Below are 54,847 nucleotides of genomic sequence, written 5' to 3'. Positions count from 1 at the left end.
GCAAATCGTAATGCACCATCAATGTGGTGTAGGACGGCACCAGGTCGATCAGCCGTTCGGCGAACACTGCCCGCAGGCGCTCGCTGGCAGCGAGCATCCACGGCATGTTGGCTTCGGCGATTTCATCGAACAGGCGCACCATCAGGCAGTCCACCGCCACCACTTCCACACGTAGGTTCATGGCGCGGCCTGCTGGTCCAGGGCTTCGCGGATGCGCTGCACGGCGGCCACCGAACTGGCGTTGTCACCGTGTACACACAGGGTACTGGCTTTCAAGTGCAAGGCGCTGCCGTCGCTGGCGGTCAACGCATCGCCGCGGGCGATGGTCAGGGCCTGGCCGACGATGATCTGCGGGTCGTGATGCACCGCGCCTGGCGTCTGGCGCGATACCAGGTGCCCGGCGCTGTCGTAGGCGCGATCGGCGAAGGCTTCGAACCACAAGATCAGGCCATATTCGTCGCCCAGGGCCTGGGCGGCGCTGTTGTCCCGGGTTGCCATCAGCATCAGTGGCATCTGCCGATCATAGGCGGCAACCGCCTGGATCACCGCACGCAGTTGCGCCGGGTTCGCCATCATGTCGTTATACATCGCACCGTGGGGCTTGACGTAGCTGACCCGCCCGCCCTGGGCCCGGCAAATGCCGTCGAGGGCGCCGATCTGGTAGTGCAGCAGGTCTTGCAGTTCCTGGGCGCCATAGGCCATGGATCGGCGACCGAAGCCCGCCAGGTCCTGATAGGCCGGGTGCGCGCCGATCCGCACGCCGTGGCTCAGGGCCAGGCTGACGGTCTTGCGCATGATGCTCGGATCGCCTGCGTGAAAGCCGCAGGCGATGTTGGCGCAATCGATGAAGGGCATTACCTCGGCGTCCAGACCCATGGTCCAGCTGCCGAAGCTCTCGCCGATGTCGCAGTTCAATAGCAGGCGGTTCACGGTGAACGCTCCTGTAGGTGTGCTTTTTACTACCTGGGGCCAGCGCCCCACGGTGATCGATTATTCGGCTTCGAGCTGCTTGCCCTGGGTTTCCGGCAGGCTCAGCGCCGCCAGGATCACCACGCCGTAGGACACCGCCGCGAACGCCCCGATGCCGACACTCAGGGGGACCTTCTGGCTCAGCAGACCGATCAACAGCGGGAACAGTGCCGCCAGCGCCCGGCCAATGTTGTAGCAGAAACCCTGGCCTGAACCACGGATGCGTGTCGGGAACAGTTCGGTGAGAAACGAGCCCATGCCACTGAACATGCCCGAGGCGAAGAAGCCCAGGGGGAAGCCCAGCCAGAGCATCACGTTGTTGCTCACCGGCACCTGGGTATACAGCAACACGATGGTGAACGAACCGACGGCGAACAGGACGAAGTTCTTCTTGCGACCGAGGATGTCCGACAGGTACGCGCTGATGACGTAGCCCACGTAGGAGCCGATGATCACCATCGCCAGGTAACCACCGGTGCTCAGGACGCTCAAGCCGCGCTCGTTCTTCAAGAAGGTCGGCAGCCAGGACGTGATGGCGTAATAGCCGCCCAGCGCACCAGTGGTCAACAGCGAGGCGCGGATCGTGGTGAAGAGAATGCCGGGAGCGAAGATCTCGTAGAACTTCGCCGGGTTGCTCGGGGTTTGCCGGGCCTTGGCTTGGTTATAGACCTCCGGGTCCTTGACCAGCCGGCGGACGAAAATCACGAACACCGCCGGAACAATGCCCAGGATGAACAGGGCGCGCCAGGCGTCTTCCGGCGGCAACACCGAGAACAGCAGCGCATACAGAATCGCCGTCATGCCCCAGCCCAACGCCCAACCCGATTGCACCATGCCCACCGCCTTGCCACGGTCCTGGGCGCGGATCACTTCGCCCATCAACACGGCACCGGCGGTCCACTCGCCGCCGAAGCCAAAGCCCATCAACGTGCGGGCGATCAACAATTGCTCGTAGCTCTGGGCGAAACCGCAGAGGAAGGTAAAGAACGCGAACCACAGCACCGTCAATTGCAAGGTGCGCACCCGACCGATACGGTCGGAGAGAATCCCCGCTACCCAACCGCCAATGGCCGACGCAATCAGGGTGCTGGTGTGGATCAACCCCGCCTGCCCGGTGGTGATGCCCCACATCGCGATCAGGGTGGGCACCACGAAACTGAGCATCTGCGTGTCCATGCCGTCCAGGGCGTAGCCGATCTTGCAGCTCCAGAAGGTACGACGCTCTTGCTGGTTGATGTTGCGATACCAGTCGAACGGACCGGAACGGGCTTGGTTCTTGGGGACGCCGAGCGTGTCGGGTGCACTCATGGTGGTTCTCCACGTTTTATTGTTCTAAGCCTCGACGCTGCAAACGTGGAGACCGGTTGCCTCGATTCTTGAGCGTGCACGCCGACGCGTCCAACTAATAAAACACGGGCCGGGTCATAAGAAAAAATTGATTGGGCGAACAGATGCTCAGCCAGAACACCATTGTGGCGAGGGAGCTTGCTCCCGCTGGGCCGGGCTGGCGCTCCAGCGCGCAGCGGCCCCAAAAAAAGCGATGAGCGCTTCGCACTCAAGCGGGAGCAAGCTCCCTCGCCACAAAAAGCGTTTTAGCGTGAGCGTCAGAGCCCGCGCAGATCCCGCTCCTCAATCGGCCGGCTCTGGCGCAGGCGCTTGCCGCCCAGCACCACCCAGTCGATCAGACGGAACAGGCATTCCAGGCCGAACGACAGCAGCATCGCGCCGCTGATGCCCCAGATCATCGCTTCGGGGGTCAGCAGGATCTGATAGCTGTAGCCGTTCCAGGTTTCCTTGCGAATGTCCGGGTCGGCGGCCAGCGCCACTTGCAGCAAGCGGATGTACCAAGGGCCCTGCATCGCCTGGAACTGCTTGTCCAGGGCCTGCTGGCGCACCAACAGGGTGTTCAGGCTGTCGGCGTCGCTGCGAAAGATCGGGTCTTCACTGGCGCGGTAATGGGCCACCAGGGCCTGCATGTCGCCTTTGAAGAATTGGTTGGCGGTGCCCTGGAACCCTTGCAGGCCGGTCTGCGCCTCGATCAGGTGGGCTTCGACCCGCTTGGCGTAGTCGTTGATGAAACCCGGCACCTGGACCCCCACCAACAGGCCCACCGCAAACAACACCAACCGCAGATAGCTGAGCAACATAACGTGACGTCCTTATTCGGTCCGGCCCTGGCCGACGCATTCGCCGCGTCGCCACAGGCTCCATTGGCCCGGTTCATAGCGGGTCCAGGTTTCGTTTTCGGTCAAGGGTTCGGTGGCGATCACGGTGACCACATCATTGGGCGTGGTTTCCGCCTGGAAATCGACAATCACATCCACATCCTTGAGCCGCGCCGGGCCGAACGGCGCACGGCGGGTGATCTGGGCAAGTTTGGTCGAGCAATAGCAGAACAGCCAGTCACCGTCGCTCAGCAGGCAGTTGAACACGCCTTTGCCGCGGTATTCGGTGCAGGCCTGGAGCAACGTCGGCAACAGTTGCTCGACTTCCACCGGTTCCGGGAAGGCCTGGCGCACGCGGTTGAGCAAATCACAGAACGCCGCCTCGCTGTCGGTATCGCCCACCGGCCGGTAAAAACTGACGCCTGGCTGAAAATCGGCGAGCTGGCCGTTGTGGGCGAAACACCAGTTGCGGCCCCACAACTCGCGTACGAACGGGTGGGTATTGGACAAACAGACCTTGCCGACGTTGGCCTGGCGAATGTGGCCGATCACCACTTCGCTCTTGATCGGATAGCGCTGCACCAGGTTCGCCACCTCCGATTCGCTGCTCGCAGCCGGGTCCTGGAACAGGCGCAGGCCACGGCCCTCGTAGAAGGCAATGCCCCAACCGTCCCGATGCGGCCCGGTCTTGCCACCGCGCTGCATCAGCCCGGTGAAGCTGAACACGATGTCGGTCGGCACATTGGCGCTCATGCCCAATAATTCACACATGCTCGGAATCTCGCTTCAAAGGGCAGGCCAGGCTACAGACGCGGTTCGATACGCGAACGCTGGGGATTGCTCGGCACGGGTGGGCGACCGTAGCGATCATCACCGGCCACGCTGAATGGCGGCGCCTCATCATGCTCATCAGCTGCGGCGGCGGCTTTGGCGGCAGCGGCGCGCTCCTTGCGCGCGTTGGAAGCACGCTCGATGGGGAGGCGGATCAGCACGAAAACCAGGTAGACGCCGAAGGCGATCATGCCGTACATCAGCAGGTCGGACGCCGCCCGCCAGACGTTATTGCCAACCTTGAACAACACATCCAGGGCGACAATGGCCACGGCGGGCGCGAACTTATCCTTCACCGGGTCGATAATCGTCGGGCAAAACAGCAACACCGCCATCAGCAACCGCAACGGCTCGCGCAACCAGCGCCACATCCAGCGGGTCATGCGCATCCATACCAGCAGGCAGCCCAAAGCGGCGAAGGCGTAGAGGCCCCAGGCGATCAGATAGTCGTTCTCGGTCATGGTGTCCGTGGCAAGGCAAGCAAAGAGGCGCTTATAGTAACGGCTTTTCGCTCCTCGGGCTGCCCCGTGAGTGGACGAGTCCAATTTCAGGCACCAGGGTTGTTATCTGCGAACTATCCGCACAGGCCACTGGTCCCTTTTCGTACAACGTTCGAGAGCCTTTCATGCCCTTATCTGCCCAAGATTCCAACGCCCCGATTGCCCGCAGGGACCCCGGCGTCGACCCGTACGCCTGGCTGCAAGAGCGCGACACCGACGCCGTGCTCGATTACCTCAAGGCGGAAAACAACTATCAACAGGCGCAACTCGCCGACCAGGCCGCGCTGCGCGAAACCCTGTTCGAGGAAGTCAAGGGCCGGATCCTCGAGACCGACCTGTCGCTGCCCTCGCCCTGGGGTCCGTACCTGTATTACACGCGCACCACGGCCGGTGACGAATACCCGCGCCATTATCGTTGCCCGCGCCCGGCCGATGACAGCCTGACGGTCGATGAGAGCCACGAACAGCTGCTACTGGACCCGAACGCACTGGCGGGCGGCGGCTTCTTCTCCCTCGGGGCGTTCAGCATCAGCCCCGATCATCAGCGCCTGGCCTACAGCCTGGATACCACGGGCGATGAGATCTACACGCTGTTCGTGAAGGAATTGTCCAATGAGAAGGTCAGCGAACTGTCCTTCGAGAATTGCAATGGCAGCATGACCTGGGCCAACGACAGCCTGACGCTGTTCTTCGGCGAGCTGGACGAGACCCATCGCCCGCATAAACTCTGGCGCTACCGCCTCGATGGCACGGCCGCGGAAGAAGTGTTCCATGAGCCGGACGGGCGATTCTTCCTACATTGCTACCGCTCCAGTTCCGAGCGGCAATTGATCCTGTCCCTGGGCAGCAAGACCACCAGCGAGGTCTGGGTGCTGGATGCCTCGCAGCCCCAGCAGGCATTCACCTGCCTGGCACCACGGGTCGAGCACCACGAATACGACGTCGACCACGGCCTGCTCGACGGCCAGTGGACCTGGTTCATCCGCAGCAACCGCGACGGCATCAACTTTGCGCTGTACCAGGCGGCCGATACCGGCGTGGCGCCGACCGAAGCCGACTGGCAGAACCTGATCCCTCACAGCGACACCGTGATGATCGACGGTCTGAGCCTGAACGCTGGCGCCATGACCTTGAGCCTGCGCGAAGGCGGCCTGCCGATCATCGAAGTGCACCCACAGGATTTGCCGAAATATCGGGTGCAGCTTCCGGACGCAGCCTACAGCCTGCACGTACAGAACAGCCTGGAGTTTTCCAGCGAACGTATTCGCCTGCGCTATGAAGCCTTGAACCGCCCGGCGCAGATCCGCCAGCTGGACCTAGCCAGTGGCGAACAGGTTGTGCTCAAGCAAACCCCGGTGCTGGGGCCGTTCGACGCCGATGCCTACGTCAGCCAGCGGCTGTGGGCAACGGCTGCGGACGGCACGCAAGTGCCCATCAGCCTGGTGGTCAAGCGTGAAGCCCTCGGTCAGCCGGTGCCGCTGTACCTGTACGGCTATGGTGCTTATGGCGAGAGCCTTGACCCGTGGTTCTCCCATGCGCGGCTGAGCCTGCTCGATCGCGGCGTGGCGTTTGCCATCGCCCACGTGCGCGGTGGCGGTGAACTGGGTGAAGCCTGGTACCGCGCCGGCAAGCAGGAGCACAAGCCCAACACCTTCAGCGACTTCATCGCCTGCGCCGAACATCTGATCACCAACGGTTTCACCAGCGCCGATCGACTGGCAATCAGCGGCGGCAGCGCCGGTGGCCTGTTGATCGGTGCAGTGCTCAATCAACGCCCGGAACTGTTCAAGGTGGCGATAGCCGAGGTGCCGTTCGTCGATGTGCTCAACACCATGCTCGACCCGGACCTGCCCCTGACCGTCACCGAATACGACGAATGGGGCAACCCGCAGGAGCCAGACGTTTATGATCGGATCCGGGCCTACGCTCCGTACGAAAACGTCAAGGCCCAGGCGTATCCGGCGCTGCTGGTCATCGCCGGCTACAACGACAGCCGCGTACAGTACTGGGAAGCGGCCAAGTGGGTGGCGAAACTGCGCGCCACCAAGACCGATGACAACCCCCTGTTGCTCAAGACCGAACTGGGGGCTGGCCACGGCGGCATGAGCGGGCGTTACCAGGGATTGCGTGACGTAGCGCTCGAATATGCGTTCGTGCTGAAGGTTTTGGGGTTGGGGTGAGGAACTCTGTGGGGCGTAGGAGTCTTAGCTCCATGCTCAGACTTTGATACACGCCCAGCTTCATTGTGGGAGCGAACTTGCTCGCGATAGCGTCGGGTCAGTCAATATCAATGTCGATTGACATACCACCCTCGCGGGCAAGCTCGCTCCCACAGGGGTATCGCAGGACATCCAAGCACCCCGAAACCGCAACAGCCACAACAAAAAAGACCGTGACGACATGTCAGAACCGACCTTACTGAATAAAGAAATCCGCGACTGGCTGATGGACTGCGGTCTGTTCGACCAATTGCTGCCCGTCGACTTCGCCGCTGCGTCGGGCTATTTCAGCATCAGCGCCATTGCCGAGGGTGAAGCGATCTTTCGCGAGGGCGATGCCGGCAGCTTCATGTGCATCATTCACACAGGGCAAGTGGCCGTACAGAAAACCGGCCCCGACGGCCAACCCGTGACCATCGCCACCCTGCGCAGCGGCCGGGCGTTCGGCGAAATGGCGGTGCTCGACGGCGAGCGGCGCTCGGCCAGTTGCATTGCCGCGAGCAACTGCCAATTGCTGAACCTGGGCAAGGACTCATTGGAGAAAATGCTCAACGACGCGCCCAAGGTCGCCGCCAAGATCATCCGCGCCCTCGCCGTTTCCCTGTCCAAACGCCTGCGCATGGCCGATGGGCAGCTACTGTCGCAGCAGGTTTGACCACAGCACCGCAGCCCCTGGGAACACTACATCCCTTGTGGGAGCGAGCCTGCTCGCGATGGCGGTCGATCAGCCAGTATCCATGTTGACTGACACACCGCTATCGCGAGCAGGCTCGCTCCCACAAGGGTTTGCATCCACCTTGACTCATCCACCCGGCGACTTGACTTTCGGCGCTTGCGGCTCCATCCCCGGTATCGGCTGATCCCTCGGCGGCCTGGGCATTTCAATCGGTGGCAACAATGGCGGCCCGGCGCTACCGGGGCCGGCCTTCGGCACGCCGTTGGGAATGACCGGCGGGTATGGCATGGGGGTAGCGGTGCCGGGCGAACCGGGGACGCTCGGTGGATTGACCGGAATCGTCGGCTCCTGGGCCTGTGCGTCACTTAACGAGAGCGTCGTCAGGACAATGGCCGTTAGAATGGTGCACTTCATCAATGGCTCCGTGGCTCTGTCTACCTTCAGGCTAGTCCTAACCGCGCTGGTTCGCCCTTCTTCATGAGACTTCCATGAAACGTTTTGTCCTGCTCGACACCACACCCATCCCTGACAATAGCGGCGCCCTGTGCCTGTTCGAGTACGGCGAAGATTTCGTCATCAAGATCCAGGGCGGTGACGGCGGGCAATTGATGAACACCCGCATGCACGGCTCCGAAGACGCCCTGGCGGAGATTCCCTGCCGCAAGGTTGCCGGACGGCCCGGTTCACGAGTGCTGATCGGCGGCCTCGGCATGGGCTTTACGCTGGCCTCCGCCCTCAAGCATCTGGGCAAGAACGCCGAAGTGGTGGTGGCCGAGCTGGTCCCCGGCGTGGTGGAGTGGAATCGCGGCCCCTTGGGCGAAAAGGCCGGACGGCCGCTGTCGGACCCACGCACCGTGATTCGTATGGAAGACGTGGCCAAGGTCCTGCAAACCGAGCCCCAAGGGTTCGACGCGATCATGCTCGATGTCGACAACGGCCCCGAAGGCCTGACCCAGAAAGCCAACAGTTGGCTGTATTCGGCCGCAGGCCTGGCCGCCTGCGCCAAGGCCTTGCGGCCCAAGGGTGTGCTGGCGGTGTGGTCGGCCAGTGCCGACCGGCAGTTTTCCGACAAACTGAAAAAAGCCGGTTTCAAGGCCGAGGAGGTGCAAGTGTTCGCCCACGGCAACAAAGGCACCCGCCACACCATCTGGATTGCCGAGAAGCTCAAGGGCTGAGCTAAACTCTGCGCAACCGTCATCAGTCTTTTCTACAAAGGTGAACCCATGAGTTCGTCAACGCCACCGTCCAACACCGCCAAGCTGGACCGTATCCTCGCCGATGCCCAGCGCGACCGGGAAATGGGCTACCGCGACAAAGCCCTGAAAATGTACCCGCATGTCTGCGGCCGCTGCGCCCGCGAATTTTCCGGCAAGCGCTTGAGCGAACTGACCGTCCACCACCGCGACCATAACCACGACAACAACCCACAGGACGGTTCCAACTGGGAACTGTTGTGCCTGTACTGCCACGACAACGAGCACTCGCGCTACACCGACCAGCAATACTTCGGCGATGGCTCGCTGAGCACCCCGAAAATCGCCAAGGCGACCCACAACCCGTTTGCGGCGTTGGCTGGGTTGATGAAGAAAGACGAGTAGCCGCCTGACGAATAGCAGTCTTTTGTGGCGAGGGAGCTTGCTCCCGCTGGGTGGCGAAGCGACCCCCGCTTTAGAAAGGGACTGCTGCGCAGTCCAGCGGGAGCAAGCTCCCTCGCCACAGGTTTTTTGGAGCAACACACATCCCCTGTGAGAGCGGGCTTGCTCGCGAATGCGATCGAGCAGCCACCATCAATCTACAAACTGACCACCCTGCCCCATTCCCCGTATAATCGCGCCTTTTCCCCAAAGGCACCCCGCCCGTGGCCAACAAACGCTACAGCTGCATCGGTCTGTTCAACCCCAAGTCACCGGAAAACGTCGGCTCGGTCATGCGTGCCGCCGGTTGCTACGGCGTGGCGTCGGTGTTCTACACCGGCAAGCGCTATGAGCGCGCCGCCGACTTCGTCACCGATACCAAGAAAGTCCATTACGACATCCCGCTGATCGGCATCGACGACCTGAAGAAGATCCTGCCCCTGGGCTGCGTGCCGGTGGCCGTGGAATTGGTGGAGGGTGCCCGTCCGTTGCCCGAATACACCCACCCCGACCGGGCGCTGTACATCTTCGGCCCCGAAGACGGCTCGCTGGACAAGGAAATCCGCGACTGGTGCGAAGACGTGGTGTACATCCCCACCCACGGTTGCATGAACCTGGCCGCTACGGTCAACGTCGTGCTCTATGACCGCATGGCCAAGGGCAACAACACCCGTTCGGGGCCGCAATTCCGCTGATCGGTGTGAAATCCGATTGAACAAGGCAATCGCTCGGACAGTCAGCTTTATACCAATCTCACACTGGAGACAGATCATGAGCGATAACAATCCGTTCGAGCCGATTGAGCGCACCCCTTTCCAATCTCATCCGCCAAAGAATGTGCATGGCTGGGAACGCTTCGGCTCGCTGGCAGGTGGTGTGCTGATGATGGGCAAAGGCTTGCGCCGTGGCGGTGTTATCGGTCTGGCGCAACTGGCCATCGGTGGCATGGCACTGGCGCGGGGCATCACCGGGCATTGCTCGGCCAAGAGTCTGCTGGAAAAAAACCGTCAGAGCCTCCACAACGCCCGCGCCCGGATCGAACAGGCTGGCGATGAACTGAGCCGCATGAAGGCCAACGCCGAGGCCGCCACGGGGACAGCGACGGTGACAGGCAACGATTCGCTGGTTTCGCCGAAAGTCGGGCTCTGATCTCTTGCGCCGGGGCTGATGGCCTCATCGCGAGCAGGCTCGCTCCCACAGTTTTTTGGTGAATCCGGAATCTGGGCGCTCCACAGAACCCTTGTAGGAGCGGGCTTGCTCGCGAAAGCGTAGTGTCAGCCGACGAAAAGGTTGACTGTCCCACCGCCTTCGCGGGCAAGCCCGCTCCCACATTGATCGCGTCCGACACAGATTCCGGGTTACCAGATCCCCTGTGGGAGCGAGCCTGCTCGCGATGGCGGTATTACTGGAGTAACCGGGTATCCAGCACCGTGGAACTGCCATCCAGCACATTTTCACTGAGTTGCACGAATTCCTTGGTATCCACCGTCTCCAGCCGCATCGCCCCTTGCAATACATCATCCAGCGAACGCTTGTTGCGGGTTTTCAGGCGGATCTCGCGGTCCAGTTCCTGAAGCAGCAACACCGCCTTGGCCACCATCGCGGGGCTCAGTTGCTCGCCGCGCAAGGTGGTGACGTCTTTACTGTCCCGGGCCAGCCGCTCGTTCAAGGCCTGATAGCGCTCATCGCTCATGCCCCCGGCGCGGCGCAGCAGTTCGATGGCGTAGTACTCGGTCAGGCCTTCGCTGATCCAGTCGCTGCGATCATGGTCATTGACCCGCGCCAACACCTGCACCAACTCGCGCAACAACGGGCTGCTGCCCCGCTCGCTGACCAGCGGTGGGCGGCTGTGCAGGTAGATCGAGTCATGCCCGGACTGGGCGCCACGCCACAGCGGGTCGCCCGCACCGACAATCAGCAGCTTGGAGGGATGACGTGGCAGCACCGCTTGCACCTGCGGCCAGACAAACGTCAGCAGCGTCAGTACATCCATCCGGCGCATGCCCTGGCCTTGGGGCGAGGCCACGGTGACTTCGGTCTCGCCCAGGCGTGTGCGACGGCTGCCGAGCTTACCGGCGAGCATCCAGCCGGTCGGGCGGTCGAACAGGCGCGAGGGGTTGTCGATGCGAAAACGCTGCTTACCGATGCGCGGCCAGGGGGTCTCGATGCTCTTCCAACCGCTGGGCAATTCAACTTCCAGGCGGGCCACCAATTCGACGCCGTCCTGCTGGTCGAGTCTGGCCGACGGCACCAGGTCGTCACCCCGCAACAGGGCCCAGGTCGGGGTCATGCGGGTTTCGAAGGTACCGCTCTTACGTTCATGACTGATGCGCACCCGGTAGCTCAGGCTGGCCGTGTCGGCTGTCGGACGCCAGACCCCTCGCGCCTGCTGGCCGGGGGTGAGCTGCCATTGGCCGTCGGCCTTGAAGTCGCTGTAGCGGCTGCCATCGCCGAGGTCGAAATCCAGGCTGCGCACGGCCGAACCCCGGGCCAGGGTCAGCCGCACTTCGGCCTGGTCGCTCTGCGGCAACAGTTGCACGTGATAATCCAGATTAACCTTCTGCGCCGCCCATAACGGCCCGCACACCGCCAGCAGCCCGACCGCCAGCATCCGTTTCAGTCCTGCAGCCATGGGTTCTCCCGGTCGTGCGGCGCCGGGACGCTCAGCCGGCGCGAAAAATCAGATGATCTTCCCAATCCTCTTCAGGCACGCTGCCTTCGGCCAGCATACGCCCGGACTGGGAAATGCGTTCATGGTGCACGGCATCGCGATCACCGCAGACCAGGTGGTGCCACAACGGCAAATCCTTGCCCTCGCTGACCAACCGATAACCACAAGTTGGCGGCAGCCACTTGAATTCATCGGCCTTGCCCGGCGTGAGTTGAATGCAATCGGGCACAAATTCCCGTCGATTGGGATAGTTGGTGCACTGGCACGTCTTCAGGTCCAGCAGTTTGCAGGCGATGCGCGTGTAATAGACGCTGTTGTCATCTTCGTCTTCGAGCTTTTGCAGGCAGCACAGGCCACAGCCGTCACACAGCGATTCCCATTCCTGCGCATCGAGCTGATCGAGGGTTTTGCGTATCCAGAACGGTTCGACTTTGGCGGCCATGGCTCAAGCATCAACATCAGGTGGTGAAAAGGCCGACAGTCTAGTGCCGGGGCCTCTTGAGGCCAAGCACTGGCGACTGTCGGTAGTGCGGGGCTTGTCAGGCTGCGCGCCGGGACGTAGGTTGCTCAATTCATCTTCCCCCATCCGGTCAGGTAAGCCATGAGCGCCAATTCCCGCATCGCCGACTACGCCATCCACCCCCAGTTCATCGAACGCTGGTCGCCCCGCGCCTTCACGGGCGAGGCCATTGCCGAAGAAACCCTGCTGGGCTTTTTCGAAGCGGCGCGCTGGGCGCCATCGGCGTACAACTCCCAGCCGTGGCGGTTTCTCTATGCGCGCCGCGACACGCCGAACTGGGAGCGCTTCCTGGGCCTGCTCAACGAGTTCAACCGCGGTTGGGCACAACACGCCTCGGCACTGGTGATCATCGCGTCGAAAACCACCTTCGCCGTGCCCGGCGCGACCGAGGAAACCCCGGCGCTGTGGCACACCTTCGACACGGGTGCGGCCTGGGGCCACCTGGCGCTGCAAGCCAGCCTCAGCGGCTGGCACACCCACGGCATGGCCGGTTTCGACCAGGAGCTGACCCGCAAGGAACTGAAGATCCCGGACGGCTATGCCCTGCATGCTGCCGTGGCGATTGGCAAGCTGGGGGACAAATCCACCCTGGCCGAGTACCTCCAGGCCCGCGAAACCCCGAGCCCGCGCCGGCCGTTGAGCGAGCTGGTGACGGAAGGTGATTTCACTCTGTAATCCTGTCTTTTGTGGGAGCGAGCCTGCTCGCGATAGGGGCACGCCAGCCAGCACTGGGGTGACTGACACACCGCTATCGCGAGCAGGCTCGCTCCCACGATGGGATTGGTGGCGGGCGCAGACGCTGTGACCACTCCCTCAGTTTCTGGTGGTGCCTGTCAGTACCCCCGGCTGAAATCCACTTCCCCGCGCAATGCCCCGCCGGACTGATAAGCCCGCAGGTTATCCAGAAACAACTGCGCCATCATCGGTGGCGAGGTCGGTGCCGAGCTGTGGCCGGTCAACAGCAGGCCCCAGGCGGTCCAGAACGGATGGCGCTGGGGCAGTGGTTCCTGGCGGCAGACATCGATCACCGCACCGGCCAGATGACCGTCCTTCAGGGCTTGCACCAGGTCCGCATCCACCACGGCGACGCCGCGTCCGGCATTGATAAACAGCCCGCTCGGCTTGAACTGCTTGAACAGCGCCGCATCGTACACATCATGGGTCTCGGGGGTGTTGGGCAGCAGGTTGATGACGTAATCCGCCTCGCCTACCAGACGCGGAAGATCCGCCAGCCCACCCACCTCGATGAAAGGTTCGAGTTCACGAGGCTGCCGGGCGATGCCATACAACTGCACCCCGAACGGCACCAGGAACTGCGCCACGCGCTGGCCGATATCGCCGGTGCCGACAATCAACACCTTGCGCCCCGCCAGGCCCTGGCCCTGGCGATTGTCCCACTTGCGTTCCACCTGGCTGACCAACCGCGCCAGCACCTCCCGCTCGTGGCCGAGCATGTAGGTGAGCACATACTCGGCCATCACCTGGCCAAAAATGCCGACTGCCCGGGTCAAGCGGTAATCGCGGGTCAGGCCCTCGGCCAGCAACGGCGTGATGCCGGCCCAGGTCGATTGCAACCAATGGGGCCGGTGCCCCTGGCGCAACAAAGTCGCCAGCAGGTCCGGCTGGCCGAGCCAGACCGGGCAATCGCTGGCCAACCGCGACAGTTCAGCGGAGTCGCCGCTGGTCAGTACTTCGAGATCGGGTGCCGCCTGACGCAAGAGCTGGGCGTACACCGCGTGGTCGTGTTCGGCAATCAGAACGCGCATGAATCAAACCTTTCAAAGCCAGGGCAGACGAGCGCCGACAGAGTGTCACTCCATCCAGGCAATCGTCGCCAAAATCATTCGGTATTTCAGAAAATCCCAAGCGAACGCCCGGGCAGTGTCAGACCGGGTCGTTACGCCGCAACAGCTCTTCGGGCAAATGTTCGATGTACTCGTCTTCGGCCGGTGGCATCTGCAGGTGATATCCCTGGGTGTCGAGGTTTTCCAATACCTTGTTGATGTCCTCCCGGGACAACTGCCGCTCGGGGCTCAACACCAGGTCAAAAGCATGGATGGCTTTGCCGAAGGCCGCCATCAACGGCTCCGGCACGCGGGCCAGGGCATCGCTTTTGAGCACATACAGGTACATCTCGTTTTTCTTCGAGCTTCGGTAAATGGAGCAGATACGTTTCAAGGCTGTTCTCCGGCAGTGGCCAGGCTGTCGAGCAGTGCCTGGCCCATCAATTCGCGGCGCCAGCCACGCAGCGAATCGGGCAATTGGTAAGGGCCCTCGGGAAAGCCGCTCTTGATCAGCGCCTCAAGGGTTTTCTTGCGCAACATCAGTTCGGGGGCGATCCCCAGGCGCTCGGCTTCAGCTTGCCCCAGCGCCCGCAGGCGCTTGACCAGCGCCGAGGCTTCGATGGGCAGTGGCTCGGCCACGGCCGGCGGCCATTGCTCGGGCGATAGGCTGGCGGCGCGCTGGATCAGGGCCAACAGGAATTCGCCGTCCTGGCGCACGGTGCGCGGGTGCATGTCTTCGATTTTTGCCAACGCGCCGAGATTGTCCGGCTGCGTACGGGCCAGCGGCCACAGCGAGTGCTCGCGGATGATGCGGTTGCGTGGCAAGTCACGGGCGCGCGCCTCGCGCTCGCGCCAGGCACACAGCTCACGCAACACGGCCAGTTGGGCACGGGACAGTTTCCAGGCCAGCTTGGCTTCGCGGTACACCTCGTACGGGTCGACTTCGCGACGCAGGTTGGCCACCAGCTCGGCGCCGTCCTCCAGCACCCAGGCGTATTTTTCGTCAGAAAGCTTGGGACGCAACTGTACGAAAACTTCCGCCAGATGCACGGCATCTTCCGCGGCATAGCTGATCTGGGTTTCGGACAGCGGCCGCTGCAGCCAGTCGGAACGGGTCTCGCCCTTGGGCAGCTCGATGCCCAGCACGTCCTGCACCAGCCGCGAGTAGCCCATGGAAAAACCGAGGTTCAGATAAGCGGCCGCCAACTGGGTATCGAACAGCGGCGCGGGCAGGCTGCCGGTCAGGCGCAGCAGCACTTCGAGGTCTTCGCTGCAGGCGTGCAGCACTTTGAGCACAGCCGGGTTTTCCAGCAGGACCGCCAGAGGCTGCCAGTTGTCGATGGTCAAGGGGTCGATCAGGTAGGCGCGCTTGCCGTCGCCGATCTGCAACAGGCCGGCGATGGGATAAAAGGTGTCGACCCGCATGAATTCGGTGTCGAGGGCGACGAATGGCAACTGCTGCCATTCGGCGCAAAACTGACCGAGGCTATCGTTGTCGCGAATCCAGTGAATATCGATGGCCACACGGCTCTCCCTTGAAGAATGGCGCGCAGTATATATCGCCGTTGGCGGTTGCGAGCACCCATAGAGCAAGAGCCTGAGAGAAATCGCCTGCGCAAAAACAAGAATAGTCCTACATCAGGAGTTATCAGGTCTTACGCAGTACATAAACACGCGTCAATGCGAAACCGGGCAGGAAATCCTGGTACCACAGCACGCTGAACCCGGCCTGGCGAAACTCGGCCTCGATGTCAGCCTTGCCGGTCAGGCTTCGCTGCGGCGGACGGCCGAGCTTGAGGCGGCCTTCGATCCGGACCGAGACGATTACCGTGTCCCGACTGACCCGATGAAACTCGCGCAACAACGCCAGGCGATGCTCGCTGGCGCAAACGTGGCGAAACAATTGCAGACAACAAATGCAGTCCACCGCATTGGTGGACAAGCCGATGGTGAATGCCGAACTGGGAAACGTTCTGACCCGCGCCAGCAACGCCCCGCCATGGTGGGTGAGTGCATGCTCAAGCATGTCCGGCGAGGGATCCGCCGCGAGGATCACTCGGTTGGCATGTTCGGCCAGCACCGGCCAGAACCGCCCCGCACCGCACGTCACATCCAGCACCAGCCCGGGCTCCCCCGCCACTTTCAGGGCATTGCGCACCATTTGCTCGTCACGCCAGAACACCAGGCGCACCCGACGGGGTGCCGGCTGGCAACAGACTTGCGCATGCTGCTCATCGTGATGCCTGGCGAACTCAAGCTCGACGGCGCGCAGGGGTAACCCGGACATACAAACGGCTCTTGAATTGGTTGGATGACAGGTTAGACGCTCAGGCGTGAAAAAAAGGTGTAGGAATCATTCCCGCGCCAACACCCCGTCGATAACCGCACCGCGACAGTTGGCAAACATGTCCAGATCCCGGTTGTAGACCTGGCTGTTGACCTCCAGCAGTCCGAGCATCGAGTGAAACAGGTTGTCCTGGCTCAGGGGTTTTTCCCGGCTCAATTGCAGGCAATGGGTGTCGACCGAAAACGACTTCTGATAGCTGTCGGAGAACCAGGCGAGCATCGCCACGTGTTTCTGCTGCTCCGGGGCAAGCATGTAGGGCGTGCCATGGAGGAACAGGTTGTATTCGCCCAGCGACTCACCATGGTCCGAAAGGTACAGCATCGCCGTGTCGACCTTGTCCTGATTGGCCCGCAGCAGATCGATCAGGGTCGACAGCACATGATCGGTGTACACCAGGGTGTTGTCGTAGCCGTTGACGATGCTTTCACGGCTGCAGTTGTTCAACGCGTTGCTTTCGCACACCGGGGTGAAATGCTCGTACTCCTTGGGATAGCGCTTGAAATACTCCGGCCCGTGACTGCCCATCTGGTGCAGCACCAGCACCGTGTCCTTGTCGAGGGTATCGATGAAATGCTGCAAGCCCTGGAGCAGGATCTCATCGCGGCATTCGCTGTTGGCGCACAGGGCCGGATCCTTCAGATTGCTCACATCCTGCAAGGTGACCCGGTCGCACGTGCCCTTGCAGCCGGACTGATTGTCCCGCCAGATCACGTCCAGCCCGGCGCGCTTGAGCACATCCAGCAGGCCCTCTTCATTCTTGGCCTTACTGGCGTCGTAGTTCTTGCGACCCATGTTGGAAAACATGCACGGCACCGACACTGCGGTTTCGGTGCCGCAGGAATGCACGTCGGTAAAGGCGATCAGGCCGGCCTCTTTTTCCAACGTCGGCGTGGTGTCGCGGTCATAGCCGAGGATGCCAAAGTTCTCGGCACGGGCGCTCTCCCCTACCACCAATACCGTCAGGGATTTACGCGCGTAGGTTTGCCAGGCCGGGTTACGGCTGGCGTCCTCGCCCAATGGGATAAAGGGTTGCTTGGCCGACGCGACCTGCTCGCGCAGGTAGCCGATCGACGCGCCGATGTAGTTGCTCGGCACCACCATCAAGCGTAACTCGTGGTGGTTGCGAAACAACGAAGACAAGCCTTGGTAGTTGGCCATGGCAACCACACCGATCAGCGCCGCCGAGGCCACCCCCACCAGCAACTTACTGAGCAACTCCTTGGGCCAGCTGCGGTACTTGATCGGTGTCTTGAATAATAACCAGGAAGGCAACACGCCTAATAATCCGAGATAAACAAACAACTTCAGCGACAACAGGTCACGGACTTCCGTGGCGTTGGTTTCGGCAAAGTTGCGCAACATCTCGGCATCGATCAGCACGCCGTACTGAGCCATGAAATACGCCACACCGGCGCTGATCAGAAACAGCAGCATCAGCACGGGCTTGAGCACCGGACGGAACGCCAGGAGCGTCAACACAAGGTTGAAAGCAGCGAAAATCATCACGCCGAACGCCGCGCACATCAGCACGCCACGACCATCAGCCGAAGTGATCGAGAGCAGGTGTTGCCACAGAACAATGTTGAAGCCTGCCAAAAGAAAGGCACTGGCAACCAGCGTCACCCATTCCGGGCGCACGGCTTTAATAGTCAGCATGATAGTTGACGGCTTCCTGAAAGTTGCTCTTTGAAAAGAATGCCGGAAAAGGACTATGAAAAATTCGTTCCCTACGGCAGCACAAACTTTAGGTAGCCCACCATCAATTTTTCGTGAAAAAGTTGCTATTAAATTATTTTTTAAGCGCGTGGCCTGAAACGTCAGGAAAGACGGATAAACGCCCGGCTGTTGATTGGAGGTCGTGTTCCCTACACTATCTGTCCCACTCCCGACCGTTGAACGGCCTGCATGGCATTCTCTTGGGACTATCGTTCCGCTAGGATCATCAGCCTGGTTTGCGCACGATCCGCGCAAGGAGCACAGCGAGAGACAGAACGGATGCTGAACAGTAATTCCCTAAGAAAGCTTGATATGCAAGACCTCATGGTGTTTAGCGCCGTGTACGAACAAAGCAGTGTCAGCGGTGTATCCGAGGCGCTGTGTGTCAGCCAGTCCACCGTCAGTTACTGCCTGAAGAAACTACGGACCTGTTTCGAAGACGAACTGTTTACCAACACCCGCAGCGGCATGCGTCCTACCTGCAAGGCCGTGGGCATGTACGATCATGTGCAGGCAATCCTGCAAAGCATCAACCTGTGCCATGCCGGTACGCCAACGTTCGACCCGACACGCGAAGCGGTGACCTTCAACATCTGTGCACCGGAATACTTCGAGCATTTGATTCTGCCGCAGTTGCTACAAGGCTTCGATTACGCCGACCTGCCGGTGGTCGTGAACGTGCACAAGCTGGAGGCCGACATTCCGGTCGATGGACTGCGCGACGGCAGCCTGGACCTGGTGATCTGCTTCGGTCCCAACTTTCACAGTCATCATGCCGACCTGCTGTCCCGGCAGCTGTTACAGGAGGATCTGGTCTGCGTCGTCGATAAACGGGCGGCGCCCCAGGAACCGCAACTGAGCCTGCAAACTTTCGTACGGCGCCGGCACATCTTTCCTACGCCCTGGACGTCCCCCACCAACATGGTGGACGGCTGGCTCGCGCAACAGGCCCAGCAACGGCAAATCGCCGCACGCGCCAACAGCTACAGCGCGGCATTGAAGATGATCAGCGGCACCGACTTCATCCTCACCCTGCCCCGGCGCATTCAGCAGCTGCTGGCCAGCGAGGCGATGTTCAATCACCACGAAGCACCCAATGGTCTGCCGGGATTTACCCTGGACATGCAGTGGACCCAGGCGGCCAATCAGGACAGCGCCAATAGCTGGCTGCGCGAACAGATCATCAAAGTCTGCGCCGGGCGAGATACCTAACCGTCAGTGACCGATAAGAGCCTTGGCATACGGGCCGCGGTCGATGTCGAGGATCTCTACGCACAACTGCACACTCAGGCCATCCGGCCACGGGCCCAGTTCCTGGATCACCGCCAGCAGGCTATCGGCCAGCTGCTTCTTGATTTCGGGCGAGCGGCCGCTGAGCAGCGCCAGCTTCACGTGCACGAAACCGCGTTCACCAATGCCGGTGCCCACCCGGAACGTCTCGAGCTTGGTGGCCCGGCTCTTGATATCCGACTCGGCGGCAAACTGACCGGACGCGACCAAGGCATTGTTCAGGCGCAACAGTGCGACATCGGCCTTGAGCTCCGACAGGTTGGCGGTGTACTCCATGTGCAGGTGAGGCATGTGTTCGACTCCAATTCGAAAAAACGATGAGGTGATCCAACCGTCGCCACCTTAGCGCGACTTTATTCCTGGCGGCAGATTTTGTTTCACCGCTGCCCGCGCTCGCCCATGAACGCCTCCAGCCGGGAGCGCAGCCAGCGTTCAGCCGGATCGCTGTCGACATGGCTCAGCCAGACCATCGACAAATCCAGGGTCGGGGTCGTGAAAGGATAGGGTTCGCTGAACAATCGGCCCGACGCAGCCATGGCGGCCGCAGTGTAATCCGGCATGCTGGCGATCAGGTCAGTGCCGGCCAGCAACGCGGGCAAGGCGCTGTACTGCGGCACCGACAACACGACCCTACGCTGACGGCCGATCTCGGCCAGCCATTCGTCAGCGAGACCGGCGACGTTCGCGGTGTGAGAGACCAGCACGTGGGGGCGCGAGCAATATTCGTCGAGGGTCAGCGGCGTATCCGACGCATCGGCGCGCAATACCCGAGGCTGGATGTGCCGCAACAACTTGCGCTTGGCATTGGCCGGCAACCCACGCGTCTGGCTGATGCCCACGGTGATATCGCCCGATGCCAGCAAATCGGGAATGCGCCAGTAATCCGCGTGCTGGACCACAAACACCACGTTTGGTGCTTCCTGGCGCAGGCTGCTCAACAGCGGCGGCAGCAGCCCGAACTCCACATCGTCCGAGAGCCCGATGCGAAAGGTCATGGTGCTGCTGGCGGGGTCGAAATCATGCGTCAGGCTCAGGGCCATCGACAGCGAATCCAGCGCCGGCGACAGATGCCGGATGATCTCTTCGGCCCGGGCAGTCGGCTCCATGCGATGGCCAACGCGAATGAACAGCGGATCGTTGAACATCTTGCGCATCCGATTGAGCGCCGAGCTGATGGTCGGCTGGCCCAGGAACAACTTCTCCGCCACCCGCGTCACGTTGCGCTCAAGCATCAGCGTCTCGAATACCACCATCAGATTGATGTCGGTCTTGCGCAATTCGTTGCGGTTCATCCCCTGCTCCTATCCCCTGACTGTAGGAAGTGTAGGAACGACGGTGGCTGCGCGTCTATGCGTAAAAAGTCCAAACGCCAAACACAATTGCATAGGCGCGGCTTTTTTGTGGCGAGGAGATTTATCCCCGTCGGGCTGCGCAGCAGCCCCATTAGCACTGGCGGTAACTCAGCGGATCGTATGCAGGTTTTGGGCTGCTGCGCAGCCAGCGGGGATAAATCCCCCCGCCACAGGGCAACATTTCCCCGGTCCAGACAGATGGATCAGCGTTGTTGAAGGGTCACTTTACGGTCAGGGATTTTAGCCCCAGCGCCATGACCCGTTCATCAGTGCCCAGCCCCAACGCCTTGGGGCTGATTGCATCAGGCAAATGAAAGTGCAGACGCACTTGCCCATCGGCACCCGACGCTTCACGCATCGCCGGCGTCAGGGGCAATTCCAGGGTGTTGTCCTGTAAACGCGTGAATTGAGTCGACAACGCCGCCACGCCATTGACCGAAACCTCGACCCGCTGGCTTGTATGATTGGGCTGTACGAAGGCTGCCGTTTCGATCGAAATGGCGCGGGCCTCTGGCGGTACCTGCAACGTCATTTCAGCCTCGGTGCCCTGCGACCAGGTGCCCCAATCCTCGACCTGCCCCCAGCCGCTGACCAACATGCCATTGATCCGGTTGAACACCTGGCGCTCACCGGGCTTCACCCTCACGTCCAGGGTTTCGTGGGCAAAAGGTGCGCATTCGGCGCAAGACTTCCAGCCCGGCACCAGCACCACCAGGCCATCGATGCGGGTCAACAGGTCGGTCTGGCGGTTGACGGTTTTCGCCGCTTCGAGCGCCGCACGGCTGTCGAGGATGTACAACGAATCATTGTCATACTGCCCGCTGGCGAGCATACGTTCAGCGTGCTGTTGAGCGTGCGCAAGCTCCCGGGTGCCCATCCGCCCCAAGTAAACGCCATCGGTTTCCAAGCCATGGGTCAAAGCGTATTGGCTGGTCAACAGCCAGTTTTCCGGCTGGTTCTGCGGCAGCAACGAGCGGACTTTCGAATAATGACCGCCGGCGTTGTCCCAGAATGGATCAGTGAGCGGCGTAGGCCAAGTGGACGCCGGTGGCACCATCCGGCTCTTGCGCAGGCCAGCCCAGCCGGCTCGGGTATCCAGAACCTGGACCACCAGGGCAATCGTCAACAGGCACACGGCAGCCCTCGGTCGATTGCCCCGGACGACCAGGAAGATGATGACAAACACGATGGCATAGAAGACCGGCCAGAACATCCGGCCCGCAGCGCGAAACACGTTCGCCATCAGCTCAAGGGGTTTCGGTAGCCAGATATGGACATCCAGCATGCCGATACCGAGCTTGTTGGTCAGCGAAAAAAGCGTCAGCCCGACCAGCGCCCAAAGCAACAACTTTCTAGCACGTATGGCCCAGAGCAACCCTGTATCACCCTGAAGCAATGCCGCGCCAGCGCAGATCGCCAGCATCAGGACGCCCGCCCCCAGATAATTGAAGCCCTCGTAGTCCCCGGGTCCCTGGGGCATATCCCACAGGATGAACGACCAGCCACTGGGGTCGACCAGCGACAGTACATTCAAGCGATACAAACCATAGCCACCTGCTACAGTCCCGCCGCCCACGCTGAAGTAGCCCGCCTGCCAACAGCAGAACGCGACCAACAGGAACAATCCGCCCAGCTCGATGCAGCCGTCGCGCAGGGACAATTGGCGCTTGAGAACCTTGCCGGCAAGGTCTGCCAGCCAGATCAGCGCGACCATCGCCAACAGGTACGCATGCACCAGCGCGGTGGCGGCCAACAATACGCCCCAGGCCAGCCGCCGACTGTGCAGACCGGGCCGTAGCGCCAGGTACAGGGCAGCCAGGATCAGGAAATGTCCGGACAGCGACAGATGCCCGCCCATGCGCAGGAACATGGGGGGCGAAAACACGAATAACCCGGTCCCCAATAACCGGATCCACAACGACGGTGTCACCAGGCCGACCAACCGCCAGGCAAACCAGGCCTGCAAGATAAAACAGGCCAGCAACCACAGGCCGAAATACTGGAACGTCTCGGGAAGCCAGGCGTTGAATGGCTTGAACATCAACGCCAACAGCGGATTGGAATCGGAAAAAATGATGCCGTTGCCCAACTCCAGGCCATAGGAGGGGTTCAGCCCCAACGGAAAGGTCCAGGGTGAATGGCGAAAAAACGCCCAGCCCATGTAATGGGTGGCCGCATCGCCCTCCCCCAGCCAGGCGATGTTCGTCGGGTCCAGGACCCGCGGGCCGATCACCAGCAGAAACGCCAATGCACCCAGCAGCACGGGCAACAGGAGAGACAAATAACGCTCGCCACGAACGGTCATCGATACGTCCAGAAGTTATGCAGGATAAAGGTGAACGCCGGAATGATCAGTGCCACGGCCGCGATGCCCGCCAGGTAATTCAGGCCTGCGCTCTGGGCCACCCAGGCCACCAGCATCGCCAGTGCGAAACCGCCGGTTGAAACCAGCACGAAACGGTAGAGCGTGCGACCGTGCAGGCGACTGGAGAAACTCCACAGGGTGTTGATCAGATAGGACACCACCGTCGCCACCAGGAACGCGAAACCGTTGGCCAGTGGGGGATTCGCCAGGATCAAATGCATGAAGAACACGGCGGCCAGCACGTGGATCGCCGTCACGAACAAGCCGGTCACGGCAAAGCGCAGGGCCCGTCGCAACAGCGGCGTGCGGACCCAGGTCACGGCTTCTGCGCCAGGCAAAACACAGTCAGGCCAGCGATGCGATTGGCGCCCATGAACGGACGCTCCAGGCTGCACAGGGACTTCAAGACACCATTGACCAGCGGATGATGCCGCGCCAGCTGCGACCTGGCCGGCGCCTGCGAGGTGCTGCGCTGCAACAGGCGCAAGCCGGCGGCGATGGGAAACACCAGGCCGAAATAATACGCACCCTGGCGCACCTGCAGACCCGCCTGCGCCACGACGCCTTCCAGCTGCCTGAGCGTATAGCGACGCTTGTGTTCGAGAAAATCGTCATGACCGCTCCAGAGAAAGTGGAAGGCCGGCACAGTGATCAGGAAGCGGCTGCCGGACGGCACTTTGTCGACATAGGCCTTGAGCAGCCCGACGTCGTCATCCACGTGTTCCAGTACGTCCATCAGCAACACCAGGTCCGCGTCCAGCCCATCGACGGCGCGTCGGTAGTGCACCGGTTTCCCATGGGTACGGGCGTCGGAATCGGCCGGGTAACTGATGTCCACGCACCAGGCCTCGGCCGTTTCGGTATGGGTCAACAGATGGTGGGAAAAAAAGCCCGATCCGGCACCCACGTCCAGCAGCGTATTGGCCGATGTGCCCTTGAGCATGTGCAGCATCGCCCGCGCTTTCGAGCGGTAGTACCAGTGCTGCTTGATATCCGGGCCCAGGATGTCGGTTTCCTTGAGGTCCATGGTCAGTCCTTGGCGTCATAGATGCGCCGTACCAGGAAAATCGGTCGACGCTTGGATTCGATGTAGGTGCGGCCCAGGTATTCGCCCAGCACGCCGATGCCGATCAATTGCAACCCGCCAAGAAAGGTGACCGCGACCATCAGCGAGGCGTAGCCGGGCAGGTCAACCCCGGAAATCAGCGTTCGCAGCACGATGAACATGGCGAACGCAAAGGACACCAGCGAAACGCACAGCCCCAGGTACGTCCAGATACGCAGCGGTTCGGTGCTGAAACTGGTAATGCCTTCAAGGGCGAAGTTCCACAGTCGCCAGCCGTTGAATTTGCTTTCCCCGGCAGCGCGCTCAGGCCTGACGTAATCCACATAAGTGGTTCGAAATCCCACCCAGGCAAACAGCCCTTTCATAAAGCGTCGGGATTCAGGCAGGGTTTGCAGGGCATCGACCACGCAGCGATCCATCAAGCGGAAATCGCCGACGTTTTCCGGGAGCTTGTGATCGGCGATCCTGTTGTGCAGGCGATAGAAGCCGTTGGCGGACACCTGTTTGGCCCAGGAATCGGAATCGCGATTGATCCGATGCCCCAGCACCACTTCGGCACCGTTGCGCCAGTGGGCGATCATTTCCAAGATCACCTCGGGAGGGTCTTGCAGGTCGACGTCGATCGGCACCACCGCCTGGCCGCGCGCTGCTTGCAGACCGGCGCTCAACGCCGCCTCCTTGCCGAAGTTGCGACTCAGGTCGACGACCCGGATGCGCGGGTCGCTCTTCTGTCTTTCCAGCAGCAATCCCAACGTATCGTCGACGCTGCCATCGTTGACGAACACCAGCTCCAGGCTCACCAGCGCTTGGTCGGCAAAGACCTGATCGATCCTGGCGATGAACAAATCGATGGACTGGGCTTCGTTGAAGACGGGGATGACGAGCGAAAGCGCTAGACGACCTTGTAGATCCGTTCCTGGATATTCAGTCACTTGATGGCTCTTTTTCTTATAGTGTTTTCAGTCCCGTCAGGCTTGCGGCCCTGGGCCCCACGGATCTGGCGTCAATGACGACGACTGCATCGGAACGTATTAAGCAGGAGCGGACAAGGCAACGCAAGGATGAAACCGGCACCTGGAGCAGACTCATGGTTCGCAAGATGACCTGTTCTGATCATCGGGTCTAGTCTCCGATCCAAGCCCGAGTCGGTAATATCTATTCACCAATGGATACGAATTTCCCGTAGCCAAAAACTTCAGCTTGGCTAGGCTTGCAGCCACATGTGCAACACATGTCTTGAATGAATCAATCGCAGGGAGCGAATCGATGTACTTTGAAATCTACCGTCAGACCCGCGGCACCCAAAGCAGCGGAAGAGGCCAATGGCGCTGGCGCCTGAGGGCCGGCAATCACGAGACCATCGCCAGCGGCGAGTCCTACGTGAACAAGAGTGACTGCCTGCACGTGATCGGGTTGATCAAGAACGTCCAGGGCGAGACGCCTGTGAAGGAGATCTGAACAGCGTCGCGCTGTATCGACAGACAGGCCGGTACCCGAGCCTGTCTGGTCCTGGTATTCGCACTTTCCCCTGGGTCAGGTATGGTGCGTGGACAACCGTGAGAGGCCGGTCGCAATGACCCTATCCAACCACCATCGCGACTGGCTGAAGCGGGCTCCTGACTCGAGGAAGCTGGAGCGCATCGAGGCCTATTTCAGCGGTCATGGCTACAACGCCCATCGGCATGACACCTACGCCATTGGCGTCACGCTTTCCGGCGTCCAGAGCTTCAACTATCGCCACAGCAAGCGTCACAGCCAGCCCGGGGGCACCATTGTCCTGCACCCGGACGAAATCCACGATGGCGAAGCCGGAACCAGCGACGGGTTTCGTTACCGGATGTTCTACATAGAGCCGTCGGTGATCCAGCAAGTGCTGGGGGGCAAGCCGCTGCCCTTCATCGAAGGCGGACTGTCCAGCGATCCTCGTCTCAACATCGCGACCCGCCGGCTACTAAGCAGCATCGATCACTCCCTCGACCCGCTGGAGGAAGAAGACGCTATCTACGATGTGGCCCAGGCCCTCGACCTCGCCGCCGGCAACCGACGTGGACGGCGAATGATCGACTACCCCGCAGCGGAGCGTGCGCGCCTGTTCATCCATGATGTCCTGGACCAAGTGATCACCCTGGACGACCTGGTGCAGGCCAGCGGTCGGGATCGCTGGAGCCTGTCCCGGGACTTCCGCGCGCTGTACGGCACCAGCCCCTATCGCTACATCACCCAGCGCCGCCTCAACGAAGCCCGTCGCCTGGCCTTCCAGGGCATGGCGTGGAGCGAGGTGGCGCTGGCCTGTGGCTTTTTCGATCAAAGCCACATGACCCGCCTGCACACCCAGGCCTTCGGCATCTCACCGGCACGTTGGTTGAACATGCTTCGATGAACACACGCAGCCCCCTGTGGCGAGGGAGCTTGCTCCCGCTTGACCGGGCTGGCGCTCCAGTGCGAAGCACTCACAGAAAAAGGGGCCGCTCCGCAGCCCAGCGGGAGCAAGCTCCCTCGCCACAATAAATCCTCGCAAGGCTGCACAATCGTACAATCCCTCCCCGTGGCCGGGCAGTAAGGTGGCGCTTTCCACCTCATTCGAGTCCTCGTCATGACCCATTACGCTCCAATCAACTTCACCGAGAAATACGCCCTGTTCCACGACCAATGGGCCCCGAAAGTCGTGGCCGAGATGAACGACTACCAGTTCAAGATCGTCAGGCTGGAGGGAGATTTCATCTGGCACGTCCACGTCGAGACCGATGAAACCTTCATCGTGCTGGAAGGCGAGCTTCGTATCGACTTTCGCGACGGCATGGTGACCATCGGTGCGGGCGAGATGTACGTGGTCAAAAAAGGCATCGAGCACAAGCCCAGTGCCGAACGGGAAGTCAAACTGCTGCTGATCGAGCCCCGTGGCGTGCTCAATACCGGTGAGGAAACCAACGAGCGAACCGCGATCAATGACGTTTGGATCTGAGCGCACACCCAGCGCAATCACCGGATGATGATTGCGCTGGGCTCATGTGCGTTCAATACCCAGGACGAACCGGACTCAGGTGCGGAAGCGACCGGTCAGTTCCGCGAGGTTTTTCGACAGACTGGAAAGTTGCCGGCTGGCGAGCATGCTCTGGGCCGAGTTCTCCGCCGCTTCGTTGGACAAGTCACGGATGTCGGAGATGTTGCGGGCAATTTCCTCGGTGACGCTGCTCTGTTCTTCGCACGCATTGGCAATCTGCGCGGCCATGTCGTTGATCCGCTGGATTGAGCCGCTGGTGCCGCTGAGGACCTGATCGACGCCGCCGGCACGCTCGACGCTGTCCCGAGCCTTGTTGCTCCCGACCTGCATGGCCTGGACCGCCTTGGCGACACCGGACTGCAGGCGTTCGATTCGGACCTGGATGTCCTTGGTCGAATCCTGGGTGCGCGCCGCCAGCGCCCGGACCTCGTCGGCCACGACAGCGAAGCCCCGGCCCTGCTCGCCCGCCCGCGCCGCCTCGATGGCCGCATTCAGTGCCAGCAGGTTGGTCTGTTCGGCAATGCCGCGGATCACTTCGAGCACCGCGCCGATGCTGGAGGTTTCCTGTGCCAACGCCTCGATGGTGCCCGAAGCGCTCTCTACTTCCTGGGCCAACTGGCGGATCGATTCAATGGTGCTGCTAACCACCTCGGCGCCGTCGCGAGACTGGCTGCTGGCTTGCTGCGCGGCTTGCGAAGCATTTACAGCGTTATGCGCCACTTCATGCACAGCGGCACTCATCTGAGTCGCAGCCGTACTCACCTGATCGAGCGCCGCATGCTCACTGCTGATCAGTTGATCATTGGTCGCCGCCATATTGGCCATGGCACGTGCCGCCGCATCCACCTCGCCAGTGACCCGGCCCACCTCGGCGATCAACGGCTGCAACTTGTCGAGAAAACGGTTGAAGGCGCTGCTGAGCTGCCCCAACTCATCAGCCGAACGCACCTCGAGACGCCCCTTCAAATCACCACCGCCCTCGGCAATCTGCTCGACGCGATGCAGCAAGCGACGCATGGGGCTCAACACCACCATGGGCAAGACCACGATCAGCAGCGCACACCCCAGCAGACCGACCAGCAAGATGCCGCCCTGTTGCACCTCCACCGCCTGCCCGTGATCTATGGCCGTCTGACCCTCGCGGTTGGAAGCCGCATCTTCCAGCTCACCGAGCTTGTCGATGGCGTCACGCATGGTATCGAACTTACTTTCACCCTCACCGAAACTCAGTGCACTGGCGGCCTGCGGATTACTCGTCGCCTGCTCGACCACTTGCCGGGAAATCTGCGACCACTGGGCAAAGCGATCATTGAATTGACTGACCAACGCCATCGCCTCGGGCCCCGGCTGCATCGCCGCGTATTTCTGTACCCGGTCATAGGCCTGCTTCAGATTGTCCCGATGACTGGCGCGCAAGGCCTCCAGATGATCCCCGGCATTACCGCCCAACAGGCTGCGCTCGGCGACGAAAGCCTGGTAGAGATCCCGGTCGGCGTTGAGCAACAGGCTGATCGCCGGCAGGTACCGATTGGTCAACTGAGTGCTGGACTCAGTCACCTGCCCAATCCCCCGCATGCCCGACCACCCCATCAGCACCAGCAGCAACGCCAGGAATGCAATGGGCAAGGTGATTTTCCAGCGGAAGCCCAGATCGGCGAAAAACCGTGGCATGGGTACTACTCCTTTTCGAGGGTATGTCTTTAGCTATCGGCAGAGGTGGGGCCTGCTAGAGAGACGGTAGACCAAATTGTCACAGGGTGGTGACATACGATGGAGAATCGCATTGGGAACTGCTTGGCTCGAGGGAGAGAACGATCAGGATCTGCTTGGCTTTCCGTGGCGAGGGAGCTTGCTCCCGCTGGGCTGCGAAGCGGCCCCTTTCTGTGAGTGCTTCGCACTCAAGCGGGAGCAAGCTCCCTCGCCACGGATGCATTCCAGCTCTAAACAGTGGGCGGGCCTTTACTCATAGGCGCCGTCTCAGCAAGACGGGTAGCCAGTCCTACAACCATACATACCCGGAAACACCAAGCCCACGGATCCCGGCTACGTTACCTTGCGCCTTTGCCTACAACTAAGCCAGAATCCGCCCGCTTGTGCGCCTTGGGTCCCGGCTCTATCGTTTCCGGGTCGCTGAAAATCAGCGATCGGGTTTAGCGACTCGGATCATTAGGACATGAGCGCTCCATGCTTTTTTGCAGGATCACTGCAATTACGTCATGGCGGCTGTATGTAGGAGACCTTCGGGTCTGCCGGGTGCCTATGACCGGTTCGCTAACCTGCGTACAGTCGCCACCATTCTGTTTAGCGACAGCTCGTGGCGGCTCCAACTCATAGGAGCATCACATGTTCAAGGTCACCCCCAACCCACCGGAAACGGACCCCAGCTCCCCCGGCCTCGACCCAAAGAAAGTCCAGGAAGCTACCGACCGGGCGCTTGATTACTACTTGAAGCCAAAGGAAGCCGGCACTAAAAGCGACCCATCACCGGCCCAGCTCTTCACGGTCGTAGAGGGCATCGACAATGAAACCCTGCTCGCCAACCTCAGCGAAAACCTGGCCTCGGCCAACGCCATGATCAACGACCTGACATTCGACCTCGATGGGTCACGCCGACGTGTGGCAATGGGTATTTTGCAGGTGATCGAAATGAGCGAACTATTGGCGAATCGAGTGTTGGATAACATCGACCCGCGCTAGCGAAGCACCTCAAACAATCAGGACTCTGGACTGTTCAACACTTCAGAGACCTGATTAACGAGTCTTCCAATCTTCTTTAGATTTACTCCGTCGAAGCGACTGACCAGATGAGATAGAGCGCTTCCCAGCGGCGAAAGCCGTAATCGCACAAGGCGGTTCGCAAGTGGCGTCTGGATCTGCTTTATCGAACATTAAAAAGACGCCTATGGCGTTCTACTGCCTTTACTGCTAATCATCGTCGTCTGGCATGAGAGGTCCATCATAAACTTCCGCCAATCGAACCACAGCCTCGACGACATCTTCAGGTTTAGCTCGCCCCTGTACTCGCTTTAAAACTCTTTCGCACACAATGTGCCTTGAAGGCACCTTGGGGTTTAAGACGTTATCGAGCCCCTTCCGTGAAGTATTTTTGAATTCCTCATTTACTGCGGTCTCTAGATCACCCGGCCTGATTTCAATCTCAAATGGAAGCTTCTCGAAGGTCCCGCCATCAATAATTTCTTCAATCACTGATGTATGCCAAACAATACCAACCTGCGGGTCATCCTTATCAGTTACCCCTTCTCGTCCTACGTAGATACCAGCGAGTATGGCGACATCAGTTGCAAATCGATAGGAGGCGCCATTTACAACTACTTCCCCCTTCGGACTGTAGTAAAGGACAGGGGAACCAGACATACCGCTCTTAGATGCAGAGTCAATAAGATATTTAGGCTGATCGTTCCACCCACTTTGCACAGAAGATGCAATTGTTGCCCGTTTCCATACAGGCTGCGAGTAATAATCTTGGAGATTGTGAGGATATCCAGGAATAAAGAGTTCTTCGGTCACCTCTACATTATCCAACCATCTATCTATAACACCTTTATTCGGCACCAAATAACGTTGTATCGGACAAAGCTCAGCAGGAATATTCGAACCTCCAGTATCTAGAAGTGAAACAACCACATCTTGAACCGTACCATCAAAGTGATAAAGTTCCATTTTTAGATACGCCATAGGATCAAAAGGAATGACTGCCACGTCGACTCTTGGCCAGCCCGTTGGATGTATCAAGAAGAGTGCTTTATCTTCATCCATTAACGGGAGAACAACTGACATTCTTGATGTTCCAAAAGCGCCACGACTAACCACAATACTGACAACTATATTATCGGGTATGGAGTTATGCGAACTCTGGAATTTCAAATTATCAGGATGACGACCCGTCAGATTGTGCCAAGCAGTCACGATATAAAATTTGCCGTCGCGCTCGTATACCACCCCAGTACCGATAGCGAGCTTCGTTCGCTCAAATCGCATCGTCAAATGAACAACGGAATTACTCACTGCGGCCATGCTCGCTCCTTGCGCGTCTGAATGTCGCTCGACGATATCAACAAGCCATCACCACGCCAACAAAAACCTTAAAAACGAAAAAGCCCCTGAAATGTTCAACCATTTCAGGGGCTTAGTCGTATTCAAGAATGGCGGAGAGATAGGGATTTGAACCCTAGGTACTGTCGCCAGTACAACGGATTTCGAATCCGTCCCGTTCGGCCACTCCGGCATCTCTCCAGTGGCGCGCATCATACCAGCACATTCGCCGGAAGCGAACCCCCGAGCGAATTTTTTTCCGTGCTATCAGATGCTTGCGTCGATTACAGCGGTACACCCAGGCGCTGGGCGACTTCTTCATAGGCTTCGATGACGTCACCGAGGCCCTGGCGGAAGCGGTCCTTGTCCATCTTCTTCTTGGTGTCCTTGTCCCACAGACGGCAGCCGTCCGGGCTGAATTCGTCGCCCAGGACGATGGAGCCGTCGCTGAACACACCGAATTCAAGCTTGAAGTCCACCAGCAGCAGCCCGGCGTCGTCGAACAGTTTGGTCAGCACTTCGTTGACCTTGAGGGACAACTCCTTCATGCGCGCCAGTTGCTCGGCGGTGCCCCAACCAAAGGCCACGACGTGGGATTCGTTGATGAACGGGTCGCCCTTGGCGTCGTCCTTCAGGAACAGTTCGAAGGTGTAGGGGTTGAGCTTCATGCCCTCTTCCACGCCCAGGCGCTTGACCAGGCTGCCGGCGGCGTAGTTACGCACGACGCACTCGACCGGGATCATGTCCAGCTTCTTGACCAGGCATTCGTTGTCGCCCAGCAGCTTATCGAACTGGGTCGGCACGCCGGCTGCTTCGAGTTTCTGCATGATGAAGGCGTTGAACTTGTTGTTCACCATGCCCTTGCGGTCCAGCTGTTCGATGCGCTTGCCGTCGAACGCCGAAGTGTCGTTGCGAAACAGCAGGATCAAGCGGTCGGCGTCGTCGGTCTTGTAAACTGACTTGGCTTTGCCGCGGTAGAGTTCTTCACGTTTTTCCATGATGGGCTCCGCTTGCTAAGTAGTGGGCTAGGCGATATGTCGCCAGTCGAGCCCTGAATCTTGATCGGCCAGTTGCAGCCAGTCCGGGTCGCACCCGAGGGTGTCGACAAAACATTGCCGGGCCAGCTGCGGCAGGTTGTTCTTGCTGCTCAGATGGGCCAGGACCAGGTGTTGCAGGCCTTGCCAGCCCAACTCGGCCACCAGGTACGCCGCCTGGTGGTTGTTCAAATGTCCGCGCTCCCCCCCCACGCGCTGCTTGAGGAAGTACGGGTAGTAACCCTGCGCCAGCATGTCGCGGCAGTGGTTGGACTCGATCATCAAGGCATCGAGGTCCCGGTAACTGTCCATGACCCGGTCGCAATACGACCCAAGGTCAGTGAGCAAGCCGAAACGCCGCTCGCCGTCGCTGAACACGTACTGCGTTGGCTCCCGGGCGTCGTGCGCCACGCTGACCACGCTGATATCCAGGGCACCAATGCGCAATTGCTCGCCACCGGCCACGAAACCCGCTGGCTCGATGGGCTTGCGCAGGCCACCCAGGGTGCCTCGGCTCAGGTACACCGGCAGATTGTAGCGCCGAGACAGCAAACCCACGCCATGCACGTGGTCGGCATGTTCGTGGGTCACGAGTATCGCGCTCAGTTGCGCCGGGTGCACACCCAGGCGCAACAGGCGCTTCTCGGTTTCCCGCAGGGAGAAACCGCAATCGACCAGCACGTATGTGCCAGCGCTGGCGATCAGCGTGCCGTTGCCCTGGCTACCGCTGCCGAGAACGGCAAAACGCATCGGATCAGCCCAGGTTGTCCTGAATCACGCTCAACACTTTACGCGCCACATCGGCCGGCGCCACGGTGTTGATGTTCTTCTCGACGGTCACCTGGACGCTATCGCCCACCTTGCTCAGGCGAACCTGATAGCGCTCGGCGCGGGCTTCGACTTCTTCCTTGTCCGGCTTGCTGCCGAACAGACCGCTGAAGAAGCCAGGCTTCTCGTCTTTTTTCTCGGCCTTTTCGGCGAGGTTGATGTAGTACAGGCCCAGGCTGCGGTTAATGTCTTCAACCCGCCACTCGCCCTGCTCCAACGCACGGCCAACACTCGACCAAGCACGGTCCAGGTCGGAGCCGACGTTGAGCACCGGGTTGCCGCTGCCGTCTTCGCTCAGGCTGACGCGGCTCGGCGTGTCGTAGTCCCGGGTGGCCAGCATCGAGACGGAACCGCCCTGCTCGGCGGTGCGGCTCATGCTGGCAAGCAGGTCGTCCACCAGCGCGGCGTCGAGGCCGGTATTGACCGAACGGTTGGTGAACGCTACGTCGGCGGTGCTGCCGGCAGGACGCTCGGCGCTGACCACGTAGATTTCGCTGGTGTTGCGCTGCACACCCGGCTCGATGCGCACCCGCACGCGGGTTTCGCTGTCGGAAGCGACACCGGCGGCGCTCAGGCGCTTGGCCATGGCGGCGGACAGCTCATCGGCACGCTGCCAGGTGGTGGTGAATTCGCCCGTTTGCGGACGCTGTTCGTCCAGGCGGAAACCGTTGTCCTGGAAGAACTGGATCGCCACCGGCCAGACTTCGGCCGGTGGATGCTGACCCATGACCCAGCTGGAGTCGCCGCTCTTCTGCAAGGTGTAGTCGCTGGCATCGGCAATGGCCGACAGCGGTTGCGGACGTGGAACAACATATTCGCCCTTGACGCTGTCGTCGGCGACGTTGCGCGGGATCGGCAGCAGCGGATCCAGACGCTTGGCGACGTTGACGTCTTGTGGCAATTGCATCGGTGCAGTCTGTTGCGCTTGCAGGTAATCGCTACCACGGTCGCGGAAGTAACCCTCCGGCCCCCAGATCCACCCGCAGCCACTGGTGCTGGAGATAATCAAGGCAAGTGCGGAAAGTCCGGCCATTCGCTTCATGCGTTGTACTTCCTCAATTAAACCAGGACGCCGGACTGGCGCATGGCCTGCCGCAGCGGTTCATGACAGGTTGTGCTCAGCCAGGTGAGTGGCAGGCGGATGCCCTCGTGCATCAGGCCCATCTCCACCAACGCCCACTTCACCGGGATCGGGTTGGCTTCGATGAACAGGTCCTTGTGCAGCGGCATCAGTTTTTCGTTGATGGCCCGTGCGGTCTCGGCGTCGCCCTTGAGCGCGGCCTCGCACAGGTCGGCCATTTCGCGCGGAGCGACGTTGGCGGTGACGGAAATGTTGCCCTTGCCACCCAGCAGCATCAGTTCTACTGCGGTCGGGTCGTCGCCGGACAGCAGGATGAAGTCCTTGCTGACGCCATCGAGAATGGCCTTGGCACGCTTCAGGTCGCCAGTGGCTTCCTTGATACCGATGATGTTCGGCACGCTGGCCAGGCGGATCACGGTCTCGGCCTGCATGTCGCAGGAGGTGCGGCCGGGAACGTTATAGAGGATCTGTGGGATGTCGACTGCTTCGGCAATGTGCTTGAAGTGCTGGTACAAGCCTTCCTGGGTCGGCTTGTTGTAGTACGGCACGACCAGCAGGCAGGCGTCGGCGCCGGCTTCCTTGGCGTTGCGGGTCAGCTCGATGGCTTCACGGGTCGAGTTGGCGCCGGTGCCGGCGATGACCGGGATGCGACCGTTGACCTGCTTGACCACGGCACGGATGACTTCGATGTGCTCATTGACGTCGAGGGTCGCCGACTCGCCGGTGGTGCCGACAGCGACAATGGCATGGGTGCCGTTCTCAAGATGGAAGTCCACGAGTTTGCTGAGGCTGGCCCAGTCAAGATGCCCTTGTGCATCCATGGGTGTGACCAGTGCCACCATACTGCCCGCAATCATGAAACCGCTCCTGCCGGAAAAAGAGAGCGGTAATGGTACTGGCGCCAAGATGCTTGTACAAGCGAACTACCATTCCCCTTGGCGATGGTTTTCGCTACCCTTCAGGCTTTGATCGGTACCGATAAGCTCACCAGCCGGTTCCAAGCCTTCGTTTTCGTCGCCACAAGCCCCGATCCTGCGTTTGTCCGGATGCATTCCCGCCTTCAGGAATGCAGCACAACCCCGGCACAGGGCTTGAGCCGTACGTTCCGCGCGGGCCTGGCGCCGTGTCGAGCCGCAAGGTGCCGACCGCTCATCGCTTTAGGAATGCTGCATGTCCACCCCCACAGTCCGCGAACAATTCCTTGTCATCAGTGCCCTTGGCGCCAACCCCATGGAGCTGACCAACGTCCTGTGCCGCGCCAGCCATGAAAACCGCTGCGCCGTCGTGACCTCACGCCTGACCCGCCATGGCGAATGCAGCGCGCTGGTGCTCGAGATTTCCGGTAGCTGGGACGCCCTGGCCCGCCTGGAAGGCAGCTTGCCCGTGCTGGCCAAGAAGCACGCCTTCACGGTCAACGTGGTGCGTAGCGCCGCGCTGGAGAACCGTCCCCAGGCGCTGCCCTATGTGGCCTACGTCAGCTCGGCCTACCGCCCGGACATCATCAACGAGCTGTGCCAGTTCTTCATGGATCACCACGTCGAGCTGGAAAACCTGACCTGCGACACCTACCAGGCGCCGCAGACCGGCGGCACCATGCTCAACGCCACGTTCACCGTGACTCTGCCGGCCGGCACCCAGATCAGTTGGCTGCGCGATCAGTTCCTGGATTTCGCCGACGCGATGAACCTGGATGCCCTGATCGAACCGTGGCGCCCACAAAACCCAATGTAAGGAAGCGTTCATGGCCGTTGCCATCGACCAGCCGGTTACCGATTTCCAGGCCCCCGCTACCAGCGGGCAGACCGTCAGCCTCGCCGCCCTCAAGGGCAAGCAGGTGGTGATCTACTTCTACCCCAAGGACAGCACCCCCGGCTGCACTACTGAAGGCCAGGGCTTTCGTGACCAGTACTCGCAGTTCCAGGCGGCCAACACCGAGGTGTTCGGTGTCTCCCGGGACAGCCTCAAGTCCCACGAGAATTTCAAGTGCAAGCAGGAGTTCCCGTTCGAGCTGATCAGCGACAAGGACGAGGCCGTCTGCCAGCTGTTCGATGTGATCAAGCTGAAGAAGCTCTACGGCAAGGAATACCTGGGCGTGGATCGCAGCACGTTCCTGATCGACAAGAATGGCGTGCTGCGCCAGCAATGGCGTAGCGTGAAGGTGCCGGGGCATGTGGATGCGGTGTTGGCGGCGGCTCAGGCGCTCAACAAGGCCTGAGACATTTTCACTGTTGGTTTTGACGCTATCGCGAGCAGGCTCGCTCCCACATTGGATCTGTGTTGTTACATAGATCCCTGTGAGAACTGGATCTGTGCTGCTGCATAGATCCCCGTGGGAGCGAGCCTGCTCGCGATGAGGCCATCAGCCTCAACCGATAAAACCACTACAATAACGGCGCTACCACCGGTTCCTTGCTCGGCCACGCATCCAGCACCGCCTTGAACAGTGTCGCCAGGGGAATGGCAAAAAACACCCCCCAGAATCCCCACAACCCGCCAAATAGCAATACCGCACAGATAATCGCCACCGGATGCAGGTTCACCGCCTCGGAGAACAGCAGCGGCACCAGCACGTTGCCGTCCAGAGTCTGGATGATCCCGTAGACCGCCATCAGGTAAATGAACTGATCGCTCCAGCCCCACTGGAACAGCGCAATCAAGGCCACAGGCACGGTCACCACCACGGTGCCGACGTAAGGCACCACCACCGAAATCCCCACCAGCAACGCCAGCAGGGCCGCGTAGTTGAGCCCCAGCGCCACGAAACCGATATAGGTCACGCCGCCGCAGATGAAAATCTCGATGACCTTGCCGCGAATGTAGTTGGCGATCTGCCGGTTCATCTCCTGGGCCACCCGGGTGATCAGCGCCCGTTCCCGAGGCAGGTAGCCCCGCACCCAACGCCCGATCATCTCCCGGTCCTTGAGGAAGAAAAACACCAGGATCGGCACCAACACCAGGTAGATCATGATGTTCACCAGCAACGGCAGGCTCGACAGCGAAAACGTCAGCGCCCACTGGCCGAACTTGCCGATCTGGCCACGCGCCACCTCGATGGTCTGCAGCACCTGCTCGTCGGACACCAGATGCGGATAGCGCTCGGGCAGCAGCAACAGCAACGATTGCCACTTGGCGAGCATGCCCGGCAGTTCGTTGAACAAGGTCACCAATTGATGCCAGAGCAACGGCACGACCACCACCATGAACACCACCAGCAAGCCCATGAACAGGGCGAACACCAGCCCGACCGCCACGGTGCCGGGCAGCCGCAGACGCTCGAGCGTAGTGACCAGCCCTTGCATCAGGTACGCCAGCACCATGCCCGCCAGTACCGGCGCCAGCATGCCGCCCAGGGTGAGCACCGCAGTGAAGGCCAGGAACAGCAGCACCGCCAGGACCACCGCTTCTTCATCGGAGAAGTAGCGCTGGATCCAGTCGCGTAACACTTTGAACATCAAAAAATCCTTAAGAAACGCCTGGGATGATTCAGGCTTTTTTCAGCCAGTAGCGGTAGACGCCGTTGTCATCTTCTTCGCGCAGCAGCGTATGACCGGCCAACCTTGCGAAGGTGCGGAAGTCGCGCTGGGAGCCCGCATCCGTGGCGGTGACCTTGAGCACAGCGCCGCTGGCCAGGCGATTGAGTTCCAACTTGGCCTTGAGCAACGGCAACGGACAGTTCAGGCCGCTGGCGTCCAGTTCGGCATCGTGGGCTACAGCATCGGTCATCGGTTCGCTCCGCACAGGTCGTTGGGCCGCCTAGAATATCTGGTCCCGAGCCCGGTGTCCGGCTACAGTAAGGTCTTTGTCGACTAAGGCTTCGTGCATGACATTTCTGCGCCCCACCCTGCTGACGCTCGCTTGCCTGCTTGCCTCACCGGGCTTCGCCGACGACCTGCCGTCACTCGGCGACGCCAGTTCTGCCATCGTCTCGCCAGAACAGGAACACCAGCTGGGTCGCGCCTGGCTGGCCTTGCTGCGCAGCCAGGTTTCACAACTCAACGACCCGCAGCTCAAGGATTACGTGGAAACCAGCGTCTACAAACTGGTGGAAACCAGCCAGGTCAATGACCGGCGCCTGGAGTTCATCCTGATCAACAGCCCGCAGCTCAACGCCTTCGCCGCGCCCGGCGGCATCGTCGGGGTCAACGGCGGGCTGTTCCTCAATGCCCAGACCGAAGGCGAATATGCCTCGGTCATGGCCCACGAACTGGCCCACTTGTCGCAGCGCCACTTCGCCCGTGGCGTCGAAGCCCAGCAACGCATGCAAGTGCCGATGATGGCCGCGCTGCTGACCGGTATCGTGATCGCCGCGGCCGGTGGCGGTGACGCCGGGATCGCCGCGATTGCCGGGACCCAGGCCGCGGCCATCCAGGAACAGCGGCGCTTCTCTCGCCAGAACGAGCAGGAAGCCGACCGCATCGGCATCCTGAACCTGGAGAGGGCCGGCTACGATCCACGCTCCATGCCGACAATGTTCGAGCGCCTGATGCGCCAATATCGCTTCGACGCCAGGCCGCCGGAGTTCTTGCTGACGCACCCGGTGACCGAATCGCGGATCGCCGACACCCGTAACCGCGCCGAACAGGCCAAGCCGGGGGGCATCGAGGACAGCATGCGCTATCAACTGATCCGCGCACGGGTCCAGTTGATTTATGAAGAAACCCCGGGCCTGGGTGCCAAACGCTTCCGGGCGCAACTGGATGAAAATCCAAAGAACGACGTGGCCCGCTATGGCCTGGCGATTGCGCAGATCAAGGGCGGCCAGCTCAATGAAGCCCGCGAGAACCTCAAGCCGCTGCTCGCCAAATCGCCGAACGAGATCATCTACAACCTGGCCCAGGTCGACCTGGACATCACCAGCAACAAGCTGGCCGATGCCCAGTCTCGCGTCGACCGGATGCTGAGCCAATACCCCGGCAACTATCCGCTCAACCAGGTACGCGTCGACCTGCTGCTCAAGCAGAACCGCCCCGCAGACGCCGAGAAAGCCTTGGAAAACCTGCTCAAGACCCGTCCGGACGATCCGGATGTCTGGTACATGGTGGCCGAGACTCGCGGGTTGTCGGGCAACATCATCGGCTTGCACCAGGCGCGGGCCGAGTACTTCGCCCTGGTGGGCGATTACCGTCAGGCGATCCAGCAGTTGGACTTTGCCAAACGGCGGGCCGGCACGAACTTCCCACTTTCGTCACGCATCGATGCCCGGCAGCGGGAGCTCATGGAGCAGGAGCGGATGGTCAAGGACATGATGGGGTGATGGAAAACAGAGCATTCGCGGACCTGGCACCGAACGTCTTGTGGGAGCGAGCTCGCTCGCGATAGCGGTGAGCCAATCACCCTCTTCGCCAGCTGATCGACCGCTATCGCGAGCAAGCTCGCTCCCACAGGGGGCATGGGCTGCTCAATCTATCGGTAGTGCTCGGTCCCCTTCACCACGCATAAAAAAACCGCCTCTCTCGAGGCGGTTTTCGTTGCATCACCAGCCGATCATTCGGCCAGCTTGAAGGTAATGAAGCTTGCACGCCCCTGGCGCAGAACCCGCATCGAGACCGAGCGGTTCTTCGGCAAGGCTTTGGCGATATCGGTGAATTCCTTGGCGGAGCCGATAGCCTGATTGTTCAGGTGCGTGATGATGTCGCCCGGCTGCAGGCCGATCAGCGCGGCAGGGCCATCCTGCACTTCCTTGATCACCACGCCGCCTTGCAGCTCCAGGGCCTTCTTCTGCTCATCGCTCAGCTCGGCCACGGCCACGCCCAGACGATTGCTGCTGCGCTCGGCGCCGGACTTGGCCAGCGAATCCAGTTCCTTGCCTTCCTCCGGGATGGCGCCGACGGTCAATTCGACGTTCCGGCGCTTGCCCTCGCGAATCACTTCCAGGTTGGCCTTGGCCCCCGCCTTGAGCGCGCCGACCAGGTGTGGCAGGTCGGCAGACATGACGATTGGCTGACCGTTCATGCTCAGGATCACATCACCCACTTGCAGCCCACCTTTGGCCGCCGGACCGCCTTCCTGGATCTGCGCCACCAGCGCACCGGCCGGTTTCTCCAGCCCGAACGATTCGGCCAGGTCCTTGTTCACTTCCTGGATCACCACGCCCAACCAACCGCGGCTGACCTTGCCTTCGCTTTTCAGCTGGCTGGAAACGTCCATGGCAACGTCGATCGGGATTGCGAAGGACACACCCATGAAGCCCCCGGAGCGGGTATAGATCTGCGAGTTGATGCCTACTACCTCGCCCGCCAGGTTGAACAGCGGGCCGCCGGAGTTACCCGGGTTGATCGGCACGTCGGTCTGGATGAATGGTACATAGTTTTCGTTCGGCAGACTGCGACCGATGGCGCTGACGATCCCCTGGGTCACGGTGTGGTCGAAACCGAACGGCGAACCGATGGCCACGACCCATTGGCCGGCCTTCAGGTCCTGGGACTTGCCCAGCTTGAGCACAGGCAGATCCTTGCCGTCGATTTTCAACAACGCCACGTCGGAACGTGGATCGGTACCGATCAGCTTGGCCTTGAGTTCACTGCGATCAGCCAGACGCACCAGGATTTCGTCGGCGTCGGCGATGACATGGTTGTTGGTCAGGATGTAACCGTCAGGCGAAATGATGAAGCCCGACCCCAGCGATTGCGCTTCACGCTGGCGACCACCACCGGGCGAGCGCGGCGCCTGCGGCATTCCGCGCTCGAAGAATTCGCGCAGCATCGGCGGCAGGCCTTCCAGGTCCGGCATCTGCTGGTCTGACACACGGCGATCCGGCAGCTTCTGCGTCGTACTGATGTTGACAACCGCGGGCGAAGCCTGCTCGACCAGTTGCGTAAAGTCAGGTAGCTCGACCGCCATGGCAGGAACAGCCTGGCCGAGCACCAGCACGGTGGCAAAGATGGATAGGTAGGATTTCAAACGTGGTATCGACATACGGCTCCCGTTACGACGAGCATGGTTAAGCGATATGGAGCCAGGAATACCCGCAGAACGAGACGCCGGTATTTCTGTTCCGGAAAAACAGGCAAGGCCAGAGCCGTGCGGCTCTGACCTAATAGAAAAAAACCTGAAGTTTTGCAAATGAAAATACTGACAGGAAGTTTCGGCATTTCGATCAAGCCCCGGCGTAGACAGCCTCTTGCATAACCGAACCCTCCACGCGACAAACTACTGGGTCGCCACGTCAGAGCGCATCGACAGCGCGATCCGTTCCGCCGTGCCGATGGGAATCTCGCCCACCACCGTGACCATCATTTCGCCCTGAGGCGTCGTGAGTCGACGAGACACTGCGGCCGTGGGGCCAAGTTGTGTACGGGTATCGGTGGCGTTGGCACCGTTCAACGGCTCCAGGAATACCGAGAAGCGCGCCAGGCCATCGTCATACATGAGGCTGCTGACCTGAACCTGGGTGTCGGGGTCTTTACGCGAATCGCTGCCGGTCAGTTCAAAGCCCGGCGGGAGCCAGTCCGAGTGCCAGGCGACCTTGGTCTTGGCAACCTTGCCGGGCGCCTGCGTGACAGCCTTGCAATCGCCGCTGGCCTGAAGGTCGCCATCGGTGGGCACAGAGATGTTCAGGCGTGTGAACTGGAAACGCTCAAGCAACTGACCTTTGTCGCTGAGCAACAAGGATTTGAGCGGCAGCCCGGTCTCCTTGTCCAGATGCAATTCAAAGCCATAGCGATGCTGGTCCTTGGGCGTCAGGGCCACGATAACCGCTTGGCGCCCAGCCACACGCGACTTGCCGATGACGGCAAGGTCGTACCAATTTTTGAGTTTTTGCGGATCGAGCGTACGAGCGCTGCTGTCGGGGGGATTGCTCAGCCCCGCGACCAGGGAGCCGCTGACGCATTGAGTATGTCCATCAATACGCAGGACTTCCTGTGCCGAGCCGTCGAGCTGGAGTAGCCGCTCGCGGACTTTGCCATCCTGGACGCGATGCCAGATGTTATGGGTAGAGAAACTACCGTTGCGCTCGTATACGAAGGTGCCCAGGAAGCTTTGCTGTTGCTCGGCCTGGCCCAGACGATTCAACCAGTCTTGAGCCTCATCGGCATAGGCTGGCAACGCACACCAGCCACCCAGCAGAAGCGTGAACAGAGGTATGGCGCGCAATGGTGCTCCTTACTTAACGGTTTTCCAGGCTGGCTGCACGAGCATAGGGCAGTGCGCTTTCGCTGCCTTTCAAGGCGGCTTCCTGCGCATGTTGACGCAGATAGTTGGGCAGACGCTGATCATGCCAGCCAGGTTGGCCTTGCAAGACACCGTTGACCATCGGACCTGCCGCTTCCGAACCTTCACTGTAACCAGCCAGGACTGCCGGGCCCTTGACCTGTGGAGCAGCCAAGCCAGGCTGGTTGGACTGCTGCGCCATCTGCACGCCGGCAATCTCGTCCTGGTTGTACAGGCGCACACCGGCCAGTACGGCTACGGTGACCGAAGCGGCAACTGCCAAGCGACCCAGGCTACGCCATGGTCCGCGAGACGCTTTTGCCGGTACGGCTTCATCAGCCAATGCAGCGGAAACGGCCGCAGCGATATCCAGACGCGGAAGCAGCAGGTCCTTGTGCATGACAGCCCGGGCGATCTGGTAACGCGCCCAGGTCTCACGGGTTTCAACATCGTCGAAGGCATTCAATACCCGACGCAATTCCAGTTCGTCCGCTTCGTTATCCATCACTGCGGACAGCGATTCCTGCAGGGCTTCACGACTCATGGCGTTCCTCTCTTGGCTATCGCCGCTGTCTTTAGTTTTCCTGCAACAACGGTTGCAGGGCTTTGTCGATGGCCTCCCGGGCGCGGAAGATCCGGGAGCGCACGGTACCCACCGGACATTGCATGACGCTCGCAATGTCCTCGTAACTCAGACCGTCGAACTCACGTAAAGTTAAAGCCGTACGCAAATCTTCGGGCAGTTGCTGGATGGTCCGATGGACGGTGCCTTCGATCTCATCCCGCAGCAACGCTCGTTCCGGTGATTCGAGATCCTTGAGGCCATGATCGCCATCGTAGAACTCCGCATCCTCAGAACTCACATCGCTATCCGGCGGCCGGCGGCCGCGTGAAACCAGATAGTTTTTCGCCGTGTTAATGGCGATGCGGTAAAGCCACGTATAAAACGCGCTGTCCCCGCGAAAATTACCAAGTGCCCGGTACGCCTTGATGAAGGCTTCCTGGGCAACATCCTGGGCTTCATGGGTGTCGTGCACGAAACGCACGATCAACCCGAGAATTTTGTGCTGGTATTTCAGCACTAGCAGATCGAACGCTCGTTTGTCGCCGCGCTGCACGCGTTCGACCAGCTGCTGATCCTCTTCCTGGGTTAGCATGAACACTCCTCGATGAGCTCGAAGGAGGCTGGCATTACTAATTGACCAGGCTTGCAAACATAGACTCGGGCTTTTCGCAAAAGTTCTCCCCCTTTCAAGCAAGTTTCCGGCGCGCTCTGATCCCGGCACGCACGAAAAACGCAGCACGAGATTCCCCGGCTGCGCGAATAATCTGTCGCCGGGCCTGCCGGCAGGGACTCCAATCGAAATCCTGCACCCAACCCGACGCTGCTCCCTTTTGCAGACAACCGTCTATTGAACGTAGGCGCTTGGCAAAAGTTCCCACTCTTTACTGGCAATGCAGATGGAACATCGAGCGACCATGCCGAGATAGGCAGCGTTTATCCTCGAAATCGCCGTCTTGACCTTCGCCCAGCCGAACCGCGATCCGACGAAGCGTGTCGCGTTTCTGTCACACTGGTTCCATATTGCCATGAATGCCCGGCTATTGTGCCGATCCCCCCCTCTATATACTAGTGGGCTGCGTGGTTGTCTGAGCCGATTGCAGCGGCGCGACACCAACCCTTTCCCGGGTCGCCTTGAGCGGAAATCATTCGAATGAGCCAACAGTTTCAACACGATGTTCTGGTAATCGGCAGCGGTGCCGCCGGATTGAGCCTTGCCCTGACCTTGCCGGAGCACCTGCGCATTGCAGTGCTGAGCAAGGGTGACCTGGCCAACGGCTCGACTTACTGGGCCCAAGGCGGCGTTGCGGCCGTGCTGGACGACACCGATACCATCGAATCCCATGTCGACGATACCCTCAATGCCGGCGGCGGCCTGTGCAACCCGCAGGCGGTGCGCTTCACTGTCGAGCATAGCCGGGAAGCCATCCAGTGGTTGATCGATCAGGGCGTACCGTTTACTCGCGACGAGCAGGCCGGCACTGAAGACGGTGGTTTCGAGTTTCACCTGACACGCGAAGGCGGCCATAGTCATCGACGCATCATCCACGCGGCCGATGCCACCGGCGCGGCCATTTTCAAGACACTGCTCGCCCAGGCCCGCCAACGACCGAACATCGAGTTGCTGGAACAACGTGTCGCCGTTGACCTGATTACCGAAAAACGCCTGGGCCTGGACGGCGACCGTTGCCTTGGCGCCTATGTGCTCAATCGCGGTACCGGCGAAGTCGACACCTACGGCGCACGCTTTGTCGTCCTGGCTTCCGGCGGCGCGGCGAAAGTCTACCTCTATACCAGCAACCCCGACGGCGCCTGCGGCGACGGCATCGCCATGGCCTGGCGGTCGGGCTGCCGGGTGGCGAACCTGGAATTCAACCAGTTCCACCCCACCTGCCTCTATCACCCATTGGCCAAGAGTTTCCTGGTTACCGAAGCCCTGCGTGGGGAAGGCGCACACCTGAAGCTGCCCAACGGTGAACGCTTCATGCACCGGTTCGACCCTCGCGCCGAACTGGCGCCACGGGACATCGTTGCCCGTGCCATCGACCATGAAATGAAGCGTCTTGGCGTCGACTGTGTCTACCTGGACATCAGCCACAAACCTGAAGCGTTCATCAAAAACCATTTTCCGACGGTGTACGAGCGCTGCCTGGAATTCTCCATCGACATCACCCGGCAACCGATCCCGGTGGTACCGGCGGCGCATTACACCTGCGGCGGCGTGATGGTCGACCAGTCCGGGCGCACCGACGTGCCCGGCTTGTACGCCATCGGCGAAACCAGCTTCACCGGCCTGCACGGCGCCAATCGCATGGCCAGTAACTCGTTGCTGGAGTGTTTCGTCTATGCACGCTCGGCAGCGGCGGACATTCTGCAGCAGTTGCCACAGATCGCCATCCCGGCCGCCCTGCCCGCCTGGGACGCCAGCCAGGTCACCGACTCGGACGAAGACGTGATCATCGCCCACAACTGGGATGAACTGCGGCGTTTCATGTGGGACTACGTAGGCATCGTGCGCACCAACAAACGTCTGCAACGGGCGCAGCATCGGGTGCGCTTGCTGCTGGATGAGATCGATGAGTTCTACAGCAACTATAAAGTCAGCCGCGACCTGATCGAGTTGCGCAACCTGGCCCAAGTGGCCGAACTGATGATTCGCTCGGCGATGGAGCGCAAGGAAAGCCGGGGTCTGCATTACACCCTCGACTATCCGAACCTGCTCCCCGAGGCGCTGGACACTATTCTGGTGCCGCCCACCTACGCCGACTGAACCTGAGCCGCACCCGCAGGCGCCGATGGACATCCGGCGTCAGCGCGCCGCGGGGTACGCACACCGAGCGTACCCGCCGCTCACCCCGGCGGCGAAAGCGCAGCACGATGATCATCGGCAATGCGAGGCTATCGGGACGCAACTGCACCGACTGCCAGCCATCCGCCCGGTTCCAGAGTTGCCAACCGCTGGCGTCGTGGCGCAGCCCACAAAAGGCTCGTGGATTGGTCAGCAGTAAATGTCGCGGTAGCGTCCAGGCGCCATGCGCCAGACACAGAACCATGCCCACTGCGATGAGCCACGATGGGACGGCCAGCAAAAACAACGACCCCAAGGCCACGACCTGAGCCAGGAGATAGGCCGCCAACAGTTGCCCGCAGGCCTGCCAGCGGCATTCGAAGCGATTACTTGGGCTGGACACGGTCCAGAATCATTCGGACCATGCGCTGCAATTCCGGGTCCTCGGATTCGCTGCGCTCCATGAACCAGCCGAACATGTCCTGGTCTTCGCATGCGAGCAGACGGACGTAGCAGGCACGGTCCACTTCATTGAGATGGGGATAGACCTCTTTCACGAACGGCACCAGCAATACGTCCAGCTCAAGCATACCGCGGCGGCTGTGCCAATAGAGGCGGTTCAGTTCAACATCTTCGACCATGGAGCGCTCCTCAAATAGAGCGCAAGTATACAGGCCGCGCCGCCGTACGACAGACAGCTTTGGTCGGGACCATCGATCCTTTGTGAACTATCCATTTCAAGGGCGCCCCCTTATGATGTCCACCAGACTTTTTTACCTGCGATGACCCATGGCTGATTCCGCTTTTTTCTGCACCCTGTCCCACGAAGGCGTTCTCGCGGTCCGCGGCGTGGATGCCGGCAAATTCCTGCAAGGCCAATTGACTTGCAACCTCAACTACCTGAGCGACAGCCAATCGAGTCTCGGTGCCCGCTGCACCCAGAAAGGCCGGATGCAATCGAGTTTCCGCATCCTGCTCGAGGGCGACGGCGTATTGATGGCGATGGCGACCGAATTGCTCGAACCGCAACTGGCCGATCTGAAAAAATATGCGGTGTTCTCCAAATCCAGGCTCACCGATGAAAGCGCGGCCTGGGTCCGCTTCGGTCTGCAAGCCGCCGATACCGTGCTGGCCGAACTGGGCCTTCAATTGCCCGCCGACACCGACAGCGTGGTTCGCCATGATTCGTTGATCGCCATCCGCGTTTCGCCCGACCGTGCCGAACTGTGGGCCCCGGCCGAACAGGCACAGGCGCTGCAAACCCGGTTGCGCGCGACGCTGGCCGAAACGGACCTCAACCCCTGGCTGCTGGGCCAGATCCGCGCCGGGATCGGCCAGGTCATGCCGGCCACCCGCGAGTTGTTCATCCCGCAGATGCTTAACCTGCAAGCCGTTGGCGGTGTGAGTTTCAAGAAAGGCTGCTACACCGGCCAGGAAATCGTCGCGCGCATGCAGTACCTGGGCAAACTCAAGCGGCGCCTGTATCGCCTGAAACTCGATGCCAGCCCATTACCGGAACCCGGCACCGAACTGTTCTCCCCTGTCCACGGCAGTTCCATTGGCGAGGTGGTTCTCGCCGCCGACGCCGGAGCAAACGTTGAACTGCTGGCGGTGTTGCAGGCCGACGCAGCAGAAGAGGGCAACGTGCATCTCGGCGCCTTGGAAGGTCCGGCGCTCCAATTGCTCGACCTGCCTTACGAACTGGACCGCGACCGCGAAATCCAGCGCTGATCGCAGCATTTTGTCGCAACACTCTAGAGAATCGAAATGAGCGATTTGGCGGAGAAGGTCCAACGGGATTTGCTGCAAGCCATCGGCAACGATGACTTGGTTTTACCTACATTACCCGAAGTCGCCCTGCAGATTCGCCGGGCCGCTGAAGACCCGGAAATCAGTGTCAGCAACCTGAGCAAAGTGATCGGCCGCGATACGGCCCTTTCGGCGCGCTTGATCAAAGTGGTCAACAGCCCACTGCTGCGTGCGACCCAGGAAGTCACTGACCTGCACACGGCCATCACACGACTGGGGGTCAATTACAGCAGCAACCTGGCCATAGGCCTGGTCATGGAGCAGATTTTCCACGCCCGCTCCGAGGTGGTGGAGCAAAAGATGCGTGAAGTCTGGCGCAAGAGCCTGGAAATCGCCGGCGTCAGCTATGCCTTATGCCGCGCGTACACGCAACTCAAGCCCGACCAGGCCGCGTTGGGTGGGCTGGTGCATCAGATCGGCGTGCTGCCGATCCTGACCTATGCCCAGGACAACAACGAATTGCTCTCCGACCCCGTCAGCCTCAACCATGTCATCGAAACGATTCATCCGGTGCTGGGAGACAAATTGCTCAGCGTCTGGGAGTTTCCGGAGAGACTGGTGAAGTTGCCCGGGCTGTACCTGGATTTCGAACGCACGACCAGGCACATCGACTACGTCGACCTGGTGCAGGTCGCGGCGCTGTACTGCTACAAGGACACCGACCATCCCCTCGGCAAGGTCGATATGTTTGCAGTGCCTGCGTTCAAGAAGCTGGGCATCCACCTGGAAAACCCGGATCGAGTGGCGGACATCGAAGAAGCGCGGTCGATGTTTTATTAGCAACACCGGCCGCGTCGTGGCGAGGGAGCTTGCTCCCGCTGGGCTGCGCAGCGGCCCCTCAATCTTGCGTCTACTGCGCAGTCGAGCGGGAGCAAGCTCCCTCGCCGCAGCGGGTTTTACCCGGCGACAAAACTCACCCGCACCTTCAACCCCCGCTCCTGCCCGTCATGTAGAGTGATCTGCGCCAGGTGGGCGCGACAGATTTCGCCGACGATCGCCAACCCCAGTCCGGAGCCGGCCACTTGCTGGTTGCGCCGGTAGAAGCGTTCGAACACCCGATCCCGCTCGTGCAAAGGAATGCCCGGGCCGTCATCCTCGACCTCCAGCACCGCCGGCGCGCTGACCCGCAGGATCACGTTGCCACCGGAGGGCGTATGAGCCAGTGCGTTATCCACCAGGTTGCTCAACAACTCGTTGAGCAAGGTTGGTTCGCCCCGCAACCACACCGGTTCGTCGGCTTCCAGGGCCAGCGCCACGCCCCGGGCATGGGCCAGCGGTGCCATTGCCATGCCCAGTTCACGGGCCAGTTGGCTAAGGTCCAGCAACTGTGCGCCACCTTCGGCAATCGCCCGGGCGCCATTTTCAACCCGTGCCAGGGACAGTAACTGGTTGGCCAGGTGCGTCAGTCGATCAGTACCTTGGGCGGCGGTTTCCAGGGTTTCGCGCCAGACCAGCGGCTCATTGGCGCGCAACCCCAACTCAAGGCGCGCCTTGAGCGCGGCCAAGGGTGTACGCAGTTCATGGGCCGCATCGGCAATGAATTGCGCCTGACGCTCGAATTGCCCGCGTAACCGCTCGGTGAAATGATTGAGCGCTCGCACCAGCGGCCACAACTCGTGTTGCACTTCAACCAACGGCAACGGCCGCAGATCGTCCGGCTGGCGCTCCTCCACCGCCGTGCGCAACCGCTCCAGCGGGCGCAACGCGGCACTGACCGCGAACCAAACCAGCAACAACGCCCCAACCGCCAGCATGCCCAGGCGTAGCAGCGTGTCGGCCATCAGGCTGCGGGCCATGCGGACCCGCGCCTCCTCGGTTTCGGCCACACGAACTTCCGCCATGCCGTTCATGTTCGGTTCACTCACCGCCTTGAGCAGGCTCACCACGCGCACGTTCTGGCCTTGATAACTGGCGTTATAGAAGCGCGCCAGAGCCGGGTAATCGTCGGTGCGCGGCGTGCCGGGCGGGGGGCCCGGAAGATTTTCGTATCCGGAGATCAGCTTCTGGTTGATGTCGTTGACCTGGTAATAGATACGCCCGGCGCTGTCGTAGGCAAAAGTGTCCAGCGCGACATAAGGCACGTCCGCGCTGAGGCTGCCGTCGCGTTGCGACAGGCCGGCGGCAATGGTCCGGGCCGAAGCGAGCAGCGTGCGGTCGTAAGCCGTGTCCGCAGCCTCGCGCCCGTTCCAGTAGGCGCTCAGACCGCTGGCAAGCATCAGCACCACCAACAGCAACGCCAGGTTCCACAGCAACCGCCAGCGCAGGCTGTCGGGCTTATGCATCGCGGGTCTCCAGCAAGTAGCCCAAGCCGCGGAAGGTCACGATTGCCACCGCATGACCGTCGAGTTTCTTGCGCAAGCGATGGACGTAGATCTCGATGGCGTCGGGACTGGCTTCTTCGTCCAGGCCGAACACCTGGGCTGCCAGCTGCTCCTTGCTCATCACCCGCCCCGGCCGGGCGATCAACGCCTCCAACACCGCTTGCTCGCGAGATGTCAGGGTCAGCAGTTCGTCGTCGAGGGTGAAGCGGCGGGTATCCAGGTCATAAACCAGCCCACCGCAGCGCTGCTGGCGCTCGCCGCCCAGCACGCTACGGCGCAACAACGCCTTGACCCGAGCCTCAAGCTCGGTGAGTTCGAATGGCTTGGCCAAGTAGTCGTCGGCGCCGAGGTTCAAGCCATGGACCCGATCCTTGACGTCGCTGCGAGCGGTCAGCATCAGTACCGGCAAGGTCTTGCCCCGTGCGCGCAGCCGCGCCAGCACTTCGAAGCCGTCCATGCGCGGCAGCCCGACGTCCAAGACCGCCACAGCGTATTCCTCGCTGCTCAGGGCCAGATCGGCCGCCACCCCATCGTGCAGCACATCGACGGTCAGGCCGGTGCTCTTGAGCGCCTGGGCAACGCTTTCGGCGAGCTGCAGATGGTCTTCGACGAGCAGAACACGCATGGGTTATTCCTCGATTCAGGGATGGTCGGCGCCATTCTTTGGCGCGGAGTTTACCGCCGCTTGCGCCACTGTGAAGCCAAAAAACCTGCTGAAAGCTTTTGAAAGGTTAGCGAAAGGTTCGGCCATTAAAGTCCTCTACGGATAGTTTCGACTGCTTGACGCACACGAAAAACGCCTCGAAGCGTTTTCGCCTTAATAAGAACAATAAAAGCGGAGTACTCACCATGCTGTTCATGCAGCTTCAGGTTCCGATACCTGCCTGCCCTTCCCACTCCTACTTGATCATTTCGACCGGTGCCGCCTCTTGGCCTGGTGATTTCCCATGCCTGCCGTCCCGCCCGACCCTCCAGGGCAGCCAGGCCGCAAGTCCCGCGACACGCGCTTCAAACCCAACACAACAACAACTCCTGTGGAGACAACAATGAGCCTATCACTGCGTAAAGTAGCCATCGCTGCCGGTTGCCTGATGTTCACCGGGCAATTGCTCGCCGCCGATCCATCCAAAGAGCCCAAGCGCCCCGAGTGCATCGCCCCGGCCTCCCCTGGCGGCGGTTTCGACCTGACCTGCAAACTGGCACAAAGCGCCCTGGTCAACCAGAAACTGTTGACCAAACCGATGCGCGTCACCTACATGCCCGGGGGTGTCGGCGCGGTGGCCTACAACGCAGTGGTCGCCCAGCGTCCGGCCGACGGCGGCACGCTGGTGGCCTGGTCCAGCGGTTCGTTGTTGAACCTGGCCCAGGGCAAGTTCGGCCGCTTCGATGAAAGCGCCGTGCGCTGGTTGGCGGCTGTCGGCACCAGCTATGGCGCCATCGCCGTGAAAAGCGATTCGCCCTACAAGACCCTCGACGATCTGGTACAGGCCCTGAAGAAAGATCCGAGCTCGGTGGTCATCGGCTCCGGCGGCACCGTGGGCAGCCAGGACTGGATGCAGACCGCGCTCATCGCCAAGGCGGCCGGTATCAATCCACGCGATCTGCGCTACGTCGCCCTCGAAGGCGGCGGCGAGATCGCCACTGCGTTGCTCGGTGGCCACATCCAGGTCGGCAGTACGGACATCTCCGACTCCATGCCGCATATCCAGAGTGGCGACATGCGCCTGCTGGCGGTGTTCGCCGAGAAGCGCCTGGACGAGCCGGAAATGAAAGACATCCCGACTGCCAAAGAACAGGGCTACGACATCATCTGGCCGGTGGTTCGTGGCTTCTATCTCGGGCCAAAAGTCAGCGACGAAGACTACGCCTGGTGGAAAGAGGCTTTCGACAAACTCCTGGCGTCCGAAGAGTTCGCCAAGCTGCGTGACCAGCGCGAGTTGTTCCCGTTTGCCATGACCGGTCCGGAACTGGACACCTATGTGAAGAAACAAGTGGCTGATTACAAGGTACTGGCCAAAGAGTTCGGCCTGATCCAGTAACTGTCCCCTGTTCTCGTGGCGGCGCTGGCCTCACGGTCGCGCCGCCCAGGAGTAAGTCATGCTCACCATTCAACGTATTTTTGCTTCGGTGCTGCTGTTGGTCTGCATCGGCCTCGCGCTGATGGCCTGGCCGTATCAGGCAGCCTTTTCCTACGAGCCCGTCGGCCCGCGCGCTTTCCCGCTGCTGATGCTGGGCCTGATGGGCGTCGCGCTGCTGTACATGATTTTTCGTCCCGCCCCCATCGTGCACAGCGACGATGATCCGCAACTGGATCGTGAAACCCTGCAGAAAATCGGCATCTGCGTCGGGCTGCTGCTGGTGTTCGCCGGGACCTTCGAACCGCTGGGTTTCATTGTGTCGAGCATCCTGATCGGCGTGCCGATGGCTCGCCTCTATGGCGGTCGCTGGCTGCCAAGCGTGGTGATCATCAGCCTGATGGCCATTGGTCTTTATCTGTTGTTCGACAAGTTGATGGACGTACCGCTGCCCTTGGGCCTGCTCGACATCCTGGAGAATTGATATGGATACCCTGAATTATCTCGGCCAGGGTTTCGGCGTCGCACTGACGCCCTACAACCTGGTCACAGCGCTGACCGGCACCCTGATCGGCACCGTGGTCGGCCTGCTGCCGGGCCTGGGACCGATCAACGGCGTAGCCCTGTTGATCCCGATTGCGTTTGCCCTGGGCCTGCCGCCGGAATCGGCGCTTATCCTGCTGGCGGCGGTGTACCTGGGTTGCGAGTACGGCGGGCGCATCAGTTCGATCCTGCTCAACATTCCGGGCGAAGCTTCCACCGTGATGACCACGCTCGATGGCTACCCGATGGCTCGCCAGGGCCTGGCCGGCGTGGCGTTGTCGCTGTCGGCCTGGAGCTCGTTCATCGGGGCGTTCATCGCTACCTGCGGCATGGTGCTGTTTGCACCGTTGCTGGCGAAGTGGGCGATTGCCTTCGGACCGGCGGAATATTTCGTCCTGATGGTGTTTGCCATTGTCTGCCTTGGCGGCATGGCCGGTGATCGTCCGCTCAAGACCTTCATCGCGGCGCTGATCGGGCTGTTCCTGTCTTGCGTCGGCATTGATGCCAACAGCGGCGTCTACCGCTTTACCGGTGACAACATCCATTTGACCGATGGCATCCAGTTCGTCGTGCTGGTGCTGGGCCTGTTCTCCATCAGTGAAATCCTCTTGCTGCTGGAAAAAACCCACCGCGGCCAGGAGGCGGTGAAGGCGACCGGGCGGATGATGTTCAACTTCAAGGAAGCGGCATCGGTCTTCGTCGTGAACCTGCGCTGCGGCCTGCTCGGCTTCATCATGGGCGTGTTGCCGGGTGCCGGTGCGACCCTGGCCAGCGCCGTGGCCTACATGACCGAAAAACGCATCGCCGGCGCGAACGGTACCTTCGGCCAGGGCGACAAGCGTGGCCTCGCCGCCCCGGAAACCGCCATTGGCGGCGCGGCCTGCGGCGCGCTGGTGCCGATGCTGACCCTCGGCGTTCCCGGCTCGGGCACCACGGCAGTGATGATCGGTGCGCTGTCGCTGTACAACATCACCCCTGGTCCACTGTTGTTCCAGCAACAACCGGACATCGTCTGGGGCCTGATCGCCTCGTTGTTCATCGCCAACGTCATGCTGGTGATCCTCAACATTCCGATGATTCGCGTCTTCACCCGAATCCTTGCGGTGCCGAACTGGGCCTTGGTCCCGGTGATCGCGATCATTACCGGGATCGGTGTCTATGCGGTGCACGCCACCACGTTCGACCTGTTCCTGATGATCGGCATCGGCATCTTCGGCTACATCCTGCGCAAGCTGGACTTCCCGCTGTCACCGGTACTGCTGGGCTTCATTCTCGGCGGTCTGATGGAACAGAACCTGCGCCGGGCGCTGTCGATCTCCAACGGCGCGCTGGAGATTCTCTGGTCGAGCCCGATCACCTTCGGTTGCTGGATACTGACGGCGATCATGCTGTTCATGCCATTGCTGCGGATCTGGCGTCGCCGCAGTGCCCAACGCCGTGCCCTGGCCAATGGCTGAGGCGACTTTCAGACAATGGTGGGGAACCCCGCTGGTCGGTCTGGCCGGCGGTTACCTGGCCAGCCTGATCGGCTGGCCTTTGCCCTGGATGGTCGGCTCGTTACTGGCGATCATCCTGGTGCGCTGCCTGACGCCGTGGCAACTGATGGAAATCCCCGGCGGTCGCAAGTGCGGCCAATGGGTGGTGGGCATCGGGATCGGCCTGCACTTCACCCCGGTGGTCATGGAGCAGGTGCTGAGCCACTTCGGCCTGATTTTTTTCGGTGCGCTGATCACCAGCGTGTCCAGTGTGGTGGGTGTGTGGCTGATGCGCCGCACCGGTGAAGACCGCGCCACGGCTTTCTTTTCGAGCATGCCGGGCGGCTCCGGTGAAATGGTCAACCTGGGCACGCGCAATGGCGCGGACCTCAGCCGCGTGGCCGCGGGCCAGAGTCTGCGGGTCCTGGTGGTGGTGCTGTGCGTGCCGGCCGCCTTCAAATACCTCCTGGGCGAAGGCGTTCCGGTACAACACGCCACGACGGTGGACTGGTTGTGGCTGGCGCTGCTGTTTCCGACGGGCGCCCTGCTCGCCTGGCTCTGGCAACGCTTGCGTCAACCCAACCCATGGTTGTTCGGGCCGTTGCTGGTGAGCGCGGCGGTGAGCGTCGGCTGGGATTTGCACATCGGCCTGCCCAACGGGGCCAGCCAGTTTGGTCAGTGGCTGATTGGCAGCGGGCTGGGTTGTCATTTCAACCGACAATTCTTCCGCCGGGCGCCCTCGTTCATGGGACGAACCCTGGTCGGCACGGTGTTGACGATGCTGATCGCAACCCTCGCGGCCCTGGGCTTGAGCACCCTGACCCATCTGGACCTGCGCTCACTGACCTTGGGCATGATGCCCGGCGGCATCGCGGAAATGAGCCTGACGGCGGAGACGCTGCAACTGTCAGTGCCGCTGGTGACTGCATTGCAGGTGATGCGGCTGTTGTTCGTGCTGTTTATGGCAGAGCCGTTGTTCAGGTATTGGATTCGCCGGCCAGGGGCGGACTGATAATCGGCG

58 protein-coding genes, 1 tRNA gene and 1 pseudogene (1 of these 60 cut by a window edge) are annotated in these 54,847 nt (G+C 61.0%); 22 read left to right on the top strand and 38 right to left on the bottom strand.

Going from position 1 to position 54,847, the window contains the following annotated elements; all coding sequences use genetic code 11:
* From pxpB to ACLEJQ_RS19485, 6 genes are all read right to left on the bottom strand, one after another.
* On the bottom strand, window positions 1-181 hold the 5' portion of the coding sequence (gene pxpB, locus ACLEJQ_RS19510; RefSeq protein ID WP_440797581.1) for a 5-oxoprolinase subunit PxpB. The gene continues 524 nt to the left of window position 1, outside the view; only the first 181 of its 705 coding nucleotides appear in the window; its start codon is at window positions 179-181; its stop codon lies off the left edge, out of view.
* Complete coding sequence (locus tag ACLEJQ_RS19505; protein WP_440797579.1) at window positions 178-930, bottom strand: 5-oxoprolinase subunit PxpA; 753 nt, start codon at window positions 928-930, stop codon at window positions 178-180. Before ACLEJQ_RS19505 ends, pxpB begins: the two co-directional genes overlap by 4 nt.
* 60 nt (window positions 931-990) lie before the next feature.
* On the bottom strand, window positions 991-2,277 hold the full coding sequence (locus ACLEJQ_RS19500) for an MFS transporter (protein WP_440797577.1): 1,287 nt from the start codon (window positions 2,275-2,277) through the stop codon (window positions 991-993).
* Between the two features lie 296 nt (window positions 2,278-2,573).
* A complete protein-coding gene (locus ACLEJQ_RS19495; RefSeq protein ID WP_003184238.1) occupies window positions 2,574-3,116 on the bottom strand; it encodes a DUF2937 family protein in 543 nt (180 codons plus the stop codon).
* A gap of 12 nt (window positions 3,117-3,128) precedes the next feature.
* A complete protein-coding gene (locus tag ACLEJQ_RS19490) occupies window positions 3,129-3,905 on the bottom strand; it encodes a class II glutamine amidotransferase (RefSeq protein WP_440797575.1) in 777 nt (258 codons plus the stop codon).
* A gap of 32 nt (window positions 3,906-3,937) precedes the next feature.
* Window positions 3,938-4,426, bottom strand: a complete 489-nt coding sequence (locus ACLEJQ_RS19485) for an MFS transporter (protein WP_440797573.1) — start codon at window positions 4,424-4,426, stop codon at window positions 3,938-3,940.
* 164 nt (window positions 4,427-4,590) lie between these two features.
* On the opposite strand from ACLEJQ_RS19485, the gene ACLEJQ_RS19480 reads away from it, so the two are divergent.
* Together ACLEJQ_RS19480 and ACLEJQ_RS19475 are read left to right on the top strand one after the other, a co-directional pair.
* Window positions 4,591-6,645, top strand: coding sequence for a S9 family peptidase (locus tag ACLEJQ_RS19480; RefSeq protein WP_440797571.1), 2,055 nt, complete (start codon window positions 4,591-4,593; stop codon window positions 6,643-6,645).
* Window positions 6,646-6,865: 220 nt separating this feature from the next.
* Complete coding sequence (locus ACLEJQ_RS19475) at window positions 6,866-7,339, top strand: cyclic nucleotide-binding domain-containing protein (protein ID WP_440797569.1); 474 nt, start codon at window positions 6,866-6,868, stop codon at window positions 7,337-7,339.
* Window positions 7,340-7,486: 147 nt separating this feature from the next.
* Here ACLEJQ_RS19475 and ACLEJQ_RS19470 read toward each other — a convergent pair whose 3' ends face one another.
* A complete protein-coding gene (locus tag ACLEJQ_RS19470) occupies window positions 7,487-7,774 on the bottom strand; it encodes a hypothetical protein (protein WP_440797567.1) in 288 nt (95 codons plus the stop codon).
* 74 nt (window positions 7,775-7,848) lie between these two features.
* On the opposite strand from ACLEJQ_RS19470, the gene ACLEJQ_RS19465 reads away from it, so the two are divergent.
* From ACLEJQ_RS19465 to ACLEJQ_RS19450, 4 genes are all read left to right on the top strand, one after another.
* Window positions 7,849-8,535 (top strand): hypothetical protein, encoded by a 687-nt coding sequence (locus ACLEJQ_RS19465; RefSeq protein WP_440797565.1) that lies wholly within the window; start codon window positions 7,849-7,851, stop codon window positions 8,533-8,535.
* A gap of 48 nt (window positions 8,536-8,583) precedes the next feature.
* Window positions 8,584-8,958 carry a YajD family HNH nuclease gene (locus ACLEJQ_RS19460; RefSeq protein ID WP_003184246.1) on the top strand — a complete coding sequence of 125 codons (375 nt, stop codon included), beginning with the start codon at window positions 8,584-8,586 and terminating at the stop codon, window positions 8,956-8,958.
* Between the two features lie 260 nt (window positions 8,959-9,218).
* Window positions 9,219-9,689: an RNA methyltransferase gene (locus tag ACLEJQ_RS19455; RefSeq protein WP_440797563.1), complete on the top strand. Its 471-nt coding sequence runs from the start codon at window positions 9,219-9,221 to the stop codon at window positions 9,687-9,689.
* 76 nt (window positions 9,690-9,765) lie between these two features.
* On the top strand, window positions 9,766-10,143 hold the full coding sequence (locus tag ACLEJQ_RS19450) for a YgaP family membrane protein (protein ID WP_440797561.1): 378 nt from the start codon (window positions 9,766-9,768) through the stop codon (window positions 10,141-10,143).
* 253 nt (window positions 10,144-10,396) lie between these two features.
* On the opposite strand, the gene ACLEJQ_RS19445 is transcribed toward ACLEJQ_RS19450, so the two are convergent.
* Both ACLEJQ_RS19445 and ACLEJQ_RS19440 read right to left on the bottom strand, forming a co-directional pair.
* Entirely contained in the window at window positions 10,397-11,626 is a 1,230-nt protein-coding gene (locus tag ACLEJQ_RS19445; protein WP_440797559.1) for a hypothetical protein, read from the bottom strand.
* A gap of 31 nt (window positions 11,627-11,657) precedes the next feature.
* Window positions 11,658-12,107, bottom strand: coding sequence for a YcgN family cysteine cluster protein (locus ACLEJQ_RS19440; RefSeq protein ID WP_440797557.1), 450 nt, complete (start codon window positions 12,105-12,107; stop codon window positions 11,658-11,660).
* A 159-nt stretch (window positions 12,108-12,266) separates the two neighbouring features.
* Here ACLEJQ_RS19440 and ACLEJQ_RS19435 point away from each other — a divergent pair, with 159 nt between their 5' ends.
* A complete protein-coding gene (locus ACLEJQ_RS19435; RefSeq protein ID WP_440797555.1) occupies window positions 12,267-12,860 on the top strand; it encodes a nitroreductase family protein in 594 nt (197 codons plus the stop codon).
* Between the two features lie 158 nt (window positions 12,861-13,018).
* Here the strand turns inward: ACLEJQ_RS19435 and ACLEJQ_RS19430 are convergent, their stop codons facing one another.
* The 5 genes from ACLEJQ_RS19430 to ACLEJQ_RS19410 all read right to left on the bottom strand — a co-directional run bounded on the left by ACLEJQ_RS19430 (window position 13,019) and on the right by ACLEJQ_RS19410 (window position 17,972).
* Window positions 13,019-13,951 (bottom strand): D-2-hydroxyacid dehydrogenase, encoded by a 933-nt coding sequence (locus ACLEJQ_RS19430; RefSeq protein ID WP_440797553.1) that lies wholly within the window; start codon window positions 13,949-13,951, stop codon window positions 13,019-13,021.
* A gap of 118 nt (window positions 13,952-14,069) precedes the next feature.
* Window positions 14,070-14,363, bottom strand: a complete 294-nt coding sequence (locus ACLEJQ_RS19425; RefSeq protein WP_440797551.1) for a YcgL domain-containing protein — start codon at window positions 14,361-14,363, stop codon at window positions 14,070-14,072.
* Complete coding sequence (gene rnd / locus ACLEJQ_RS19420; protein WP_440797549.1) at window positions 14,360-15,493, bottom strand: ribonuclease D; 1,134 nt, start codon at window positions 15,491-15,493, stop codon at window positions 14,360-14,362. The genes ACLEJQ_RS19425 and rnd overlap by 4 nt, the downstream gene beginning before the upstream one ends.
* Window positions 15,494-15,617: 124 nt before the next feature.
* Window positions 15,618-16,256 carry a class I SAM-dependent methyltransferase gene (locus tag ACLEJQ_RS19415; protein WP_440797547.1) on the bottom strand — a complete coding sequence of 213 codons (639 nt, stop codon included), beginning with the start codon at window positions 16,254-16,256 and terminating at the stop codon, window positions 15,618-15,620.
* A 66-nt stretch (window positions 16,257-16,322) separates the two neighbouring features.
* Window positions 16,323-17,972 (bottom strand): phosphoethanolamine transferase, encoded by a 1,650-nt coding sequence (locus ACLEJQ_RS19410; protein WP_440797546.1) that lies wholly within the window; start codon window positions 17,970-17,972, stop codon window positions 16,323-16,325.
* Window positions 17,973-18,311: 339 nt separating this feature from the next.
* Here ACLEJQ_RS19410 and ACLEJQ_RS19405 point away from each other — a divergent pair, with 339 nt between their 5' ends.
* Entirely contained in the window at window positions 18,312-19,244 is a 933-nt protein-coding gene (locus tag ACLEJQ_RS19405) for a LysR substrate-binding domain-containing protein (RefSeq protein ID WP_440797544.1), read from the top strand.
* Window positions 19,245-19,247: 3 nt separating this feature from the next.
* Here ACLEJQ_RS19405 and ACLEJQ_RS19400 read toward each other — a convergent pair whose 3' ends face one another.
* From ACLEJQ_RS19400 to ACLEJQ_RS19375, 6 genes are all read right to left on the bottom strand, one after another.
* Entirely contained in the window at window positions 19,248-19,613 is a 366-nt protein-coding gene (locus ACLEJQ_RS19400) for a 5-carboxymethyl-2-hydroxymuconate Delta-isomerase (RefSeq protein WP_440797542.1), read from the bottom strand.
* Between the two features lie 86 nt (window positions 19,614-19,699).
* On the bottom strand, window positions 19,700-20,614 hold the full coding sequence (locus ACLEJQ_RS19395) for a LysR substrate-binding domain-containing protein (RefSeq protein WP_440797540.1): 915 nt from the start codon (window positions 20,612-20,614) through the stop codon (window positions 19,700-19,702).
* A 280-nt stretch (window positions 20,615-20,894) separates the two neighbouring features.
* Window positions 20,895-22,979 (bottom strand): DUF6311 domain-containing protein, encoded by a 2,085-nt coding sequence (locus ACLEJQ_RS19390; RefSeq protein WP_440797538.1) that lies wholly within the window; start codon window positions 22,977-22,979, stop codon window positions 20,895-20,897.
* Window positions 22,976-23,359 (bottom strand): GtrA family protein, encoded by a 384-nt coding sequence (locus ACLEJQ_RS19385; protein ID WP_440797536.1) that lies wholly within the window; start codon window positions 23,357-23,359, stop codon window positions 22,976-22,978. The genes ACLEJQ_RS19390 and ACLEJQ_RS19385 overlap by 4 nt, the downstream gene beginning before the upstream one ends.
* Window positions 23,356-24,066 (bottom strand): class I SAM-dependent methyltransferase, encoded by a 711-nt coding sequence (locus ACLEJQ_RS19380; RefSeq protein WP_440797534.1) that lies wholly within the window; start codon window positions 24,064-24,066, stop codon window positions 23,356-23,358. Before ACLEJQ_RS19380 ends, ACLEJQ_RS19385 begins: the two co-directional genes overlap by 4 nt.
* A 2-nt stretch (window positions 24,067-24,068) precedes the next feature.
* Window positions 24,069-25,037 (bottom strand): glycosyltransferase family 2 protein, encoded by a 969-nt coding sequence (locus ACLEJQ_RS19375; protein ID WP_440797532.1) that lies wholly within the window; start codon window positions 25,035-25,037, stop codon window positions 24,069-24,071.
* A gap of 334 nt (window positions 25,038-25,371) precedes the next feature.
* On the opposite strand from ACLEJQ_RS19375, the gene ACLEJQ_RS19370 reads away from it, so the two are divergent.
* From ACLEJQ_RS19370 to ACLEJQ_RS19360, 3 genes are all read left to right on the top strand, one after another.
* Complete coding sequence (locus tag ACLEJQ_RS19370; RefSeq protein WP_245145723.1) at window positions 25,372-25,563, top strand: YegP family protein; 192 nt, start codon at window positions 25,372-25,374, stop codon at window positions 25,561-25,563.
* Between the two features lie 115 nt (window positions 25,564-25,678).
* On the top strand, window positions 25,679-26,485 hold the full coding sequence (locus ACLEJQ_RS19365; RefSeq protein ID WP_440797530.1) for an AraC family transcriptional regulator: 807 nt from the start codon (window positions 25,679-25,681) through the stop codon (window positions 26,483-26,485).
* A gap of 213 nt (window positions 26,486-26,698) precedes the next feature.
* Window positions 26,699-27,067 (top strand): cupin domain-containing protein, encoded by a 369-nt coding sequence (locus ACLEJQ_RS19360; RefSeq protein WP_440797527.1) that lies wholly within the window; start codon window positions 26,699-26,701, stop codon window positions 27,065-27,067.
* 75 nt (window positions 27,068-27,142) lie between these two features.
* On the opposite strand, the gene ACLEJQ_RS19355 is transcribed toward ACLEJQ_RS19360, so the two are convergent.
* Both ACLEJQ_RS19355 and ACLEJQ_RS19350 read right to left on the bottom strand, forming a co-directional pair.
* Window positions 27,143-27,922: a methyl-accepting chemotaxis protein gene (locus ACLEJQ_RS19355; protein WP_440797664.1), complete on the bottom strand. Its 780-nt coding sequence runs from the start codon at window positions 27,920-27,922 to the stop codon at window positions 27,143-27,145.
* Window positions 27,923-28,000: 78 nt separating this feature from the next.
* Window positions 28,001-28,777, bottom strand: a pseudogene (locus tag ACLEJQ_RS19350) (MCP four helix bundle domain-containing protein); the annotation flags it as partial.
* Window positions 28,778-29,449: 672 nt separating this feature from the next.
* Between ACLEJQ_RS19350 and ACLEJQ_RS19345 the strand changes: the two are divergent.
* The gene (locus tag ACLEJQ_RS19345) at window positions 29,450-29,803 is read left to right on the top strand and encodes a DUF6124 family protein (RefSeq protein WP_440797525.1); all 354 of its coding nucleotides are present in this window, start codon (window positions 29,450-29,452) and stop codon (window positions 29,801-29,803) included.
* Window positions 29,804-30,031: 228 nt separating this feature from the next.
* Here the strand turns inward: ACLEJQ_RS19345 and ACLEJQ_RS19340 are convergent, their stop codons facing one another.
* The 6 genes from ACLEJQ_RS19340 to dapA form a co-directional block, all read right to left on the bottom strand.
* Complete coding sequence (locus ACLEJQ_RS19340; protein WP_440797523.1) at window positions 30,032-31,141, bottom strand: hypothetical protein; 1,110 nt, start codon at window positions 31,139-31,141, stop codon at window positions 30,032-30,034.
* Window positions 31,142-31,270: 129 nt separating this feature from the next.
* Window positions 31,271-31,360: transfer RNA gene (locus ACLEJQ_RS19335), tRNA-Ser, on the bottom strand.
* An 83-nt stretch (window positions 31,361-31,443) separates the two neighbouring features.
* Window positions 31,444-32,157 (bottom strand): phosphoribosylaminoimidazolesuccinocarboxamide synthase, encoded by a 714-nt coding sequence (purC, locus tag ACLEJQ_RS19330; protein WP_025212375.1) that lies wholly within the window; start codon window positions 32,155-32,157, stop codon window positions 31,444-31,446.
* 27 nt (window positions 32,158-32,184) lie between these two features.
* Window positions 32,185-32,943 carry an MBL fold metallo-hydrolase gene (locus ACLEJQ_RS19325; RefSeq protein ID WP_440797521.1) on the bottom strand — a complete coding sequence of 253 codons (759 nt, stop codon included), beginning with the start codon at window positions 32,941-32,943 and terminating at the stop codon, window positions 32,185-32,187.
* A gap of 4 nt (window positions 32,944-32,947) precedes the next feature.
* On the bottom strand, window positions 32,948-34,063 hold the full coding sequence (gene bamC, locus ACLEJQ_RS19320; protein ID WP_440797519.1) for an outer membrane protein assembly factor BamC: 1,116 nt from the start codon (window positions 34,061-34,063) through the stop codon (window positions 32,948-32,950).
* Window positions 34,064-34,080: 17 nt separating this feature from the next.
* Window positions 34,081-34,959: a 4-hydroxy-tetrahydrodipicolinate synthase gene (gene dapA / locus ACLEJQ_RS19315; RefSeq protein WP_440797518.1), complete on the bottom strand. Its 879-nt coding sequence runs from the start codon at window positions 34,957-34,959 to the stop codon at window positions 34,081-34,083.
* Window positions 34,960-35,272: 313 nt separating this feature from the next.
* Here dapA and ACLEJQ_RS19310 point away from each other — a divergent pair, with 313 nt between their 5' ends.
* Window positions 35,273-35,833, top strand: a complete 561-nt coding sequence (locus ACLEJQ_RS19310; protein WP_003184325.1) for a glycine cleavage system protein R — start codon at window positions 35,273-35,275, stop codon at window positions 35,831-35,833.
* A gap of 10 nt (window positions 35,834-35,843) precedes the next feature.
* Complete coding sequence (locus tag ACLEJQ_RS19305) at window positions 35,844-36,317, top strand: peroxiredoxin (protein ID WP_440797515.1); 474 nt, start codon at window positions 35,844-35,846, stop codon at window positions 36,315-36,317.
* Window positions 36,318-36,483: 166 nt separating this feature from the next.
* Here ACLEJQ_RS19305 and ACLEJQ_RS19300 read toward each other — a convergent pair whose 3' ends face one another.
* Together ACLEJQ_RS19300 and ACLEJQ_RS19295 are read right to left on the bottom strand one after the other, a co-directional pair.
* Window positions 36,484-37,554: an AI-2E family transporter gene (locus ACLEJQ_RS19300; protein WP_440797513.1), complete on the bottom strand. Its 1,071-nt coding sequence runs from the start codon at window positions 37,552-37,554 to the stop codon at window positions 36,484-36,486.
* Window positions 37,555-37,585: 31 nt separating this feature from the next.
* Window positions 37,586-37,825 (bottom strand): sulfurtransferase TusA family protein, encoded by a 240-nt coding sequence (locus tag ACLEJQ_RS19295; RefSeq protein ID WP_025212368.1) that lies wholly within the window; start codon window positions 37,823-37,825, stop codon window positions 37,586-37,588.
* A gap of 97 nt (window positions 37,826-37,922) precedes the next feature.
* On the opposite strand from ACLEJQ_RS19295, the gene ACLEJQ_RS19290 reads away from it, so the two are divergent.
* Window positions 37,923-39,356 carry a M48 family metalloprotease gene (locus ACLEJQ_RS19290; RefSeq protein WP_440797511.1) on the top strand — a complete coding sequence of 478 codons (1,434 nt, stop codon included), beginning with the start codon at window positions 37,923-37,925 and terminating at the stop codon, window positions 39,354-39,356.
* Window positions 39,357-39,586: 230 nt separating this feature from the next.
* On the opposite strand, the gene ACLEJQ_RS19285 is transcribed toward ACLEJQ_RS19290, so the two are convergent.
* The 4 genes from ACLEJQ_RS19285 to rpoE all read right to left on the bottom strand — a co-directional run bounded on the left by ACLEJQ_RS19285 (window position 39,587) and on the right by rpoE (window position 43,410).
* Window positions 39,587-41,017 (bottom strand): DegQ family serine endoprotease, encoded by a 1,431-nt coding sequence (locus ACLEJQ_RS19285; RefSeq protein ID WP_440797509.1) that lies wholly within the window; start codon window positions 41,015-41,017, stop codon window positions 39,587-39,589.
* A gap of 234 nt (window positions 41,018-41,251) precedes the next feature.
* Window positions 41,252-42,196 (bottom strand): MucB/RseB C-terminal domain-containing protein, encoded by a 945-nt coding sequence (locus ACLEJQ_RS19280; RefSeq protein ID WP_440797507.1) that lies wholly within the window; start codon window positions 42,194-42,196, stop codon window positions 41,252-41,254.
* Window positions 42,197-42,209: 13 nt separating this feature from the next.
* Window positions 42,210-42,797, bottom strand: a complete 588-nt coding sequence (locus ACLEJQ_RS19275) for a sigma-E factor negative regulatory protein (protein ID WP_440797505.1) — start codon at window positions 42,795-42,797, stop codon at window positions 42,210-42,212.
* Window positions 42,798-42,828: 31 nt separating this feature from the next.
* Window positions 42,829-43,410 (bottom strand): RNA polymerase sigma factor RpoE, encoded by a 582-nt coding sequence (rpoE, locus tag ACLEJQ_RS19270; RefSeq protein WP_003172477.1) that lies wholly within the window; start codon window positions 43,408-43,410, stop codon window positions 42,829-42,831.
* Window positions 43,411-43,968: 558 nt separating this feature from the next.
* Here rpoE and nadB point away from each other — a divergent pair.
* Window positions 43,969-45,585, top strand: a complete 1,617-nt coding sequence (nadB, locus tag ACLEJQ_RS19265) for an L-aspartate oxidase (protein WP_440797503.1) — start codon at window positions 43,969-43,971, stop codon at window positions 45,583-45,585.
* Here nadB and ACLEJQ_RS19260 read toward each other — a convergent pair.
* Both ACLEJQ_RS19260 and ACLEJQ_RS19255 read right to left on the bottom strand, forming a co-directional pair.
* On the bottom strand, window positions 45,554-46,006 hold the full coding sequence (locus ACLEJQ_RS19260) for a protein YgfX (RefSeq protein WP_440797501.1): 453 nt from the start codon (window positions 46,004-46,006) through the stop codon (window positions 45,554-45,556). The two genes, nadB and ACLEJQ_RS19260, sit on opposite strands and share 32 nt — an antisense overlap.
* Window positions 45,990-46,244 carry an FAD assembly factor SdhE gene (locus ACLEJQ_RS19255; protein WP_238964247.1) on the bottom strand — a complete coding sequence of 85 codons (255 nt, stop codon included), beginning with the start codon at window positions 46,242-46,244 and terminating at the stop codon, window positions 45,990-45,992. The genes ACLEJQ_RS19260 and ACLEJQ_RS19255 overlap by 17 nt, the downstream gene beginning before the upstream one ends.
* A gap of 148 nt (window positions 46,245-46,392) precedes the next feature.
* Here ACLEJQ_RS19255 and ygfZ point away from each other — a divergent pair, with 148 nt between their 5' ends.
* Both ygfZ and ACLEJQ_RS19245 read left to right on the top strand, forming a co-directional pair.
* On the top strand, window positions 46,393-47,334 hold the full coding sequence (gene ygfZ / locus ACLEJQ_RS19250; protein ID WP_440797499.1) for a CAF17-like 4Fe-4S cluster assembly/insertion protein YgfZ: 942 nt from the start codon (window positions 46,393-46,395) through the stop codon (window positions 47,332-47,334).
* A 36-nt stretch (window positions 47,335-47,370) separates the two neighbouring features.
* Complete coding sequence (locus ACLEJQ_RS19245) at window positions 47,371-48,192, top strand: HDOD domain-containing protein (RefSeq protein ID WP_440797497.1); 822 nt, start codon at window positions 47,371-47,373, stop codon at window positions 48,190-48,192.
* A gap of 116 nt (window positions 48,193-48,308) precedes the next feature.
* Here ACLEJQ_RS19245 and ACLEJQ_RS19240 read toward each other — a convergent pair whose 3' ends face one another.
* Together ACLEJQ_RS19240 and ACLEJQ_RS19235 are read right to left on the bottom strand one after the other, a co-directional pair.
* Entirely contained in the window at window positions 48,309-49,694 is a 1,386-nt protein-coding gene (locus tag ACLEJQ_RS19240) for a sensor histidine kinase (RefSeq protein ID WP_440797495.1), read from the bottom strand.
* Window positions 49,687-50,358, bottom strand: coding sequence for a response regulator (locus ACLEJQ_RS19235; RefSeq protein ID WP_047701775.1), 672 nt, complete (start codon window positions 50,356-50,358; stop codon window positions 49,687-49,689). Before ACLEJQ_RS19235 ends, ACLEJQ_RS19240 begins: the two co-directional genes overlap by 8 nt.
* Window positions 50,359-50,779: 421 nt before the next feature.
* Here ACLEJQ_RS19235 and ACLEJQ_RS19230 point away from each other — a divergent pair, with 421 nt between their 5' ends.
* From ACLEJQ_RS19230 to ACLEJQ_RS19215, 4 genes are read left to right on the top strand one after another with little or no spacing between them, the layout of a single operon-like run.
* Window positions 50,780-51,772 (top strand): Bug family tripartite tricarboxylate transporter substrate binding protein, encoded by a 993-nt coding sequence (locus tag ACLEJQ_RS19230; protein ID WP_440797492.1) that lies wholly within the window; start codon window positions 50,780-50,782, stop codon window positions 51,770-51,772.
* 58 nt (window positions 51,773-51,830) lie between these two features.
* Window positions 51,831-52,292, top strand: a complete 462-nt coding sequence (locus ACLEJQ_RS19225; RefSeq protein WP_440797490.1) for a tripartite tricarboxylate transporter TctB family protein — start codon at window positions 51,831-51,833, stop codon at window positions 52,290-52,292.
* 1 nt (window position 52,293) lies between these two features.
* On the top strand, window positions 52,294-53,808 hold the full coding sequence (locus ACLEJQ_RS19220; protein WP_440797488.1) for a tripartite tricarboxylate transporter permease: 1,515 nt from the start codon (window positions 52,294-52,296) through the stop codon (window positions 53,806-53,808).
* Window positions 53,801-54,838 carry an AbrB family transcriptional regulator gene (locus tag ACLEJQ_RS19215; RefSeq protein ID WP_440797486.1) on the top strand — a complete coding sequence of 346 codons (1,038 nt, stop codon included), beginning with the start codon at window positions 53,801-53,803 and terminating at the stop codon, window positions 54,836-54,838. Before ACLEJQ_RS19220 ends, ACLEJQ_RS19215 begins: the two co-directional genes overlap by 8 nt.
* The last annotated feature ends 9 nt before the right edge of the window (window positions 54,839-54,847 follow it).

Origin of the sequence: Pseudomonas sp. SMV71 (assembly GCF_052042015.1) — a bacterium.
In the GTDB taxonomy this organism is placed as follows: domain Bacteria; phylum Pseudomonadota; class Gammaproteobacteria; order Pseudomonadales; family Pseudomonadaceae; genus Aquipseudomonas.
The sequence above is the reverse complement of the archived record's forward strand: the minus strand, read 5'-3'. Positions and strand labels throughout refer to the sequence as shown.

Bases quoted from the DNA above. Each gene is read 5' to 3' on its own strand.
- ACLEJQ_RS19500 (WP_440797577.1), bottom strand. From the start codon at position 2,277: ATGAGTGCACCCGACACGCTCGGCGTCCCCAAGAACCAAGCCCGTTCC.
- ACLEJQ_RS19495 (WP_003184238.1), bottom strand. From the start codon at position 3,116: ATGTTGCTCAGCTATCTGCGGTTGGTGTTGTTTGCGGTGGGCCTGTTG.
- ACLEJQ_RS19490 (WP_440797575.1), bottom strand. From the start codon at position 3,905: ATGTGTGAATTATTGGGCATGAGCGCCAATGTGCCGACCGACATCGTG.
- ACLEJQ_RS19485 (WP_440797573.1), bottom strand. From the start codon at position 4,426: ATGACCGAGAACGACTATCTGATCGCCTGGGGCCTCTACGCCTTCGCC.
- ACLEJQ_RS19480 (WP_440797571.1), top strand. From the start codon at position 4,591: ATGCCCTTATCTGCCCAAGATTCCAACGCCCCGATTGCCCGCAGGGAC.
- ACLEJQ_RS19475 (WP_440797569.1), top strand. From the start codon at position 6,866: ATGTCAGAACCGACCTTACTGAATAAAGAAATCCGCGACTGGCTGATG.
- ACLEJQ_RS19470 (WP_440797567.1), bottom strand. From the start codon at position 7,774: ATGAAGTGCACCATTCTAACGGCCATTGTCCTGACGACGCTCTCGTTA.
- ACLEJQ_RS19465 (WP_440797565.1), top strand. From the start codon at position 7,849: ATGAAACGTTTTGTCCTGCTCGACACCACACCCATCCCTGACAATAGC.
- ACLEJQ_RS19460 (WP_003184246.1), top strand. From the start codon at position 8,584: ATGAGTTCGTCAACGCCACCGTCCAACACCGCCAAGCTGGACCGTATC.
- ACLEJQ_RS19450 (WP_440797561.1), top strand. From the start codon at position 9,766: ATGAGCGATAACAATCCGTTCGAGCCGATTGAGCGCACCCCTTTCCAA.
- ACLEJQ_RS19445 (WP_440797559.1), bottom strand. From the start codon at position 11,626: ATGGCTGCAGGACTGAAACGGATGCTGGCGGTCGGGCTGCTGGCGGTG.
- ACLEJQ_RS19440 (WP_440797557.1), bottom strand. From the start codon at position 12,107: ATGGCCGCCAAAGTCGAACCGTTCTGGATACGCAAAACCCTCGATCAG.
- ACLEJQ_RS19435 (WP_440797555.1), top strand. From the start codon at position 12,267: ATGAGCGCCAATTCCCGCATCGCCGACTACGCCATCCACCCCCAGTTC.
- ACLEJQ_RS19430 (WP_440797553.1), bottom strand. From the start codon at position 13,951: ATGCGCGTTCTGATTGCCGAACACGACCACGCGGTGTACGCCCAGCTC.
- ACLEJQ_RS19415 (WP_440797547.1), bottom strand. From the start codon at position 16,256: ATGTCCGGGTTACCCCTGCGCGCCGTCGAGCTTGAGTTCGCCAGGCAT.
- ACLEJQ_RS19410 (WP_440797546.1), bottom strand. From the start codon at position 17,972: ATGCTGACTATTAAAGCCGTGCGCCCGGAATGGGTGACGCTGGTTGCC.
- ACLEJQ_RS19405 (WP_440797544.1), top strand. From the start codon at position 18,312: ATGCTGAACAGTAATTCCCTAAGAAAGCTTGATATGCAAGACCTCATG.
- ACLEJQ_RS19400 (WP_440797542.1), bottom strand. From the start codon at position 19,613: ATGCCTCACCTGCACATGGAGTACACCGCCAACCTGTCGGAGCTCAAG.
- ACLEJQ_RS19395 (WP_440797540.1), bottom strand. From the start codon at position 20,614: ATGAACCGCAACGAATTGCGCAAGACCGACATCAATCTGATGGTGGTA.
- ACLEJQ_RS19390 (WP_440797538.1), bottom strand. From the start codon at position 22,979: ATGACCGTTCGTGGCGAGCGTTATTTGTCTCTCCTGTTGCCCGTGCTG.
- ACLEJQ_RS19380 (WP_440797534.1), bottom strand. From the start codon at position 24,066: ATGGACCTCAAGGAAACCGACATCCTGGGCCCGGATATCAAGCAGCAC.
- ACLEJQ_RS19370 (WP_245145723.1), top strand. From the start codon at position 25,372: ATGTACTTTGAAATCTACCGTCAGACCCGCGGCACCCAAAGCAGCGGA.
- ACLEJQ_RS19365 (WP_440797530.1), top strand. From the start codon at position 25,679: ATGACCCTATCCAACCACCATCGCGACTGGCTGAAGCGGGCTCCTGAC.
- ACLEJQ_RS19360 (WP_440797527.1), top strand. From the start codon at position 26,699: ATGACCCATTACGCTCCAATCAACTTCACCGAGAAATACGCCCTGTTC.
- ACLEJQ_RS19355 (WP_440797664.1), bottom strand. From the start codon at position 27,922: ATGGCGGCGACCAATGATCAACTGATCAGCAGTGAGCATGCGGCGCTC.
- ACLEJQ_RS19345 (WP_440797525.1), top strand. From the start codon at position 29,450: ATGTTCAAGGTCACCCCCAACCCACCGGAAACGGACCCCAGCTCCCCC.
- ACLEJQ_RS19340 (WP_440797523.1), bottom strand. From the start codon at position 31,141: ATGGCCGCAGTGAGTAATTCCGTTGTTCATTTGACGATGCGATTTGAG.
- purC (WP_025212375.1), bottom strand. From the start codon at position 32,157: ATGGAAAAACGTGAAGAACTCTACCGCGGCAAAGCCAAGTCAGTTTAC.
- ACLEJQ_RS19325 (WP_440797521.1), bottom strand. From the start codon at position 32,943: ATGCGTTTTGCCGTTCTCGGCAGCGGTAGCCAGGGCAACGGCACGCTG.
- bamC (WP_440797519.1), bottom strand. From the start codon at position 34,063: ATGAAGCGAATGGCCGGACTTTCCGCACTTGCCTTGATTATCTCCAGC.
- dapA (WP_440797518.1), bottom strand. From the start codon at position 34,959: ATGATTGCGGGCAGTATGGTGGCACTGGTCACACCCATGGATGCACAA.
- ACLEJQ_RS19310 (WP_003184325.1), top strand. From the start codon at position 35,273: ATGTCCACCCCCACAGTCCGCGAACAATTCCTTGTCATCAGTGCCCTT.
- ACLEJQ_RS19305 (WP_440797515.1), top strand. From the start codon at position 35,844: ATGGCCGTTGCCATCGACCAGCCGGTTACCGATTTCCAGGCCCCCGCT.
- ACLEJQ_RS19300 (WP_440797513.1), bottom strand. From the start codon at position 37,554: ATGTTCAAAGTGTTACGCGACTGGATCCAGCGCTACTTCTCCGATGAA.
- ACLEJQ_RS19295 (WP_025212368.1), bottom strand. From the start codon at position 37,825: ATGACCGATGCTGTAGCCCACGATGCCGAACTGGACGCCAGCGGCCTG.
- ACLEJQ_RS19290 (WP_440797511.1), top strand. From the start codon at position 37,923: ATGACATTTCTGCGCCCCACCCTGCTGACGCTCGCTTGCCTGCTTGCC.
- ACLEJQ_RS19285 (WP_440797509.1), bottom strand. From the start codon at position 41,017: ATGTCGATACCACGTTTGAAATCCTACCTATCCATCTTTGCCACCGTG.
- ACLEJQ_RS19275 (WP_440797505.1), bottom strand. From the start codon at position 42,797: ATGAGTCGTGAAGCCCTGCAGGAATCGCTGTCCGCAGTGATGGATAAC.
- rpoE (WP_003172477.1), bottom strand. From the start codon at position 43,410: ATGCTAACCCAGGAAGAGGATCAGCAGCTGGTCGAACGCGTGCAGCGC.
- nadB (WP_440797503.1), top strand. From the start codon at position 43,969: ATGAGCCAACAGTTTCAACACGATGTTCTGGTAATCGGCAGCGGTGCC.
- ACLEJQ_RS19255 (WP_238964247.1), bottom strand. From the start codon at position 46,244: ATGGTCGAAGATGTTGAACTGAACCGCCTCTATTGGCACAGCCGCCGC.
- ygfZ (WP_440797499.1), top strand. From the start codon at position 46,393: ATGGCTGATTCCGCTTTTTTCTGCACCCTGTCCCACGAAGGCGTTCTC.
- ACLEJQ_RS19245 (WP_440797497.1), top strand. From the start codon at position 47,371: ATGAGCGATTTGGCGGAGAAGGTCCAACGGGATTTGCTGCAAGCCATC.
- ACLEJQ_RS19240 (WP_440797495.1), bottom strand. From the start codon at position 49,694: ATGCATAAGCCCGACAGCCTGCGCTGGCGGTTGCTGTGGAACCTGGCG.
- ACLEJQ_RS19235 (WP_047701775.1), bottom strand. From the start codon at position 50,358: ATGCGTGTTCTGCTCGTCGAAGACCATCTGCAGCTCGCCGAAAGCGTT.
- ACLEJQ_RS19230 (WP_440797492.1), top strand. From the start codon at position 50,780: ATGAGCCTATCACTGCGTAAAGTAGCCATCGCTGCCGGTTGCCTGATG.
- ACLEJQ_RS19225 (WP_440797490.1), top strand. From the start codon at position 51,831: ATGCTCACCATTCAACGTATTTTTGCTTCGGTGCTGCTGTTGGTCTGC.
- ACLEJQ_RS19220 (WP_440797488.1), top strand. From the start codon at position 52,294: ATGGATACCCTGAATTATCTCGGCCAGGGTTTCGGCGTCGCACTGACG.
- ACLEJQ_RS19215 (WP_440797486.1), top strand. From the start codon at position 53,801: ATGGCTGAGGCGACTTTCAGACAATGGTGGGGAACCCCGCTGGTCGGT.